The sequence below is a fragment of the Enterococcus haemoperoxidus ATCC BAA-382 genome, assembly GCF_000407165.1.
GTDB lineage: Bacteria > Bacillota > Bacilli > Lactobacillales > Enterococcaceae > Enterococcus_L > Enterococcus_L haemoperoxidus.
Genome location: NZ_KE136480.1, coordinates 980,415 through 1,038,085, shown reverse-complemented (window position 1 = coordinate 1,038,085; position 57,671 = coordinate 980,415). Strand labels below are relative to the sequence as shown.

Sequence of the window (57,671 nt, the reverse complement as noted above, 5' to 3'; positions counted from 1 at the left end):
ATTTTAATATGATTTTTGAATTGGAACATTGTGAACGTATTGGCGAAATAGGCCGTCAAAAAGGTTCTATTCCACATTTAAAACATTCCTTGAACCAATGGCAAACCAGCCTAGAAGAGGATGGTTGGAATGCTCTGTATTTAGAGAATCACGATACACCTCGCAGCGTGTCTGTTTACGGCGATGATTCCCCCGAAGCAGCAAAAGCTTTAGCAACAGTTCTTTTGTTATTGAAAGGAACTCCTTTTATCTATCAAGGCCAAGAGGTCGGGATGACTAATTATCCATTTAGCTCGATTGAAGAACTGAATGCAGCAGATACAATTCATTTTTATCAAACGTTATTAGCACAAGGAACAATCAGTACAGATGCTTTAGCAATTGCAGTGAATTGGTCCAGAGACCATAGCCGTACACCCTTTCAATGGGAGGATGCTTTGCACGGAGGATTTTCAACAACTGAACCTTGGCTGAAAGTCAACGAAAATTACCGAATGATCAATGCCGCACAGAAAGATCTTAAAACCAGTAGCATTTTCCATCATTACCAAGCTTTGATTCGACTAAGAAAACAGACAGATGCACTTATTTACGGAAAATTCCAATTACTTTTACCTGAACATCCAACTGTTTTTTGTTATACACGCACGACCCAAACAGAGTCTTGGCTAATTTTAGTACAGTTAGGCAGGAAACAAACAACTGTCTCATTTCCGGATTCTTGGGATTATTCTAAATGGGAAGAAATAGTAACCACAGTAGATGCTAAACCGCTAGAACAGCTTATGTGCCTTTCAGATTACGAAGCTCATATTTATCGAAAAACGACCATTTAATTCCATATAAAAACCCAAAATAAAATGAAAGATTCATTTTATTTTGGGTTTTTTACTCAGACAGACGTTTTTTCTCTCTATTCAACAAAGTAACGTAACACGGTCTTCATTTTTTCAGGCGCTACTTTTCTAGGATCAGAAAGGTAAATCTCTTTATGGGCAAATGTCGTTCTACTCAACTGATGTTCTTCACAATAATGTTGCATCACTTCAAAGCTCTTAAATTCATCATCATAAGAGCCTACATGCAACATTTGCACACATTTTCCATCCTCAATCGTTTCAAACTTTACATTTTGATTATTAGGATTCGACTTCTTTTTAGAAATCTTTTCTATATTCGCTAAAGCCAATTCTTCTGTTACAAAATCTGGTTGGCGAATCATGATTTTATAGACCAAATCCGACTTATCAAATGCCCTGCCATCAGCTACCGCTTCATCTGACAATGTCCAAATCCCCTCCAACGGATAAACCGTGTATTCAAAATAACCTTCTGGTGTGGTTCCGTTTTTAGGCATCATTCGAATACCGTATGACATCGCGTATAAAGCAGCTGTCTCTTCCCCAAATTGCGAATCATTAGGATCACCTTTTCCTGAAATCGTATAAAAATTCTGTTTCGGCACTGTTAGCTCCATTGGTTTTGCTTTTGGTAAATACAACGCCTTCTCTTGTTTACGCCACTCAAATTTCATCTCTTCATCTCCTATTCTCTTGCAACCTCGTTTGGCGATCTTTTCCTTTGATTATAGTCTATATTTCCTCATAAATCATTATCCCTCTTTTTAATAAGCAGATGTGAGGCTCAATAATTACCAAAAAAATTTATCCTACTAGCATTTGTTTAAACAAATTATTTCCAAATCCCCCCCTCACCAGATTCAAATACTCCTTCCTTTTTCTCTTCTTACCTGATATCACAATGATTGGTTATATAAGTAATCCATCTTTTGGTACTAAAATTTATAATCTAGGTCATAATTTAGTATTCTCAATCTTATTGATTTTCATTTACCTTTTTACTCAAACAGCTCTTTTATTGCCGATCGCTATCGTTTGGAGCGCTCATATTTTTATGGATCGAACGTTAGGCTACGGTCTTAAATACCGCGATGAATTTAAACATACTCCTATCCAAAACCTATAAAAAAAGAAACACTAGACAGATTCATATCTGGTCTAACGTTTCTTTTTTTATTCTATGTCGTAATGATTGTTTTTTAGTGCTATGTCATAGAGATATTATTTGATTAAATCAATTCCCAAACATTTGAAGTTTTCGGCTCATTTCCTTGTGTCCACCATTTTGCTTTATATGTGTCACCTTGGAATGTCACTGTATCGCCACCGCTATATGCTTTGCTTGTTTCCCAGTTCACCGCTTTTTTTGAAAGAAGTTTCCAAACATCTGATTGATCTGGACGCTCACCTCTTGTCCACCATCTTGCTTCATATTCTAAATCGTCAAAAATTACTTTGTCACCATAGTTGTAAATTTTGTCAGCTTCCCATGTTGTTTGACCACTTGGAGCTTCTTTTGTCTTCACAGAAAATGCTGCACTCGTTTCTGAAACGTTGCCGCCAAGACTGATTGCTTTGACAGTGTAATTGTATGTTGTGTTAGCTTTCAAGCCAGTATCTTTAAAGTTTGTTTTTTCTGTTGTCGCCACTTTTTTACCGTCACGATATACTTCATAGTTTTTAACACCTAAGAAATGCGTTGATTTTGTCCACATTAAATCGACTGAATTTTCAGTAGTTCCCATAGAGTGAACGTTTGTAGGTGCTGTTGGTTTTTGATTATCTTCAACTGCTGACGATTGTGTTTTTACCTTAACAGCTGCACTCTTCTCAGAAATTTTGCCGTTTGTTCCAACTGCTTCTACTTGGTAAGAATAAGTTGTATTTTCTGTTAAGTTTGCATCGTTAAATTGAGCGCCACCAACTGTAGCAACTTTTTTACCATCACGGTATACATTGTATTCTTTGACATTAGAACCCTTGTTCCAAGTTAATTTAAGCGAAGAAGTTGTCACTTCTGATGCTTTAACATTTGTCGGTGTTACAGGAGCTTCTTCAACTGGAGGAGTAATTTCCCCATTCCCTTTTACATTTACATCGATTACGTTATAAAATGCATTTGCTGTATCAGCAACATCCCAAACAGCTAAGATTACATGGTAACCTGAACGGTTTTCTGGAACCACGATTTGATGTGATTTATTGTTTGAAGCAGCTGATCCATCATGTTTTACTTCACCAATGAAATCAAAATCCGCTCTCGCTAATGGTTTTTCTGGGTTCCAACCAACTTTTGTCATATAGTAGTGCCATTTCGTTGTGCTGTGTGGCGCTGTATAGTGCCAAGAGAATGTATTTACCCCAGTTTTAATATCTTGTTTTGTCCAACGATTTGCGCCAGTACTATCCATTACGAAATCTGTGATTTGTCCTTTACCGCCTTGAGCTGATGCGATACGGCCATCTGCTGGTCCAGCTTGCGGAAATCCTTTATCATATTCTAAAGATTGAGGATTGGTAATAACCATTCCATACTTCTCCATCGCTGGTCCCCAACCAATTGTATTTTTATCTAGTGAACCTTGGTAACCACGTGCAGCTGGTGTCTCTACATATCCGTGAGCATCTGCTTCATCCGCATTCATCAGACCTACTCCACCTAAAATAATTGTTGACATCAATGCTAATCCTACTAATTTTTTCTTCATAATTCTCCTCCATTCAACGTTTGCCTTCGACTGGCTTAACATTAGTTTAAACGTTTTGTAAGAAAAAAAAGGGTCATTTATCGTCAAAAAAAAGGAATACTTGATTTAATTTAGCTATTCTATAAAAATTAAATCAATTTTTAAACAAAACACACTAAACATTACAAATGTTATCAAAAAAAATCAGATTTAAAGGTCAGATTTTTCTACTAAACAGAAGAATTTGACCTAAATATTTAAATTATTGTAAAAAAATATAGATTATTATCCCCTGTTATATAGACAAAATAGATTGTTTCGAGTTAAAATAAGAATCAGAGTGAAATTTATTTCATCTTAATATGAACAAATTTAAAAAATAACATAAAGAATAGAAAGTGATGATACTATGAAAGAAATCCTTTCCTCACGATCCAAACGTCAGTTAGAGCTAATGGAATTATTAGCTGACAATGATTGGGTCACGTTTTCCACCGCATCTGAAGCATTAAGCGCTCCTGTAAAAACATTAAAATCAGATATTATTGAATTAGAAACATTGCTTGCACCTGCTACTATCGAGTCCTCAAAAAAATATGGTATTCGCTTAGCGACCAATTTTGGCTTTTGTAAAACGAGTATTTATCAAAAATTTATAAAAAATAGTGTTGAATTTCAGTTGATCGAAAAAATTTTTTTACATAATTTCTCTACTATCGTTGATTTAGCAGATGATCTTTATATCAGTGTCTCAACGATCAAACGAATTGTTTTACGAGTTAACCAACTACTTCAAATAGAAGGTTTTACAATCAATTTGAAGAAGATGCAGCTCGTTGGTGATCCACATAGTATTTGCAATTTTATGCAGCATTATTTTTATGAGAAGTATGGAGTGGCTGAAAGTCTTTTAACTCCTGCTCAGTTGGTTATTTTAGATAAAGTCGGACTTCAAATCGTTAAACAAGCAGTCCCTAATGAACCTTCATATAACTTAGACTTTTCTCTACTAAATCGCCTACGTTTCTACACTTATACGATTATCAATCTGTTAAAACATAATAGTGAAAATCAACTTCACAATCTACCTAAAAAAGAATTTCCAATTCTTAATGATACATATGCTTGCGATGAATTTTATAGTCAATTTCATTTACCTTTATCTTCCGTTAATTTAAACACTTTTTTCTATTTATTTTTTAGTGATCAATATGCTGACTCACTCGATACTGTACAAGAACTGATAAAAGTCGACCGTAATGCTTTTTTAAAATACCAAAAAATTGAAACTCTTCTGCAAGAAATTGAAAAGAAAATGGGCTGTAAATGTGCTAATTTTGATGATATTTTTATGCGTCTCTACAACTTAGATTGCCAAATACACGGACGAACGTATATCTTGCACAATAAGAACAAAGAATTTCTTATAAGCATCAAAAACCTATATGGCCATTTTCCAACGGAACTGATTCACTCATTACAGGCTATTTTTTATTCCAATCCTTATAAAGAATATATGATTTATGAAGCGATCTCGATTTTATTTACTAATTGGCCCCATTTACTTGATCGTTTAGAGTACTCAACGCCAACTATGAATGCTTGCCTTTTATTCAATTCTGGAATAGAGTATATGAACATGCTTTCGGAGCGCATCACTTACTATTTAAGGGGCCGTTTCTCTTGTACACCACTACAAGTCACTTCATTAGAGGAGCTTGCAAAAGAAGCATCTGCGTATGATTGCATCATAACCAATATTCCTGAAATCTATATCGATAACATTCCGACAATTGTTATTCCACTGATTCCTGATGCTAAGAGTTTTGATAAATTGATGTTAGTTTACGAAGATTATTTTGACACGAAATAAAATGATAAAGAAATAAGACGAACCAAAACACACTATACGTTTTGGCTCGTCTTATTTTAAAAGAGAAAAGTCATTCTATAAAAAAATTGGGAGAATTCACATACCAAATTCAGTTGATATCATCCCAAACTAGCTATTTTCACTATCAACTTTTCATAGATCAAGGTACTTGCTACATATAGCATTAATCTTGAGCGAAGTTGTTTCCGATTACTAGGACTGTTATAGGTCAACAAAGAATATGTACTGATCAACTTTAATTTGTTAGATACCATATTAGTAACCGCAATAATCGTTGTACCTTTGCTTTTTGCTTTGACTATAATTTCATTGATTTTGTCCTCTTCACCGCTTAAAGAAAAAACAATAACTACGTCTTGTGCTTTGCAGATTTGAGGAATTCGTTCAAGTAAAAATTGTTCTGAATAATTATCCGTCCAAAGATCAATCAAGTTCAATTTATGGTTAAATTCAGATGCCACTTGAGAGCTTGAACCCATCCCAACACAAAAAATTCTTCTAGCATTAGTCAAACAATCACAGATTTGGTCTATCTTCTGCTCATCTGCTAACTTCAAAGTCGTTAACGTATCCTTATTTATCCCTTCTAAAAGATGATAAAAATCAAATTCTGCTGGACAAATATCTAGTTTTTCTTCTCTAGACACAATGAATGCCTTTTTCAACTCATTAAATGTTGCATAGTTCAGTTTTTTACACGCTCTGATGACGGTAGCATTTGATACATACAGTTCATCTTTAATATCTTTTAATTTTAAATTTCCAATATCCGTAAAGTTTAAAATGAAATCAATGACTTCTTGTTCAGCTTCTGATAATTTTTCATAGTTTGCATTGATAACTTTATAAATATCACTCATATAAATTAAATCCTCTCTATCTCAAACCGCTACTTTGTTTCAAAAATAAGAGAACTTGTTGTCTATTCTTATCCTTTCCAACGAGATAAATAGGAACTTGCTGCTCTATTTTTTCGAAAAGCAACGATTGATTCTTTTTCTCTTGAAAGAAAATTTTAGGTAAAATCGACCGGCCTGCTCCTTTTTTATCAGGTCAATCATCAAGTAAATAGAATCAACTTCAACAATTTTACATGTCTGCGGATTGATTAAAGACAGCATCATCTTTCTATACGGACATTCTTTATCTCAACTGATTAGGTATACATCCTGTACACCTTTTGCAGACAGCCAACCAACTTCTTCGTTAAGTAGAAGGTGGTTTTTAAAAGAAGTCACTTTGTTAATCACTACTATATCTAGTTCTGTTCCCCCATACATTGCTTCTAATCGATCTAGCTTATCAATAATTCGATTGCAGGTTGGTAATCGAGAACATCCGTTAACTCAACGTAATTAGAGCCAATAGTTTTCGTACAGAGGTTAGGACAGAAGCGTTTAACTACGAGAACCAAGTCGGTATTGTGCAACATCAATTCATTATATTCATTGCGTTTTACAACAATTTCAGCTTATTCCCCTAGGCATTGCTTCTGATCCCACCGTTTATTCGGATTCCTTGATGCTGAGATATGATTCTTAGCGTTATGCCCCAGCATCATTTTCTTATAATACGTTTCAATTTCGTTGATTTGGGCTAAAATTACAGTTGCGTACTTCAATAATTTTTCGCCTTTTGAAAGCAATACAACGCCTCGATTCGTTCGTAAAAAAAAAAGAACTGACAACTCTTGTTTCAATAATTTGATTCGTTCAGTTAAGTTGGATTGAGCATATTCCATTGTTCTAGTAGCCTGTGACATCGAACATGTAGCTGCTATACGTTGAAAATTTCTCAAGTCATTCACTTCCATCATACTACCCATTTCTTCCTATCATAATTACTGATTCCGTATATCATTTTTTCGTCATATACAATGCCTGTAAAAAAAACATACTGATTTTACCAAGAATAGGAGCTGATTTAGATTGAACGCTATGCAATACAACATCATCTTACCCAGTGATCATGACATGTCACTGATTAAAAAATAGTTCACAAACAGATAATTAAATAGTCTACTCTTTAAAGAATATCTTATTTTAGAAAAAGCACAAGAGTAAATTTCCAATTTATATGCCCCTTTATCTGGCAGAACAGAATACTTAAATAAGGTTGCTCTTTATCCCACCATGTATTTATACTTAAGGTGTGAAACAAAAGTGGTTTTTACTTTTGCCTCACACCCAAATCTTCTTGGCACTTAAAACAATAGGCTAAATGATCATCTACCATGCCTGTCGCCTGCATAAACGCATAGACCGTTGTTGTACCTAAAAATTTAAACCCTTTTTTCTTTAAATCTTTACTGATTTTATCAGATAATTCTGTAGATGCTGGCACTTCTTTGATATTTTTCCAACGATTTTTAATAGGCTTATGATCCACGTAAGACCAAATAAACTGATCAAAACTGCCGTGTTCTACTTGAATCTCCATAAATACTTTCGCATTATTGATCGCCGCATTAACCTTCAGCTTATTTCTAATAATACCTGGATCTGCTAGTAATGAATCAATTTTTTCTTGCGTATATTCAGCAATTTTTACGTAGTCAAATTGATCATATGCCTTAGTCAACGTCTCTCTTTTTTTAAGGATCGTCGACCAGCTCAATCCGGCCTGCATGCTTTCTAATATCAACATTTCAAAAAGCTTTTGATCCGTATGCTCTGCCGTCCCCCACTCTTCATCATGATATTTTGCTTCTAATTCATTTCCATTGGCCCAATCACATCGAACTTTTTCCATATCTTGCTCCAATCAGTTTTATTTTATCCAAGCATAACACGAGAACGTATGTTTGTAAATCAGATAAAAAAAGACTAGGGAAACGTTACCCTAGTCTTTGCATGCCTATTATCTATCCAATTTACTTGCTGCAGCTTCATCCAAAATAACCGTAAGATTAGGGTGCAATTGTAAAACGGATGCTGGATATTCTTCTGTTACTGGCCCTTGCAATACATTCTTTACCATTTCTGCTTTTTTCTCGCCATTAACGATCAAAATCAAGTGTTTCACGCGCATCACACTAACGGGTCCCATCGTAACAAATTCTAACCCTTTTTCCATCATATCAGGTACAAACCACGGTTCGTCGCCTGTTACTTTTACCTTATACGTCAAATTTTCAAAGCTTGTTGTTGTTGGCATATTCCCACAGAAATGCCCATCTCCACCTAAACCGATCAACATTGCATCCAAGCCGCCAGCCATTGCTAATCGCTTGTCTTGTTCTGCATAATTTTCTACAGTCAACGGATGGATATTGGATTCCTTGATATTTGCAGGCGTTAAGTATAACTTTCTCAAATCAGTAATTGTTACGCCTTCTGCTTGATTAGCAACTGGTATTTCATCAAAATTATAATAATGAACATTTGCGTAATCTGGCGAGTCTTTTACAACGTCTACCATTCTTTCATAAACACCGACAGGAGTATTACCTGCTGTAATAGAGAGATTGACACGTTTATCTTCACTCATGTGACCTAATAAAATATTTTTAGTTGTTTCACTCATTGCGTCAAAGTTTTTTTCGATGATGATTTTCATTGGCTCACTCCATTTCTTTTTATAGCTTAATTGTATAATGTGGGAACCATCCCATGTCAATGGGTTTTTAGAAAAAATAAAACGGTTTCTTTTTACAAGAGAATAAAAAGCAAACCTCAATCAAAGGTTCGCTTTACTCATTCATATTCTTATTTATAGATCACCCAAAAGTTCAATGCTTCATTCAGCAATTCATCTGCTGTAAATTCTTTTTTGGAGTGTCCTTTTGTCTCAGAATCATTTGGATCATTCACCCAGAATTTACCGTTATTCGTTCCGCTCAGTACCATGATATGGCCTGTTTCCGTAAATAAACCTGGTTTTACGGAGATGATCACAGGATGATTTTGCTTTAAGTGTTCTTCTACAGAGGCGATATCCGTTTCTAAATCTTCAAATTGATAACCTTTGACTGTTGCAAAATCAGAGAACGCCGACCAAGCTGTACCTTCACCTTCTACAAAATAATCATTTTTTGACCAGTCTAGAATATCTTGAGGCGTGTATGTTTTATTATCTAGGTAAGAAGATACCATCGCTAAAGAAAGGATCGCACAACCATTTATTTCTAAGGTATTTCCGTCTGGATTCCCCGTACCATATGGTGTCGACTTCCATTTATCATCCGTTTGCAATAATAAGTTGATCGGCATCCGGTTAACAAATTTCCCTTCACTCAGATCCTGGTTGATTTGCTCAGTATAGGTTAGTTTTTTTACTTTTTCTGGTTCTTTTTTACTTTCACTTGTCTCAGTCAATTTTATCTCATCAGCCTTGCCAGCACTAAATAAAGCTGAAAAGCCATGTCCTTCTTCCATTGGTGCTACTTTTGCTAAAACGAATCCTGCAAATGCTGTTCCGACTAATAATGCTATGATATAAGCTTTTGATTTCTTTTTTTGTTTTTGCTTCATGGATATCTCCCTCTTTTAAGTTGAAAGTGTTAATCATTCCTCTCACTTCCAAGCAAATTACATAAATAGTAATTGGTACTTCTAATATTACTGAAACTAGTAAAAAAAGCAAGTAGGAATGATTATTTTCAAAATTATTACGAACATATTTTCTTGAACTATTTGACTTTTTTAGGTAAAATGGTAGTATCTGATTATTCAGAGTCTGAAAGTAGTAGCAAATTCGTAAAGGAGGTAGAAGAATGGACAATAACCATAAATCAACAATGAAAAGCATTTCAAAATTGATCAGCCAATCTTCCCAAAGTTTCTTTTCGGCATTTTTAGATGACTCTAAAGATAAACAGAGTAAAAATAAAGAGCGTGAGGAAATTCTTAAAAAATTACAAGTTGCTTCTGCTCAAAAAAGTTTAGTGGTGTTACAATTAAAAGAAGTGCCGACTTCTCAAAAATTTGAAACAGTTTCTGGATGGATCGTTTCTAAGAGTATAGGTGACTCGATCATGTTACGGTTACAAGAAGACAGCCAACAAATCCGGATGATCACGGTTGAACATATAAAAAAGGTAAGTACATTGTCTAAAAATGATAAACGCCTCATCAAATAAATAAAGCAGTCAGAGGGAGACGAACATGTTTCCTCCTCTGACTGTTTTTCTATCTATCCATCGTTACATCAAATCAAACCCACAGCAAGAAGTTAAGAATATTATTTTTCACTCAAAAAAGACTAGAAAGCTACTGCACAAGAGTGTTCAAACAAGCTATACTATAGATAATAAGTAATTTGTTCTTTTTTTGCTAACTAAAATAACTGTACGTAACGAGACAGGAGGAAAAATCATGTATCTGACAATGTATGATGACACACATCAGGAACACATTAATAATTACTGCTTATCCGAAAGAAAATTACGCTATGTTCGTGAGCCCAAAATAGCGATTGCTTTAACAAAAAAGGATCCACAACGTCATGCTGTTCTTGCCTTTAAAGACGAGCATTTGGTTGCCTTTTTGACCCTGTATGAAGCTAGAGGCGGCAGCCCTTATTCTGATAATAAAAACAGTTTATTAGTACATGATCTTTCAACAGACTATCGCCATTTAAACAATGGCCATGTTAAAAAAGCTGTACAATTATTACCGTCATTCATTCGTCAACATTTTTCAACCATTGATCAACTTACGATCATTGTTAATGAAGACAAAGCATTCACTCAAGCTTTACGTTTAGAAGCTGGCTTTGAATATACAGAAAATAATCTACCTTCTGTTTACGGTTCTCAAGTCTTTTTACAGATTTCTATTTAAAAAAAGCGATTTGGAGGAAATACTATGCAGTTAAAACTATTAGATGACCTTGACTATACCATCCTAAAATTCCCAGCGCATGCCGAAATACCTGCTTTATTCCATGAAATAAACGCATTTAAAAGTATTACCTACACAGAAGATGAGTGCTCGATTATTGTTCCTTCTAACACACTTGAAACCAGCCAAGCACTTTCTGTCGACAACGATTGGTGCATCATTCAAGTCATCGGAGAGTTAGATTTTTCCTTAGTTGGCATTTTGACTCAATTAGCCAATCCTTTAGCTGAAAATCAGATTTCGATTTTTGCTTTGTCCACGTATAATACTGACTATCTTTTAATTAAAAACAAAGACAAAGACAAAGCTGTCGATGTCTTATGCGATTGCGGTCATATATTTCAATAACTTTTCTCTACATTAGTTAAATTCTCTTTTATGGGTATTATTCTAACAATCTGATACAATAAAAGAGATAGAAAGTACGCTCGTTAAAAGGAGATATCTAATGAAAAACGAATATGATAACCCAAACTTTTTCGAGGCCTATAGCCAAATGGATCGCTCTAAAAAAGGCCTTGAAGGTGCCGGTGAATGGCATGAATTGAAAAAATTATTACCTGATTTTACAGGAAAATCTGTTTTGGATCTTGGCTGTGGTTATGGTTGGCATTGCCGTTATGCCGTTGAGAACGGTGCTGAAAAAGTTATTGGCATCGATTTGTCTGAACGGATGATCGAAAAAGCCAAAGAAATGACCGATTCTCCCAAAATCAGTTATCACCTAATGGGGATGGAAGAAATTGATGGATTAGGTGAATCATTTGATATTGTGATCAGTTCTTTAGCACTCCACTATGTTCCTTCATTCGACGAAATTGCTAAAAAGGTCAATCATTGTTTAAATTCTGGTGGAGACTTTATTTTTTCTGCGGAACATCCGATTTTTACAGCTCAAGGAACTGAAGATTGGATTTATGATCAAGATGGTCGACCAATCTACTGGCCAGTTGACCGATATTTTGATGAAAGTATTCGTGAAACAACCTTTTTAGGGGAGACGGTAATGAAATATCACAAAACGTTGACCACCTATCTAGATGGCTTATTGACAAACGGCTTTCAAATTACTCGACTAGTCGAACCGATGCCTGCTCCTGAAATGTTGGAAGTAAGCACCGAAATGCGTGACGAGCTGCGTAGGCCAATGATGTTGTTGGTTTCTGCTAAAAAAGTTACTCAACAAGACTAACTCCCTTCGATAGTCTTAAACCATTGCGGCAAAAGGAGGTATATCGAGTGCACGATTTAGCTCAAAATATTATGGGTAACCTGATTCCATTCTTTGATTTGTTTATTTTAGCCTTGAATATTTTTTCCATCGTAGTCTTGATTTGGGGCGTTATCATGGCTGGTATCGATTTTCTAAAAAGTGAACGCACGGATCGAAATCGTGTAGTGATGGCACGACAAAATAATTTCATTAAAAGTTTTTTAGGCAGCTATATTCTACTTAGTTTAGAAATACTGATTGCAGCTGACATTATTGAATCCATTATCAAACCAACATTCCAAGATATTTTAAAATTAGCGATTCTAGTAGTGATCCGAACCGTAATCTCTTACTTCTTGCATAAAGAAATTGAAGATGCATTAAAAGATAAGGAAAATGAGACTGAAGAAAAAAAGACGAACTGATTACGTTTCAGCTCGTCTTTTTTCTAACTTAACCGTTGTGTAGCCAATTGATGTGTGTACTTAATTTGAAGCATCGTTGCACAAATTAACGTTACAGCAATGACCGGAAACAACGACCCTATCCACGTACTTAATAGCACTGCGACACTCACTAAAAGAATGGTGCCTATGACCAGTTGCCACAGCTTCTTTTGAAATAGCCACTGATTTTCTTTCAATAAATAATGTGTAGCAAATATGATGCATCCGCTTATAACGTAAATCATCTCTTCACTCTCCTAACATCCTGTTAAATCCCTTCAGTTACTGCAATAGAGTCCTCTTGTTCTGCTTGTTTTTCTTGCTCTACTTGGATTTTCTCAAACATTTTGAAAAATGGATAATAAATCGCTAATGAAACCGCAAAACAAACAAAAACCATCACACAGGCTACCCAATTCCAATTAGAAGTGATCAGCGCTCCTAATGGTGCTGGAATCGAAAACGGCGGCTTTACCATCATTTTAGGCATCCAACCAAGTGCCGTCACAATATAAACCAAAATCGTATTCACGATCGGAACTATAATAAATGGAATCGCAAGCAATGGATTCATCACAATTGGTGTCCCAAAAATAACAGGTTCATTGATATTGAAAATCCCTGGTAAAATCGATAATTTCCCTAACTGCTTTAAGTATTTTGATTTAGAGAATAAAAATAAGCAAACAAGTGCTAAAGTCGCGCCAGTCCCACCCATTTGTGCATACCATTGGTAAAATTGTTCTGTAAAAATATTGGGTAATTGAAAAGCACTCGTCCCATTTTGAAACAATTCTGCATTTTCAATGATCGCTTGATCCCAAAAAGGACGAATGATCGGTCCTAAAACAGCATGTCCATGAATCCCTAAAGCCCAAAATAAACAAATCATAAACTGTGTGATAATACCGCCAAAAATATTATTTCCAGTTAAAAAAACTTTCAAAGGTGAAATTGCCACGCTTAACAAATCATTTAAATTAAAATTGAAAAAGTGACGTGGAACCCAGAAGACTAAGATTACTAACAATGTCGGCAACAGAGCCGCAAAAGATTCTCCAACAACAGGAGGAACTCCTTCTGGCATTTTGATTTCCAACTTTTTTTCCTTGGTAAAACGATAAATCTCAACAGATATCAAGGCTGCTACGATCGCCCCGAATAACCCTTGCGAACCAAGCGGTGTGATTGGGATGTAACGGCCACCTGCTACCGCATTTCCAGCGACATCCACACCTTCTTGAAGATTGACCGGCATAACCATCAAAAGCGTTGCCAGCATTGAAAGAAAACCGCTAGTGATCTTATCCAGCTTATACGTATTGCCTAAAAATGAACCAATTGTAAAAGCAGCATACAAAGACATCAATCCTACAGTAAATCGAAACGGAACATCTAATGCTGCTAGATATGGTGCGATCATCTCAGAATAACCAGGGATTGGCAAGTTAAGCAGAATCGTAAAAAAGGAACCTACGATTGTCAGCGGCAAAATCGAAATCAATCCATTCCTGATGGCCTGTAAATGCCGCTGATTACCAATCGCATTTGCAATAGGTAACAGTTTCATAGCTAAGTTATCAAGAGTTTTCATCATAAGAATCACTTTTCCTTTCTTTAATCAAACCCATTATTTTCAATTGTTTCTTTAAACCATACACCAGATTTTTTCACTGACTTTTCTCCTGTCGCAAGATTCAACCGATAAAAACCATAACGATTTTTATACGCATTGCCCCACGACCAACAATCCACAAACGTCCACATATGATACCCTAAACAATTACTGCCTTCTTTCATCGCTTGATTTAGATACGTCAAATGTTCTTTCAAAAAGTCGATTCGATAATCATCTTGGACCATTCCTTCTTCAATAAATGCCTCTTCGCCTTCGATCCCAATACCATTTTCAGAAACAAACCAATCGATATTACCATATTCTGTCTGAATCTTTTTGGCTATATCATAAATTCCTTTAGGATATATCTCAATTCCACGAGATGTATTCATCCGTCTACCAGGCATAACATATTCATCAAAGAACCATTCTGGCGAAAAAACCCCGTCAGGATTTGGCAGACATTCCTTCGCTTTGACTCGACGTGGACGATAATAATTGATACCTAAAAGATCAATGCTTGTGGCACTAATCAATGCTAAATCTGCTTCTGTCACTTCTGGTAATTGATCATATTCTTCTAAAACTTCTTTTAAACGCGCTGGATACTGCCCTTTCAAAATCGCATCATTGACACTCTTTGTATAAAATAAATCCGCCATTTCAGCCGCATATAAATCTGCTGGATTTTGACTACGAGGATAAACTGGTATCACATCCATGATAATTCCGATTTTCCCAGCTAGTTTCATTTCACGGTACACGTTGACCGCTTCACAATGCGCTAAAATAATATTGTGCAATACCATCGCCGCCCGTTTAAAATCAACAACATAAGGATAATGACGGTCATGCAGATAACCTGCTTCTGCTGGTATCATCGGCTCATTAAAGGTAAACCAATAGTTCACCCGATCCCCAAACAACTCAAAACATGTTTCAGCATACTGCTTATACGCTTGGATTACTTCTTTGTTTTCAAATCCTCCTTTCTCTTGTAGCGCCATCGGCATATCGAAATGATATAAATTGATAAACGGCTCTACACCCTTAGCAATCAATTCATCAATCATATGATTGTAAAACTTTACTGCCTTTGGATTAACTTCTCCTGTACCATTGGGTATCAAACGTGACCAAGATAAGGATGTACGAAATGAGTTAAATGAAATATCCTGCATTTTTTGAATATCTTGTTGGTAGTCACGGTAAAATAAAGAAGTATTTTCCGTCGTGACCCCGTCATAAAAACGATGATTATATTCTTTTGAAGCGTAATCCCAGATATTTTCCCCTTTACCATCATCTACAAGACGTCCTTCCGCTTGCGTTGCGCTAGATGCGGCTCCCCAAAAGAATGTTTTTGGAAATTCTACTTTCATTGCTTATTCCTCCAATTATTAGTCTAAATTCAGATAAACAGCAAGATCCGAAACGAACAACACTACACTGCGTTTCGATCTCATTATTGTAAATCACGAAGAACAACGTGATTCCATGATACAAAATACAAGTTGGTTGGGATAAAAGTGTTTAGTTCTAAGAAATAAGTTTCTGTTTCAATCACCTTGCAGATTGCGCTTTCACACTCTATAATTGGAGTATAGCATTGATTATAATGTTTTGTTATGCGCTTTCATTCCTTTGTGATAAGTGACGTCTTTTGTCATTTCTCACAATTTTGTCACAGTTTGTAACCATAAGGAGGACGCTATGCTTTTTTTAGACTATGTTCCTGATCTAAACCCTTTAGAATATGAGATTTATCACTATATCGCCAATCATTTAAACATCGTCACTTATATGCGGATCAGAGATTTAGCAGATGAAACACACACGAGTACCGCTAGCATTTTACGCTTTTGTCACAAATTTGAATGCAATGGTTTTTCTGAATTTAAGGTGAAACTTCAGTTATATTATGAATCTATCAACCAAGCCAAAATCGCCGACATAGATGAAACACAGCACATTCATTTTTTAGAACGTGTTAATGAGCCTTTTCTAGATAGCAAAATTGAACAAGCCGTTACTCTTTTAGCCGATAAAGGATTGGTTCTTTTTCTTGGGTCTGGTTCTTCTGAGCCGATTGCCGCTTACGGCTCACTGTATTTCACTAATTTATCTCAAACTGCACTGCGGATCGAGGATCCTTCTAATTATCCAATCGAATGGTTTCCAGATGATATCCTGGCACGTACCTGTGTGATCGCCCTTTCCGTAACGGGTGAAACTCAAGAGATCATTCACTATATAAAACGTCTGAATACAAAAAAATGCTCGATCATTTCGATCACAAATAGCGACAGTTCCACAATCAGCCGCATGTCTGATTTGAATATTCCATATACGATCAGTCGGGAAACTATTTATAAAACGAGTGACAACCACGATAAAACAATCGAACTTACCTCGCAGTTGCCAGCACTTTTTCTTATTGAAAAAATTGCTAAACGCTTAAGATTGCAGAAAAATATTTAACCTAAAAAAACGAGCAGAAGAAAGTTTTTCACTTTCATCTGCTCGTTTTTTCTAGTATACTAGGCCTGCCTCGGCAACTCAGTAAATCCAAACTCATCTTCTTGCATCAGACGCCATGTTCTTTTGGCTGTATTATAAATTAATATTGCAATGACTGGTTCATTACGGTAAGCAAAATTTTTCGTTTTCCATAAAGAATCTTCCACGACATGAATCGGGATGTGGTATTCTTTTCCCTTGATATCCATCTGGTCAAAGCAGAAAACAACACCTTCTTGTAAAACCGGCTTCATTTCTTTCAACAATTCTCCGTCTAATTTTTCAACTGAAATGCCTCGTTTGAAGAACGTTTTCCGATCATTGACTTTCTCTAGAATAACTCGAGTGATCTTATCCGCTAAAATCCTATAAAACTCATCAATATAACGATAATAAACTCTCGTCATATGATCAACAAATTCAAAAAAGACAAAATCATTTTGTAATTTATAAAAGAATGGTGAATGCAAGCTCGTTTTCATGTGCCCAAAATAAAGCAACTCCGAAATTTCCAAAGGCGTCAATTCTTTAAGCATCGTAACGTCGGAAAAATCGATCCATTTGATTTCTTCATTCATTTTCCGACGATCAACTGTAGAAAAATATTGATCTACGTTTTCCTGTCCGCGAATAATTTTCAAGCCACTGTGCATATCGTATTCGCCTTCTTCGGCAGAAGGATTCAGTAAAAGCAGGTTCTTAGGGTGATGAACAATGGAACGTGTAAAATCTGTATGTGTGATCCCTTTTGATAATACTGCATTACTTGTCATATCAATATGTACATAAATCAAGTCCAACATTTGTTCCATCACCCCCGTCTTTTGTCTTCTATTATATTCTACAATATTTCAGTGAGAAAAGCTTGTGTCTTTTATTTTAAGATTCAGTTACAAAGAGTTAAAAAGTGCCCACTTTCTATAGCAGATAGTGGATATCCCCCTAAAAATACTGCGCAGTTGTCGTATTTTTAAGGTTCCTTTTAAATAATCATATTTATAAAAAAATAAAGATTTTAAACTAGGGTTTCAGTTTTATTTATGATACACTTAAATAAAAAAAAGGAGGAAGCTTATGGCCTCAAGAAAAGAACGTCCTAAAAAGAAAAAATCTAGAAAAAGAAATTGGCTGATTAATATCTTCCTATTCTTATTACTAATCGTTGGTTTAGCGCTAGTTTTTAATACACAAATCAGAAATATGCTAATTCAGCAAAATGGTAAAGCTTATGCTGTAGAAAAGTTAACACCTGAGATCGTGGCTAAAAATAATCAAACGGATACTTCTTTTGATTTTGAAGCAGTTGAATCTTTGAGCACAGAAGCTGTCTTAAAAGCTCAACTTGCAAATAAAAACCTACCTGTTGTTGGTGCTGTCGCACTCCCCGATGTAAAAATCAACTTACCGATTTTTAGAGGGTTGGACAATGTTGTTTTACTAACTGGTGCAGGAACAATGAAACCCGATCAAGAAATGGGCAAAGGCAATTATGCCCTTGCTAGCCACCGTGTACAGGATATGATTTCATTATTCTCACCGTTGGAATATTCAAAACCAGGAGAATTGATTTATACGACTGATTTAAATAATGTTTATACATATAAAATCACTTATGTTGAAAAAATCGATCCTTCCAGAGTAGAACTGATTGATGACGTTCCAGGCAAGAAAATGATCACGTTGATCACATGTGGTGACATGTACGCTACAACACGAATCGCCGTTCAAGGTGAATTAGAATCTGTTACACCAATGAAAGAAGCAACACCAGCTATGACCGATGCGTTTAATATGGAACAATTAACCTTATAGAATTTCAAAATAAGCTAGGATGGAAGTGAGCACTTCTGTCCTAGCCTATTTCAATTTCATTTAGAAGTGACTAGTCTTTCTCATACGTCCATAACCATAACGAATTGCTGACAAGACAAGTACAATTGGATACATGAACACTGTCACAGCAAACCATTCAGCGCTAAAAACAGATAGATAAGAGACGTGATACGTCACTGCATAAATCAACGGCAACACAACTGCTAACACTGCATAATACAGACTCATCTCAAACACAACTGATTTAAATAAACGCTTCATGATCCATTTCCCCAATCTCTTTTAACTTTATCTAGTGGTTTTTTTCTTTGTCATTTCTCTACTTCTTTATTGTAAAGTTTTTTCTTGAGAGATACATCCATCTAAAGTCCGAGATTTTTCTAGGCAAATAGTGCTGATTATATACTAAGATTTCATTTCTGTTTTTTTACTCCATAGAAGAGCACCTATCATCCCCACCCAAGCGATTGAGGTTACCAAAAAAGACATTTTTTGAACGAAAGTTCCTGCATACCAAAGCGTTAATTTCCCATTGCCTACCACTGTAACTTCCACAAAGCCATGCATATTTCCGTCTTTAAAACGTCCAGCATCATGTACTTTACTAACCGTTCCTCCTCCTTCTATTTTTACTTCATACCCTTTATAGTAGATAAGTGGAAAAATTAAATTGGTCATTTCTGGTGCTTCATAATCTAAAAAAAACGTGCTATAGGAGCGAGACATATTCCTTATTTTAATAGTAGTAGGTTCGGATAAGAGACCTGTGGGTGCCATCCAATTTTCCATACCACTAGGTAAAAATTCTTCACCAAATCCAAGTTCTTTACTGCCGTCCACTTGCTCAAAATAACTATAGTCAACAGTCGCCCTTGTACTACGTTTAAGTTTTTGTTCCATATCAAATGTACTAAAAAGCGTAACTACAAACAATAAAATATAAAGAACCGCTTTTGCTCCCTGTCGTTTGGCAACTAACCGATCTAAACTGTCAGCCAATACCCACAGTACACCAAACGTGACAATCATGAAGTAGCGCCATGGAAATTGAATCGAATTGAATAACGTTTCGTGAAAAAGCCAATGTGGAAAAAAACTTGTTGAAGCATAAAAAAATAGCAGACTGATTCCTATTAATTGTTTATTTTCACTTGAAAGTTTTATCATGCAAATTGCTAATAAAATCAAAAAAAACAAAACAAGTAAACCAATATTATTAAACCGAATATTTTTAACTGCCGTCTCTAAATAGTTCAGTGGCGTTTCAGCCATTTTTTGTAAATAGAACATGGGCGTATCTTGAACACGTAAATGCTGAAAGCTCAGTTGTTCAATCATTGGACAAAGAAAAACTGCGACTAATAGAATCGTTACTCCCGCAGCTTTGAATAACGCAATAAGTCGGATTTTTTCATGCCACAAACGGACACAGTTACAAATAAGCAAACTAAAAATAAATAGTATCATAATCCCACTACTTAACAAATGAGCCATAAATAAAGTAGCCATACCAATTGATAGTACATACCATTTTTTATATGAATCAAATATAATCAAGTGAATTCCTACAAAAACAAAAGGTAGCACCATTAAGGCTAAATACTCACCTACCGCAGCACGATACAATACATCAGATAAACGATAAGCTGATAAACCATACAACACTGCAAAAAGTAGACTTTTTCTGGGCGCTTGTTTCAAATAATCAAAGGAATGGTAGGCAATTACAAAAGTCAAAAAATTAATTAGAAATACGTAAATAACATAACTATGTATTAACGATACGCCAGAGATTCGTAATAATGCTGCTGGATATAAAAATATTTCTGGATAAAAAATCCCCGTAGCGTAGCCCATTCCCCCTGTAAGAAAATAATTGATTCTAGGAAAATAGTCCCCTTTTATAAATGCTATTGCCACACCTTCGATTCTGCCTAAATGAAACCCTAGATCATCGCCATAAAACAATTGCCGGTTTTGAATCATTACAAAATAGATGCTAAAAAAGCTCAATAATAGAAATACACTATAATATAGTAACAATGGTCGTTTACTAAGCACAAGTATTCTACTATTATTTTTAAATTCCCCCATTATTTCCTCCATGTAAACAAGTAAAACGAAACAAGCTTACTTCATTCTTAAACTAGAATATATGCGAGAAAAACATACCTCTTACGGGTACTTTGAAAGCACTAATTAGCTTTCAACACTAGATATGTTTATCTTGCTTTCAGTCACTACCTATTCTGTTATATCAGCTATGTTCCCATACAATTCTCGTAAAATGCCGTGTTCATCATACGAAACTTGTATAGATTTCAACAACCCTTTCTCTTTCTTCGCTTCTTTATTATTATCAGCGATAGATATTGCTTGTTGAACTATTAAACCTTTTGACGCTTGAACTTTTTTTTCATAATTACTCAATCCTTGTTCTAGTCCATTCAGATTAATCATTTTACCAACTTCCTTTGTAAATAACGGAAGCTTCTCAGAGAGAGCCTTTGATTCTGTAGTTTGATTGATCAGCATGACAGTCTGATTGTTTAATTTCGCTACTTTCTTTCCATCATCAAAAAAATATTTTAGCTCTATTTTTGTATGAATATAAGGTCGATTATTTTTCTCGTACGAAGTCATTCTTGTAAATACCACTTGTGTTGGTTGGACAAATAATTGAAAAACTGGTTTGGTAGCTTTAATATCATTTCCTTCCAACTCTTTTTCTATAATCGGTTGAATCTCGTTGTACAGAGTTGGCAGTTCTAATTGAAACTTTTCAGTCAACAGCTTTTCGGCTTCGGTTTCTTTTAAGTTTGGATAATCATAGTTACCAAATCCTTTCGTTCGTTCTTTATACAAAACATACTGCCTATCGGTTTTACGCAACGAACTAGTCCCATCTTCTTTGACTGTACAACCGATGATGGCAAGTAATGAGACTGCTAAAACAATGGCTACTCTTTTCATTCGTTATTTTTCTCCTCTTTATTTGATAAAAGTAAGGTATACGTTTTTTGTCTAGGAAAATGCGTTGAATCAAATGTAAGTTGGATATTAACTATCTCAGGTAACCTGTAGAGCAGGACTGACTCAACTGATTCTCCTTTGTTCAGCTCTTTTTCACCAGCGTCTACTAATTCTTTAGTATCAAAAGAAGTCGTACTTTCTGGCAAGGTTGCTTTTTCTAAAAGAACTCCTTGTTGCTTCAGCTCGATAAACTTTTGCCACTCAACAGGTTTGATTACTTGATCACTTAGATTTGTTAATTGATAGCGCAGTACAAAAATTTTCTCTGCATGTTTTCCTGAAATCGTTCGAATCCCTGTGATCACAGCAGAAAGTTCGTTATTTTCAACTTCTATTTTGTCTGAGTTCTCTTCATCTTTAGCTGAATTCGCTACTTCATCATAGGCGATTTCCTTCACTGTATCCATCGAAGCATCGATTAATTTAGCCCGTTCTTTATACGCTGTATCTTGTGCGGAATAAAACATCACTTCGATCACACCATTTTTTGTAAAAATAGCATAGAAATGCGACCAAACCTTCTGGTCTCCAAATCTTGTTTCAAATGTAAATTTATAAGCTGGTGCTTCATTGATCGTATACTCTTTTAGATACACTCCATCAACTTTTTTATAGTTATTTTTCTCTGCCAATTCTTTTCTAGTCCGTTCGCCAAACCCTTTTTGGTCTACCCCTTCTTTAGGAAAAAGTAAAACCGACATCCCTGATTTACTCTTAGTATCTTCTGCTCCAAAAGCGGATTGACGGCCATATATTGTTTGATAATTTGCTTGTTTTTTCCATCCTCTAGGAAGTTGTAAATGATAAGTCAAGCCTTCACCTTCAATTGTTTGTTTGTTTGTTTCAATTACTTCTTTTGAACACCCAAATAAAAAGAAGATACTCAACGGAATCATCAAAAGAATAAAACGATGTTTCTTTTTCATTAATTAATCCTATCCCTTCTTTTATACCAATAAAAACAGGCATAAATTGTTAGACTTCCACCAAACAAAATGCTACCAGCTTTAAAGCCTTTAGGCAGAAAAACAAATTCAATCGTGTGTTTGCCTTGCGGTACAGTAACGCTTAAGAAAGCCTCTTTAAACTGGATGACGTCTGTTTTTTTTCCATCAATTTTGACCGACCACCCTTGATCATAAGGAATCGTAGTTACTATCACTTGTTCTTTATCAAGCGTGACTTCAGCCTTGGCTTTTCGTCCACTCGTCTCAAATGCAACACCCTTTTTTTTGATCTTTTCAATGGTTGTTTTAAAAGCCTCCGTATCAAGTAATAAAACATCCGGTCGTAAAATACTGACTAACGGTGAACCAGAAAAAACTACTTTAACCTGGATCATCTTTGCTTTTTCATAATTCCCCAGATCATAATATTGTCCGACATCCTTCATTTGATACACTCGTGCAGCTTCATTTTCAACTGTTATTTCCACTTTTGTTTTGAATGCAACAGAGTAATCATTTACGTCATACAAACTTAAATAGGCCTGAGTATGTGCTGGGATTGAAATTGACCAATTCATAATTTTCTTGGCCTGCGGTGTTTCTTCTGAATAATAGACTACAGGTCCTTCTTCTTGAATCAAGACATTTTCATGACTGATTTCTTTGGGTTCAGTAAAAGATACAAATGTCGTCTGACTTTCGGCTAGATAATCAAGTAAAGTTGTCTGATTATGTACCGCTCCATCGGCATAAATTCCTTTATCTGTCACTATTCCTAGTGGTAATGCATACTCATTTTTATATAACCCGTACTCTCCACTTTGTGCTTCTTTTGTAAAACCAAATTTATTAGGATTATTTTTTGCCAGATTATACTGAATCCCTAATACAGAGTCCATAATCAGTGTATTATTGGAATAATTGATATTTAAATTTGTCCCTTCTGAACGAAAACCTAGCTCATTTAAATACATTGACGAATGACGATTTCGAATAGAAGAAAACATAGAAACACCACTATAGCCAAAATTAAAACTTTCGTTCACACTAATGGGGTCTAGATTAGTCATTCGACAACTCACAGACTGATCTTTTTTCGTTTGATCAACTAGCGTTTGAATCTCATGATATTTTTGCGTGTATCCTCTTCGTTCTGGATAAACCCAGTCTTTCGCTATTCCCTGAATCATTGCGTGACTATTAAAAGTCATTTCACAAATAACGAGTAGCAACATCGCGATAAAAATAAACTGTTTCCAGCCCCTTTTTTTGACTAATAAGTAGGATAATATAAAATACGCACTAATAAAACCTAACGTAATCAGTACATTTCTTCCTGAAAAATAATCATACCGTTTTCTATTGGCCAGTAAAAACGCTGCTAAAAATAAGCCTAATAACAAAATAGCGCTATTTAACAAGGAATCAACCGCCTCTTGTTCAAGTACTTCCAACCCATACGCAGAAAGAGTCAATAATAGAAACGAAAGCAAAAAGCTAAAGCGGAACAGCAACATATTCGGTGCATGTAGACCATGCCAAAATAAATTCAGTGGCTGAATATAGATGCTCAATACTAAAAATAAACATAACGTACCGTAGAGTAGTTTGTTTCGTAAATTAATTCTTTTACTGAAAAAATAAACACCGGCAAACAAAAGAAAAAGCAAACTTATGTATATAAACGGAGCACCATTATATTTAGCTGTATCATATGTGCCAATCATACTTTTTACGACCAAATCCCACGGACCCGTATCAGGCGTTAAAAATTGACTGATTTCGCTTAGTGTTTCGCCATTACTACTTAAATCAATGACCGTTGGGATAACTGTAATCATTGAAGCTGTTCCCGCAAGAATAGCAGTGACTAAATATAACAAAATACTTGCTTTATACCTAGTTGGATCAGTACCATATCTTACCCAGTAATAGAGAAAAGAAAAAACACCAATCATAAAAGCTAAATAAAAATTAGATAAAAACAATAAAAGGTAGCTAACAAATAATACGCCCGATTTACGTTTATCCATCAAGCGATGAATTCCCAGAATCACTAATGGCAGATACATTATTGCATCCAACCACATCAACATTGGAGAGTATGCTACAGAAAACCCCATTAAAGCATAACTAATACTCAAACCTGCTAATAACCATTTAGAAAGATCAAAGGTTTGCCTAGCAAAGAGCCAAAAGCTACCGCCAATCGCACCAAATTTGAGTAATGTCAGTAAGTAAAATGTATCCGCGATGGCTTCATTCTTAAAAAAATAAACTAGCGGTGTAAAGATCCCATTCAAGTAGTAAGCAGCTAATGACCAATAATTAAGTCCCAATGAACCATACCATGTATAGAAAATGCTTTGCTTACCATGCATAACGTTGTGAAAACTCGCTAAAAAATTAGAAAGTTGTGGGTAGGCATCACTAGCTAAAACTGTCTTTTCACTACCTAGATAGATTCCATTTTGATAATAAATAACACCTAAAATAATGATTGGAATCATGATACTCATAAACAGACTCCATGCCTCATCTTTAACAAATTGTTTTATTGCTTTATTCATAATAGCCTCGTTTCATATTGTCCCACTCGATTTACTTAATCTATTGTTCCAATCTTATTAAATGGATAGTAACGCCACTTAACAACACCTTCTATTTGAGAAGTATCCACCAAGCCAAAGACTCGGCTATCAGATGAATGATTACGATTATCCCCTAAAACAAAATACTTATTCTCTGGAATCATCTGTTTACCAGCAAACTCTTTGATCAATTTTTGATTCAACCAAACTTTGATGGTACCGTCAGGTAATTTTCTACCTAAAAGATTACTATTCGTTAATGGCCGCTCTGTTTCACTGACCAATTGATGGTTGATATACAACGTATTATTGTCCATCCAAATCGCATCCCCTGGAATGCCGATTACTCTTTTAACATACGATTCATTTGGCTTTCCTTTCGGACGAAATGTTATGATATTATAGCGCTTTGGTTGACTATCTTTGAAAACCAAAACTCGATCGCTATTTGCTAAATTTGGATCCATTGATTGTCCATCTACTCTACGCACAGTCATTCGAATTAACACAAAAAGAACAACTACACATATTCCCCCAACGAAGAACAATCGTGATCTCTTTACTATTCGTTTGGGTTGTATTTCTTGTGACTGCTTTTTTACAAATAGTTTCTTTTTAAGTTTAACTTTTCTACGTTTGGAAACTGAAATAAGCTTTCTCGACGGTTTCCTTTTTGTCTCAGCCATAGCGCTCCTTCTTTTCTATAAAAATAAAATACTGTTAAAAATAGTCTAATTTACGCAGCGGAAACAGCAACCATTCTGCCGTTCCAACGACCTGACTTTCATCGATTAGACCATAGACTCGGCTATCTGTTGCAAAAGGTCGATTATCTCCCATGACAAAATATTTCCCCATCGGAACAGCTTCTACTCCAATTGCTTGGATCAATGTAAAGTCGTCTGTAAATTTCATTGTAGACTCTTGAACTTTATGTACTGAGTTTTCCAAGAACCGTTCAACTACTTCTTGTTCGTTAATCCACAATTGATCATTCTTATACTTGATTCGATCACCTGGTATTCCGATTATTCTACGAACCGCGCCTATTTTTCCTGTTGTATCTTTAAAATAAATGAGTTTGAATCTTTTCACCTGACCAAACTTATTAACAACCACACGATTTCCATCCACTAATGTTGGAATCATAGAATATCCCTCAACTTTTGGTAAAGCAATTGTCATTTTTTGTATTAGTAGCAAAAGAGCAAAGAATATACTAAAAGTTTGATACAGCTCTTTCACTATTTTTCTTCTTGAATGTCGCTTTTTTTTCCTTTTGAACGTTTTACTTGGATATTTAGATCGTTGTTTTATTTTTTTTGAACTAATCTTTTTCACAGGAAAAGCTTGAGATGAAGGGTTCGATTTTGACTTGGTTGCACTCATCATCTTTCTCCTATTCCCAAGCTATTTCTTTTGCTTTAAAGCGGATTCGTTTACTTTAAATGTTTGAAAAATTTTTTGTTGACTTTGTTTTAATTGTTTGATGTCAGATAGATAATCTTCTACTATTTTAGGATCTCCCAATCTTCTAGCTGCTTGACTATTCAAATTCATCCCTAATTCACGGATTCCTTGATAGTATTTTTTCAACATTTGTTGTCGCTCTTTTGTTAAACTACCAGATGGCGGCAGGTTTCCATAAGTGACCATCAATGCCGTCATTGTTCTGATTTTTTCCTGTGATTTTTCTGGGTCTGCTCCATTTTGGATACCTTGGATATCTTTTTCAATAGAATCTACTAAAAAATAGCTTTGAACAATAATTTCACCATCGTTGGCACTTAACGATGTCTGTTGATAGAACCTTGTATAGAATGCTCCCATAGTTAGCAGAATACTCACAAGCAGAAGGAGAAAACTACTGCGCATATAACGTTGTTTTTGTTTTTGTAATCGCAATATTTCTTTTTTTAACTTCCGACGTTTTTGTTTATTTTTAGGACGTCGCATTTTCAACATCTGTCTTTTTCTAGAGCTTTGGATCCCTAAATAGATATACCAAATACTCACAAGTATAAGGAGAATACTACTAACTAACAGACCAATGAATAACCAATATAATATCCCCACTTCATCGATCCTCCATTAGATTATTTCTTTTTCTTAGATTGTTTTCTCTTTTTTTCTGTTTTTTTATTATTTAATGTGCGAACAAATAAGAAAATACCCAGTAGAACAATCAAGATACCGCAAACGATCATCACGATTAGCTTCCAGTCAATGCCGCGTTCTTGCGTAATTGAAACATCCTGCTTATTGTATTTATCAGCTTCTTCTTTGCTGATTGTAAACCCTTCTGTCCATTCCCATTTTTTTTCATTGCTAGTCACTAGTACATGCCCTGTATATTCTCCGGGTACCATTTCATCCCCATTCATAATTAAAGGAAAGTTTATTACTGAATTAGGCGCCATTTGCATCGTTGTTTTTTTCGTATCATATAAAACCTCAGTTGACCCTTTTTTCATGACTTGCATATCAATCGTCATATCATCTACATAAGCTGAATTAATATTAGAGATGCTTGCAAAAACAGCATTACGGTAATTAGATAACTCTGCATAGAACTTATTGAACTCTAAATTGGGTTCAACTTTTGTATCAGTTTCAGTTAATAATACCCCAATAATAAACGCATATTCATTTTGAATCCCTGATTTTTTTTCACGTTCTTTTTTTTCAGCTTCAGTCAATTGCCTTTTCAGTTGGATACCACCAGATATAAATCCATCATAAGAATCTTTTGGCATTGTAATATCAATGTCCAAATTTTTCTTTTCCCCTGGCTTAAGTGTAATTGACTCAGGTGCTTTGGCAATATCGGATAAATCTTTTTTCATCGACGGATCTTTTTGCAACAGTGATGGTCCATATTCTAAAACTCCATTAGCATTTGTTTTGGTACTATTTAGAGAAACGCTGACTGTCACCTCTTCTTTGTCTGAAGGATTGTTTATTTCGATTTGAATAGTCTGTTTTTCATCTGGAGTCATTCGTAAATCAAAATAACCAGCGTTAGAACGTTGATTTTCTGGATGGATCACCTTATATGTAAAGGCTCCGGGATTTTGTGCTTGTTCTTCTGCAAACACATCTTGCGAAAAAGTCCCTAAACAAACTATGTATAATAAAAATAGGTAAATTTTTGTTATTGTTTTCATTCTTATTCTAACCTTTCTTACTTGCGATAAAACAAGGCGACAGACTTCGAGTCAACTATTTGGAAAAACTAGACTTTTCCAGTCAATATTTGATTTTTAGTCAAGGGTAAAACTAGTTAGTTTTCCCTTGACTCACCTTGCTTTTTTGTTCCTTTTTCTCAATAAAATCGATATTGAGGATTAATTACCCTTTAGGAGTTGTTGGAATTGATGCCATTGTCCATTCAACAACTCCGCTATATTTACCTTCTTGCATAATATTTTTGCTTGTTGGAATTGTTAATAAAACTGATTTTTCTGGGTCTTTTTCTGTTGAACCATATTGACCAAAGTACAGGTTATATTTACCAGCACCTTTTTCATATTGGTCTAAGCTTGCTGTGTTGGTGTTATCTAACATTACAACTGGAGCTCCTCCAGTTGTCTTATCATATGATAAAGTAGCGCCTTCTTGTAACCCAGTTGTTGGATATGCCTCAGCTGGAGCACCATTTGTTGAGCTCAAAGTCATATTACTATATGCCAAGGTTGTCCCATCTAATGTGTAGGATACGTCTTTGCCATTAGCAGCTTTTCTTGAGTTTGTAAATGGTTTTGCAATTTTTGCAGTGATTTTGTAGCTGTGATCATCAATGACACGTAGATCTTCAAATGAAACAAAGTTAGCATTTTCAATCGCTTCACCAGCTTCGTCAGTTGATACCCATTTTTTAGCTTGGTAAGGTTGATCTTTACCATCTTGTACAATTGCGTGTTTACTGAATTCTAAACGTGTTACAGCAGAAACCCCGAACCCTTTAGCATCTGTCCAAGGAAGATCTGAGCTATTTCCAGGAACGCCATCACCAGAACCACTGTGGTTTGGATCAGGTTTTTCTGCAGTGATCTCAGTTGAAGTAAATTCGATATCCGCTCCTGCAGAACGAGGGTCACCATCTGTTGCTTTCGTGTTGTTCGGTAGAGCTACTGCTACCCCAGCTACTGCTAATAATGCAGCGCCGCATAATTTGTGTGTTAATTTCATTTGTGTTTCCTCCTATTTTATGTGTGTTTGATCTATGGCAACTCGGCTATAATCCAAGTTAACACCGTTGAATAAGTTCCCGGTACCTTTTTAGTTTCGCCGGGGATGGATAAATTGATGGCACTATTCATGTAGACTTCTTGATTATTGAAGTCCGGGTCAGTCATTACTTTCCCATTTTTATTTAAACGCGGACTTAATGTTGCATCCTGGTCGTTGATATTATCTTTTGATGCACCAAATACAATGTTCCAAGTGCCAGCTCCAGCACTATGTTTAACCGTAGCATCGGCAAGGGTGTATGTATCACCAATATTGTTCATTTGAACAATCTCTTTAGAAACCAAAGGTGCATCACTGGGATTTTCTGCCGAAGTATTCGTCCACGCTTTATCAAAGGAAAGTACTGCACCATTTAATTGATTTTCCGGCCGATCACTTTTCTGAAATTGATTTTCTTGACGTACTTGTAATTTCCAACCAGTTGTACTCCCACGATAATCTGACACCTGAACAAAATTCCCACTCGGTTTCATCTCACCTTTATATAGCTGGGCATTTACTAAATACTTAGCATCTTTTTTAGAAATATCGCCTATATCGAAAGACAATTGTGGAGCAAAATCAATTCTCAAAGCACCTATAGTACTAGCAATAACACCTGGATCAGCATCTTCTAATGTTTCTGGATGTCTAATTTTCAGATTGGGATCTTCTTTTCCTGAGAACTCAATATCACCTGTCCCTAACTTTGACTCTTGTGCCCAGTATACTTGTGAAAAACTACAACTTCCCAATAAAAGTACTAGCGCTGTATTAATTAGCTTATACTTCATCCTCCTTAACCCCTTTCCTTTTGCTTTTTCGCTTCCAAATAAATAGAAGTAAAGCTGCAATCAGTGAGATTAGACCAGCAATAGATAAACTTGTTCTTGCTAATTCACCGGTAGATGGATACCTACCTCTGGGTTTAGATTTGCTTGATGCTATTCCTGAAGGACCTGATTTTGTAGTAACACTTGCCGTATCCGTTGTACTTGCTGACGTTTCTGATGATGGGGCGGTTTCTTCTTGAAGAATAATTTCCCCTTTAGTTCCGATAGCACCACCATTTTCTTGTGCTACTGCTTGAATACCCATCATACTTAACATTCCTAAGAAAAACACAGAGGTTACTACTCGTATATAAAATGATTTATTTTTCATTTTCTCCTCCGTTATGGCTTGTAGGTATCTTCTAAGGAATATTCGATCATTCCTTTGTACTTACCTAACTCTTTTACTTTGACTGCTGGTAATTCAAATTTGAAACCAGGGCTGTCTTTTAAAGCACCCCAAGTTGCACTAATATCATAAGTTTCAGTGTTTGAAGCCGTCAATAACGTTTGTGTTCCCTCATTTAATAGGAACTCATCACTTTCAGGGCTCTTATAGCGGATTGCTCCTACAATAATCTTGCCATTTTCATTGGTTAAAGGTGTTGTTATTTTCGCTTTTAGCGTCCATGATTTTTTATCAGAACGGCTGTCGCTAACGACTAAAGGAGCATCATAGCTTGGTTGGTTCACTCTAATTTCATTACCATCCAATGCTTTCGTTCCGAAGTTCATTGTACTTGGAACGGAAGAAAACTCTAGAACTCCTTTGTAGTAAAATCGGACAGTAGAATGTTCACCATACTTCACTTTAACAACGCTTGAAAGTGGTTGTTCGTCACTATCAATAATGACTTTGCTTAGTACATATCCTTTAATTGTATTTGCATTAAACGTAGTTTCTTCACCAATAACGCCCTGTTTTAGTTGTTCCTGTGCAAGTTCAGTTTCTGTCTCTTCTTCTAAATGCTGCACAGCGATATCTGCAACTCTTGGTTTTATTGTGAATGTTTTTACTTCTCCAGAGCTAGCTGTAACAGTGGCTTTATCTGCCGATTTCCCGCTAAGTATATAGGCTTGCTTGACTTCTAAAACGTTTGCTAATGGTGGTGTAGTAATTGTAGAAACAACATCATACGTTAGTGTGTATTCATCACCTGATTCTAATTCCCCTAAATTGACCTTTAATTTACCACCATTATCAACAACAGCTGCCTTAGCTTCCAAATGCTGCCCATTCAGTTTTACACTGTCTAAATCAACAGTGACATTTTTAGGGAATGCTTCTGTCGTTTCATACAGTACATCCGTTAAATATGATGGTGCTGTCGCAGTATTTTTAAAGGTTGATGTAAATGTTACCTTTCCACCTTCTGAAATTTCTGGTAAAGAAATTGCTAAACTTGTTTCCAAAACTGGCTTTACTTGATAATAAAAAATCACTTCTGCGATCTCACCGTATTCGATTGCAACTGGATCAGTCAATGGCCTTTGTTCAACACCATCAATCATGATTTTACTTAATAGATAGCCTGTAAAAACTTTGGATGGAATACTGTCTGAGCTACCAATCAAGCCTTCCTTTGACAGTTCATCTCCTAGCGGCGTAGTTGTTCCTTCTATTAAATAACGTATATTGATTGCTGATACTTTAGAGACGATCGTTGCTGTCGCTTGTGGTAGATCAGCTATCGGCATCGAATAATCTTTAAAATCAGTTTCAACACCTGATTTGCCTATTACTTCACTCGGAGTTATAACCAAGCTCTCTCCAATTAAAGAGTCAGAATCAATAATTTTTCCAGTAAATTGAGCTTGTAATGAACTATCTGCAAGAATGTCATCGTCAAAAGTAAAATCTAACGTCTTTCCAATAGAATTGAACATTCCTTTAACTACTTTATTCCCATCAGTAATTGAAATATCCTTCAGTGATGTAGGATCAATGATTGTGGTATTAATTGGGATTGAAGCTTTGTTGCCAAATAGTTTCGAATACGGCGTCTGCATTGCTAAATTCATGTTGTAGGTAAATTCTCCGCCAATTGCTATTTTATTGCTAACTTTATTATTGACCTTGATTGATGATGTCCCCTTAATCTTTGGTTCAGGATAGTCAAACGAGTAGACAATTGTTTTAATATCAGTCTTACGTTTCTCAGCATCTTCCATGTAAATCTTCACTGTATGATTAGCTGTCGGTTTAAACGTTAAAGGAATCTCAAAAAGTTCTATACTCCCCATATCATTTTCTGAATCGTAATGAACATGTAGTGAATGTTCTTCTCCATCATCGATTGTATATTTGATCGCTCCAGTAATGGTTTCATAAGTTCTCCAAGTTCCTCTAAGGATTGCATTAGCTTCCCCATCTTTTGCTACAGCATATTTTCGATCCTCATCAATTAGGTTCAAAAGCGGATAAATATCCTTGATCTCTGAACCATATATCCATGCCGTATTTCTCGTGTCTCCAACTGCTAGATCTTGAGGATTCCACTTCATACTTATGGTTGTATCGGAACCACCTTCAACATTCGTTTTGGGCTCATCATTAATAGGCGTATCTTTGACTATTCCCTTATCTTCTTGTCCTTTAGAAAACAAATTGCTTGGATCATCAAATCCTTTCATAAAAACAGAACTGTCTCGGCTGCCCATTCCATAAGTACCAATAAATGGTTCTGCCCAAACTGCCCAACTATCCGCTCCATATCTATCAAAGGTTGGATAAATTTCTGCTCGATAGATTCCTTCGCCATCAACAGCGTAAACACCCAAATTTTTCCCTAAATATTTGACTGTACCAGGGATACCAGAACCACTCGGAGTATTATTGATATTATAGTTAGTAAATTTCACTTCTGGTGTATAATTATACCCAACCATCAATTTAGGAATCACCTTATCACCGATATTTTTAATATCAAAGCTTACCCTTACTCGTCCATCTTTTGAAGGAAAATAAGATTGGTCAACTTGAACACGATAAGAATCTCCTTGCCTATCTTTAATAGTCACTTCATATAAATATTTTAATGCAGTCATCGTAAAGCCATTGACTAAATTAACTCTGGATACCTCCTTTGTATAGACCTTAAATGTTGTACGATCTATTGTCGGCTCCTCTGGTGATAGATCGTACTTCGTAATTTTTCCCATCGAAGCTTCTTGAATTGTACTAACATCGTCCTCTACAGCAAAAACTAACCCTAAAGATTTTAAATTAAGATTCCAAGCAGGTCTTACAGCCCCACTTTGCCCTAAGTCAACGTTTCTTCCTAAAGATGCTCGTTTGTATGGTATTCCTAAATTTAATCCAACACTTTTAGGCAAAAACTCTATGAATGGTATATCCACTCTCCTTCTCAGAAAATAGGTATCTTCCGAGGGATAAGCAGTAGCTCTTTTAACTCCACCAGGAGAAAAACCTGTAGCAACAGTTGCTAGCGCCTTGTTCTTGTCACCAACTATGATATTTTTATCTGGATTATTGAGCCACGAAGTGATATCTGTTCTAACAGGATCTGCAACTTTTTGCCATCCTGTTTTCGGATTACCGTCCCAATCTGGCCATGTTGGAACTTCAGCTTTAGCAGTATGCGAACCTAGTATCATCCCTGAAAGGACGATTAAGCTACTTAAAAAACATATCTTTTTATTTTTCATCTTTTTCCTCCTTTCTTGCTAGTCTTTTGTATTTCAAAGTAAAACACATTTATTTCGATTTTTTCTTGTATAGTCTCAATAAAACTAGATAATTGTTGGGCTATATCAATGAAAAAAGGAAATCAACTTTATTTCCAAAACTCTCACTTATGTATTTCATAAACCAACTGCCATAACATATTTTGCCTAAACTTTGTTACCATCAACAAACATGTACCCTTTCGAACGAATTGTTTTAATATAACTTGGTTGAGCTGGATCTATTTCTAATTTCTTGCGCAAAAGGAAAATCAAATTACTAATTCGATATTGTTTCGTCCCTTTTTTCTCATTACCAAAATCATTTTGCCAAACGTTCTTATAAAGTTCTTCATACGTGACTGCTTTTCCAATGTGTTCTAATAAGAATGTGATCGTTTGAAATTCCAATCTAGTAAGACTAATCTCTTTGCCTGCCAAAATAATACTTAAATTATTTTGAACCAACTCCAGATGCCTATTATTTACCTTCTCTTGTCCATAAGTCACTGTTTCGTCTAAATTTTCACGTTCGTTTTTTATTCTATTTAATATATTTGAAAATTGAAGAATCGCTTCTTCCTGTTCTTCTTCACCAGATACTCCATCAGCCCCTAACTGAAGATATACAATCTTATTGGTTTGAGACATTCTTTTACACATGATCCAAATCAATGATTTAAAATTACGTCTGAGTTCTAGAATTAATTCACAAGTCCCTTTTAAATCCACAGCTGTCGACTCTTCAATTATCAACGCATCCATTTTTAAAGCTTCTTTAAAAACATCTTCATTTTTTAAAGAATATAAACGATACGTCTTCATATTTAAGTTTCCAGAATATGTATTAACTTTTTGTTCTTTTTCTTGTATGATTCCTATGTTGTACATATCATTTTCCTTTCTATTTTTAGTTTTGCTTACCCCAACTTCTTTGTTTTCATTACACAATTATATCTTTTAAATTTAAATAACAATTACAAAAAATACTTATTTTTCCGTTTTTTTTGAAATTTGGTATTACGATAGTTAGATAAGCTATTATTCACTCTGTATCCTATTGTAGTTATATTACTTAAAAAAAGTGACTGGGATAACGCTAAGAGCATTATCCCAGTCACATAAAATTCGAATATACGATAAAAAAATTAATTAGAATCAATCTAACTTCAATCATATTCGTCTATTAGCATTAGCGTTTTAGTCCTTCAATACTAATCATGTCTAAATTTTTTAGATATACTTCAGCTGGCAGATCATTTTCAACGACCTACTCGATACCTATCTTACCAAAATCATTGTTTTTATAATCCCAACTATAAAATGGAGGTGCATCGGCAAATAGTTTAGGTTCAATATACACTGTTAGCCAACGATCTAATCCTTTAGAAGGATCGATTGATTCAATTGGAGTCTTCATTCTATTAGAAGCAAGATGATTCGATTTTGTTGCTGTTAGTTGATAACCTGCGTAGGAATAGAACTCAGGTATCTTGATACTAACGTTGTAAGGATCATTCATATCAGCTACTTTGATTTTAACAAACTTGAAAGCCTGATTCGTATCGCTCAGATACGAGGGAATCGTCAACTGATATTGATCGAAATTATTTTTGACATCTGCAAACCCAATTGACGGTGAAACTAAATCTAAACGACTATTAAGCACTTCCTGTTTGATATACAGATTTAATATATATTCTGATATAGGAATGCCAGGCACTTTAGTAATAACCTTATTTGTACTCACTAAATTAGTACTAGTATTAGCGATGTAGGCAATATTTGGAATATCAATCCCAACTGTTGTATCACCAGTGTCTTTCACTTTTACTTTAAAGGTTATAACCGCTGGCTTATCTTTGGTAATTGCACCCTCAACACCGCCTGGAGATTCAATTTTCATTCCGCCTAAAAACATCTGACTAGTACCATTTACGTCAACAACTTTATTCCCATTTAATAAAGTTGAATTAGGTACATACTCTAAGTAATTAGATAGAGAATCTATCAAGGTATTGTGTAAAGACATAATATTCCCTGTATTGGAAACCTTAATTGTATATTCATATTCTTCTCCATAGACCGCTGTCTCTGGGCCTTGCTTAATTGCAAATAACTCAACATTAAATGAAGGGAAATTCAGTGATGCAAAGTCCCTAACATGTGATTGAGTTCCGCCCATCGCAGGTAATTTATCACCTATCTTGTCAGTATAAGTTACAAGACCAGTTGAAAAATCGACTATAGCACCTGTATCATTCTTGTCTGCAAGTAATAATCGGCCATCTTCCATAAAAGCAATAGCTGGACTATGCTGTAATCCAGGTACAGGTAAGATATCTACTATATCCCCATTATTGCTATCTATTTTTAACACTGTTGTAGAAGATAATTTTGCCTCAGAAATAGTGGCATATAAATAATCATCTGCATCACCTACGATATCTCCCATACTATTCAACTTACTGACAGGTAAAGGTATATCAGTTTTATTGGTCAATGGAACCTTTTTTTCCAGCATATGATAATTTATATCATAAATATAGAGTTCATTTTTTTTGTTACTTAACTGATCTGATGTAGTAACATATTTTCCAGTTGTAAGAAAAGTACCTGACCGAGCACTTCCAGTCAAACTAGGATCATCCCAAGTTTCTTGAATAATCCCGTCCCAATCCACATGATACATTTTAATCCCTGTATTTTCTTTAAAATAGAATCCATCTTCTCTAACACCTAGATTATTAGCATTTTTTATAACAGCTATTTTACCAGCCTTCGTAGTTATTTTTTTGAAATATTTTGCTATTTGGTCGTATCCATTTATGTCATAAGCATAAATAGCGGTGAAGTCCTGTTCATCGGGAGATGTTAATCCGTACACATAATTTGTACTCTTAGGAATCGTTGCAACCTCTTCCGATCCATATACCTTTGTAGATGTAAAAAAACTGACTAGAAATAAAGCACTGAAGAATACAAATGCCTTGGCGATTGTCAAAAATATATTTTTTCCCAAAATGATTGTCCTCCTTTCCTATAAATTTTGTAATTTAGTATCTATCTTCTGCAATACACCTGTGTTCGGGATACTTCCATCCCACCAAGCTTCTCTATATTGCTTCTTCCCCGCAATAATCGTTTCGCTTTTAACATGAATCTGCATAACCGCACCAGTATAAGCTTCATCTACATTATCTGCTAAAGTTACTTGGGTAAATAAAGGAGACGTGGTTTGGCCTTTCCCAACTTTTCCTAGATAGTAATAATATCCATCTTCACCTAATAACCAGTCTTCTCCCAAATCAATGCTCACTTCTTTTCCAATATTACCAGTTAACAACGTTCCATCTGCTGATTGAATTTCTGGAGTCACCAAAACTCTTACATAAAATGGTGTTGTACTTGTATTGTTTATCGCTACTTTTTTAGGATAGCTCATTCCCGGCTTCATTGGATTATCATTGGTTGGCGGCACAAAGTCTTCTTTAATCGTTCCTTTCAAATCACTTACTTGAAAGTCGTTTACAACATGATCGGCTGAAATTAGTGAGGCATATACCACTTTAGCTCCCCATATTCCAAGTATGAGTATAGAAACGAAGAATGAGTAAAAAAGACATGTCACTTTCAATGATTTTTTCTGCTGTTTATTTTCCATTTTTTCGTCCTCCTCATTTTAGTTGGTCGACTAATAATGGGTAAACCTTACCTTTCTGGTCTAATTGCCATTCATTTATCAGCGGTTGTGTTAAATCATGTGCGTCCATATAAACTTTTAGTTTATAAAGTGCTCCTTTGTATTGATTAGATAGTGTATCAGATAAAGTTACACTATCTAGCAATGGTTCGCTTAATTCTCCAGATTTTAATGGACTCAAATAATAAAAGTAGCCATTCTCATAGACCCACTTTTTTCCTGTTTCATTTGGTATTGTTGCTTCAAATGTTTTGGAAAAATTTAAATCCAAGTATTTTAAAGCTGATTTTTCTCTTTCAGGACTATTGTATTCATACATGCCCGTATTGTTTAATGGATCTGAAATTAGCGCTGAATCTGTAACATAATTTTCCCCGGCACTTGTATACGTGCTATGATTTTTAGCTGCTATTTCCCAAGTATCAGTATTCGCTTCATTTAGACTCGGCTGAATTGTTGTAGCAACTGTTTTTAAATTGCCATTTCCAGTTTGGTCGGTCACGTCTATTTGGAAACTTGCTAAAAATTCGTAAAGAGAGACACGAACAAAAGCAGTAGCAGGTCCGACATTTTTGATACGTACTTCTTTTGTTGTTCTACTACCTGGTTGCCATTCTTTATTTGGAGTAAATATCTCATCGATTTCTGCTACAAGCTTAGTTCCTTCAAAAGAGTTTTTGCGATTGTCCGATGATTCAAACCAAGCATATGTTTCACTCAAGGCAGTTACACTCACAATAAATCCAAGTGTAAATAACGTAACGAACCATTTGTTTTTTAATAAATAGTTTATTTTTTTATATCTTAACTTTTTTTTCATCTCCATCACCTACTTTCTAAGACCCGCCACTTTTTATTCATTTCCTTTTCGTTTTGCTTTTCCAATCAGCAAAACGATTAGAATAATAAACAACCCTAAACAAAGAAAAATCATCCCTTGCTTCATGGCCTCCCCTGTTGAAGGAAATAATCCATGTTGTTTTGGAGTTAGTGAATCTGTTATCGAACCGGAGGATGGTTCTGTCGTTGTCACAGCATAAAAAGTCCAAATATTATCCATTACATTTTTAACAGCAAAATCTTGATTTGTATATTCTCCTGATAAAGAAAAGTCCACTTCCAAAGCTCGGCTATCTCCTGCTTGGAAGACGCCTAGGTCTAGTGGTGTACGTTGTAAATCTAGCTTGCTACTCACTCCTGAAATCGGTCCCTTATATACCTGCTTATTTTGGTAGGTTAATGTCATTTGGATTGATTTTGATAAATCAAGATTTCCTGACACTTCAGGAGGTGAAATAAGCATTGTAAGTCTGTACGGAATTCCTTTTTCCATATTGACCATCGAAATGGTCGTATGCCATTTTTTACCAGGCATGACCTCTCTGACTTCCATTAAGTATTCGCCATTTTTCTTAGCAACGATTCCTTGATCATCGCCAACAACCATTCCTTTTGGAAGTTCCTGTGCCAAAGCCTGATTGGGTGGATATCCTACGACTATCAATCCAAAAAACAAGAGAGAAAAGATTTGTACCCATTTTTTATGAGTCATTCTTTGCCTCCTTTCTAATTTAAAAGCGGAATGGGCTCATTTAGCCTCATCTGAAAAAACAGGAACATTAAGTGCGGTGCTTTTTATCCCAATCACGTTTTCTCTTTTCCCGTGAAACTAGCCCATAGAGCTAGAGAAAATAGTCAGTAATCAAATTACTTCACTTTTCATTTTTCAAAACAAAAGCAGGTTAGTGGTTGATGATTGGATGCATCACTCACTAACCAGCTAGTATTAATGTACTTATTGAATTGCTTCTATTTTATAATTTTATTTTTTCATTTCACCTTTTATTTGTATAAGCTTTCTAAAGCTGTTTTTAAATCAGCATTTGTATCTTTTACCCATTGATCACTATTCACTGCCTCTTTTGCTGCTTGAATAGATGAAGAATTAACAACTAAGTCAAATTGTACTTTACTATAGCTGTTATCTGCACCATTTCCTAAAGTAACTGAGTCTAATAATTGTGGTGTTTGCGTTTGTGATGCTACAATTCCTACATAATAGAAATAGCCATCATTCGCATTATAGTACCATTTACCCGCTGTTGGAGTTGCTGATAAATTAACAAAATCTAATGTAATCTGTTTCCCTGTATCTGAACCAGCCAAAACTGTAGCATTACCATTGGCATCAATTGTTAAAGTTGGGTTGTACACGGGTTTTGTCCAGTCCATATTCACTGGAGTTGCTGCTAGATCAACATATTTAAATTCTGGTGTTGAAGGAGTAATGATTCCATCTTCTGCACGGCTATATGAACCTGCTTTTGCATAGTATTGTTCTGTCCCATTATCCCAATAAGAGGCATAACGGTATGTTGAACCTGCATCTGTTGTCACCACTTGTTCTTTTGCTTTCAATGTATACGTTCCAGCATAATCACCGGTAGCAACAGTCATTTTAGTATCTACTACTTTAGCATCTTGCCACGTTCCTTCTGTTTTACTCAAAGGAAATAGATAAACTTGATCTTTTGTTTTTCCATCTAAATTCGTTACATCATTACTTGTTTTTGAAGAAGCATCTGTTAGTTTTGTTAAAACTTCATTAAAAGATACACGAATCATTGAATCATAATCACCTGAGTTTAAAATGGCTACGTCCTTATTCACTTTTTGTCCAGGTTTCCAATCAGTTGGTGGTGTAAATGTTTCGACTACTTCTACGTCACTACCAGCAATGCTTCCTTCAAAGTGGTTTTTTGCGCTATCTTGGCTGGTAAACCAAGCAAAAGTTCCTGCTAAAGCAGCTATTGCTGCTAGTGTTGTAGCAGCTACAACCCATTTTTTCTTGTTCTTATTTTGTTTCATTCGTGTTTCCTCCTAGTGTGTGTTTTATTTATATTAACCTTAGATAAGGTAATATCCGTTTTAGATTTTGCTTTTCGGTTTTTCTGATTATGAGTTTTTCCAGATTCGTTTAGAATATAAATACGAATGACCCATATAAAACCAATAATACTAATCATAAAAATTAATGAAATGAACCAATTTTCTTTTACGAACGCTAAAATGCCACCGATTTTCGGTACACGAACTGTTACTTTCCCAACTAGTGCTCTAGCACTGATGGGCATATCATCTGATCTATTCGCATCTCCCCGAGTAGTGAAAAAGATACCTTTTTCTTCGCCTAAGTGATCCTCTATTTTCGCCACTCTATGTGTTAGAAAATTAGTACTTTTATTCGTTGGATTCGTTGATGGACGATAAGTGATCACGTCCCCAACTTTTACTTGATTATCAGCGACTTCTTTAATAATCAACATGTCTCCAGCTCGAAATCCACCATTTTTTAATGTATTATCTGGCGAGACCATTGAGTTCGTTAAAACGCCAAACATTCGATAACCGTTTAATGCTTTATCTTGTTGCTGCATCATCGCCATTAAGCTGGAACCTACCAATAGACTCAGCATTAAAACATAGAAAATAAAATTCCAAATAAAGAGAAATACTCTGTGTCCTTTTGAAGGTGAAATTGGAGATTTTTTTTTCTTTTTTCGATTGACCACACCATTTTTAGTGGGTGATTCAGACCTTCTTACTTTACTTTTAGCTTTATGAGTATGACCAGAGTTAGACTTTCCCGCTTTCTTTTTTTTTGCAGAACCTTTTACTTTTTCTTTACTCATCATTTCATCCTCTATCGTTTTTTTACTAGCTTTATATTTAACGGCCTTTTATACTAACGATCAGCTTGTTTCTGATATTCCATATATTAATTAGGATTATGCATTTTTTGTATTCATTAACATATATCCTTTTGAGCGGACCGTTTTGATATAGTTAGGATGTCCAATGTCTATTTCCATCTTCTTCCGTAAATGAAAGATTAGGTTGCTGATTCGATATTGCTTATTCTCTAATTGGTTATCAGCATATTTATCTTGCCAAACGGCTGCAAAGATTTCTTCATAAGTCACAGCTCTTCCTATATTTTCTAGCAAAAGTGCGATTGTTTGAAATTCAAGTTGGGTTAAACTGATTTCTTTTCCCTCTACAACAATACTTAAGTTGCTTGGGATGAGTTTTAACTGCCTTTGAAATGACTCTTGTACAGCATATGAGAATGTTTTATTTTCCGTTTCTTGTTCATTCGTAAATCTGCTTAATATATTGGAAAATTGTAATAAAAATTCTTCCTTCTCTGTTTCTGTATCTACTACACCATCTGCACCTAACTGAAGATAAACAATTTTACTTGTTTTAGTGACTGCCTTAGATACCACCCAAATCAAGGCTTTGGCGTTACGCCTAAGTTCTAAAATTAATTCACAGGTACTTTTTAGCCCAACTAATGGAGATTCCTCTATTATTAAGGCATCCATTTGTGAAGCTTTGGTGCATATTTCAGCCTTTGTTAAAGGATATAATCGATACCTTGTTTTGCTAAACTGCTCAGTATATGTACTGTTCTTTAATTCTTCTACTGGTATAATCCCTATGTTGTACATATTATTTTCCTTTCTTTTTAAGAAATAATAAAATGACTCTGTTAAATAATTTCAAAAATAAAATAAAAAAAATGTTTTTTGTTTCAAAACAGATATTCATTTCTCCTAAATTATATCTTTTGATTTTTAATAAAAATTACAAAAATTACTATTTTTCCCGTTTTTTTTGAAAAATAGTTGAGATATGCTTAAATTATAGTGTTTACCTTTTAACTAATTCAGTTTTTTATGTTATATTTCCATAATAATAAAAATAAAAAATCGTTTTTTTTTAATACAAAAGGAATGTATGATACTATGAATAAAAAATTTATGAAAAAAAATGAAGCCAATAAATTTGAGCTTCTAAAAAAACTTCTATATAGTAAACAAGGTCTTGGAATTCAAGAAATCATCACTGATAGTCAAGAATCTAAAAGTACTATCTATCGCTATATTAAACAGTTAAATGAAGATTTAAGCCTTCTATTCACTAAAACACCCATCCAGATACAGCAAAAAAACACAACATTTTATGTTGTGCTGCCTGATTCGTTAAACATTGCATTTGTGCTTGATAAAGTGAGACTTAGCTATATCTATATTTCGCCCGAAATTTTAATTTTTGCTGCGGCGGCTAACAAAAATCATGCTTCTTTAGAGTCACTTGCTCAAAGCATTAACTTGAGTCCCTCATATACATACAAAAGTTTGAACACGATCAACCAACAACTTAGTTACTTTAGAGTAAAAATTGCTTTTGGCGACTTTTCCCGTAAATCTAATGTTTATGGAGCTGAGGCTGATATTCGTTTTTTTCTTTTTTATATGTATTGGAACACGAATAAAGGGATCGTCTGGCCATTCAACAAATCACCAGATTATTTCAAGGAGTTGCCTTTGCCAATCAACACGACATTAGCCCCATCTCAACACACGCGACTACGTTACCATCAAAATATTACTTACTGGAGAAGCTTATATTTACAAGAAAAAATCTCGATTACAGAGGAATTTTTTTCTTACTTATTTATTTTAGAAACAGAAAATCCGACAACATTTACTATTGACTTCAACAATACACTGACCTTGGAAGAACTAAAAAATGAACAAGTTTATTTTGGTTTTTTAAGCCGTTTTTTTATTTCTGATATTGATACAAAAAAGACCAAACAAAAAACAGCTCAACGATTGATCAATTCACAACTAGCTTTAACTAAAAGCTGTACTGATTTACTAGAGTTAATACAAGTAAAATATGATTTAGTCATGAATTCAGAAGAATATCTTCTCTATTACTACAATTTAATGATTGCTTTACTTTATGTGCACTACATCAACGTTGATTATCATTCTACTTTAGAGAATGAGGATCGACTTACTTTCCTAGATAATGATGGGCAGAATTTTTCAAAAATTGAAAAAGAAATTGATAATCTAATAGTACAATTTTCTATAACCGATTCATTCTTAAAAAAAATAACTAATAAAGGATTAGTTACTTATATGACCAATTTGCTTTATTGCATAATAGATAGTGCTCGAAATATAGAACCGTTGTATATTTTTTGCCAATACTCAAAAAATTTTTATATTGGAGATAAGATCAAAAAATACTTATTAACTACCTTGGGAACGCGAGTCATTCATTTTACTTCAGATATTCAGCAAGCAAACTTAGTCATTTCTGACAGTTATGAAGGGGATATTAGTAATCAAGACTTTTTCTTCTTTGATGATCCTTTCAATTCGGCTACTTGGGAAGCTCTATCTCTATTCGTAAGCACAAGAATTCAGACTGGCTACTTCTAAATGAACATTGATTGAATTTTTTTAACTACTCGTTGGTCATATTGATTGATGATTTCCTTTTTTATTCCATCAACAGCGCTATTAAAATCCACGAGGTCGGAGAAGGAACTGACGAATAGTTCTTTGGTTTGCTTTGGTGTGTCAGGTAAATATACATCTGTAATCAAAATATCAGGATTATTTCGAAACCCATCTACTAATTGAATTCTATCTCCAAAAATCAACCTCAATTTATTGGAAATAATACCTTCTATAAATAATTTTGAATTTTGGATCATCACTTTGACTGTTTTATATGTATACTGTTGAAGCTTGCTCAAAAGAGCATAAACGATTAAATACAGGTAATTTACAAAGGCTTCTTCATTCGTATTTCTTTTTAATTGACTCCATAAATATTGATATTTAGGTTCTTCAATCAGTTCAGCCACGATTTGCTTTACCTGCTCAAAAATTTTATCTTCAAATGAATCACGGTAATAAAAATTGACTGGATCATAAACATAATAAAATATGCGCGAATCGATATAAAATTCAGACAATACTAGATGCATTTTATCAATTTCTTGTCTGATTTGTAAAAATAGTTTTTTATCGGTCGTATCAATTTCTGAAAAAAAAGTCGTAATGATTGTTTCTGTTAATAAATTACTTTGTTTAATAAAAGAAAAGTTCTGTTCACTAAAATATGCTTCATAATTGTCGTAGTCGATTGTTTCATCACTTAAATCTTCTATGTATAAAAACAATTGTATGAAAGCTAACTCACTCCAAACTTGCTCCAATGTTCTATTTTTCTTTGATAAAAAATAACCAAATAATCCACTTAAATATTTGTAGTCTGAATGATAATCCATATTAAGCTGTTTTGTTAGTTGAGTCATTATATTATTTTCACAATAGTGTCTTTGCGAAGAACGAACGTTACTGATATAAACAAGCAGGCAAATTTTTCGTTGTTTGATTTTGTTGTTAGCTTGCCAAGTGTTGATTTGCTTATAAATATACGTTTCAATTTCACGATATTCTTGTAAGCTAAATTCCCATTCACTTGATGATTGAGAGAAAAACTGGTAAAAGAAGTTTCTGATCTTCATTTCATCTCCATGAATTTGGTTTTCACGGGATAACCTTAAACCAAACTGTTTTAAGATAGTAACTAGCCGTTGCCGATAGCGAGAAAATGTTGGTGGACTTATATATTCTAACTCACAAAATTTTTTAACATCTACTTTTTCATATAAAAAAATATTGCGGATCATTTTATAAAGGACAGATTTTTTTACATACCCTGATGAGATTCTCATCAAATCTAGGTTTTCTGCATAAATTCCTCTAATTGATTTATTGGAATGAATAATCTGAAACTGATGTTCTTGGAAATCAAGTTCTTGTTCGAACCTTCTGATTATTTGTAATACTGTTTTCTCTGAAAGATTAGTATCATCAGAAATTTGCTTTATCGTGACTACCTTTTTTTTATTATCTATATAACTTAAAATTTTTAATTGCCTATCATACGTTTCATCCAAAAAAGCTCTCATTATTCCCTCCTAAAAATAAAAAAAGTACTCTATTTCAATAAATATATCCTTTATTCCTCGTTTTTTATTTCTTTTTTTACTATTTTTTCAGCAAAAAAAGAAATAATTCGATTAGATTAAAACTATTATGCAGTAATTCACATATTTTTTATTATTTTTTTTTAGAAATTTTTGTCCCAAAAAAAGATATTAAAATCCAAAAATCTATTTTAGATTTATTTTCCCGAAAAATATAGTAACAAAAAAGAGTAAAAGATAAATTATAACCCAATTTATCTTTTACTCTTTGGAATTCCCACATAACAAAATACATTTTTTACGATGCGTGATTTAGATTTATTAAGTCTAAAACTTTTTAAGGATGAACACTCTATTATAGTATTATCTAAACATCGTTTGTGCAGCTTTTGCTAGCACTTTCGGATCACGATTATATGGCGTAACTGGAATGATTTCCTTATCGATTTCAAATAACGTATAAACAGCAATTCTCGCTGCACGTACTGAATATTCTTCTGTAAAGACCATATCTTTTGGAATCTCCACAAATTGGCTGACCATTGCAAAGTTTGTGCTATTTTCTGGAACAACTTGGGGACGATCCGTCATTTTACGTGGTTGGAATTGTGCATCAATGTATGGCATGTAGGCAGGAATCACATTCACCACATCTTTAACGATTTCATCCCAATCTGCTTGCCAGCCCATTTGGCAAATCCATTCGTACAAAATTTCTTCCCCAGTACAATCACGCATTGGTTTTTTCACATAATCGCCGACTTTATCTGTGTAAATGCCGTATCCCCAGAAAATTGTCGTATCAGGATCTTGGTTTTTAAAATGAGGTTGCGCCGCCACAACGGTACTCATTAACCAACTTGAATCTTTCAACGTCATCAAAGCACCTGATCCAGGAATGTTGCCAGAAAATTCTTCGATTCGTTTTAATAGTTTGTCACCACGACAAGTGACAGTAAAGCTTTCCCAATTGGTCTCAGCTTCATTGCCAAAGAATGGTTCTGGATTTCCTAATCCTACTTTTTTCTTCGCAATATTACGCCACAGGCGGGCAGAGCGAGATTCTTCGGTAACTGCCGGTGCTGGAGTGCTCCAATCACCTTCTGTAGAACTATCTGTCATCGTTCCGTTAGTCATGATCACAACGTCTTCTTCATTCAGCTCGATTGTTTCGCCATTTCCAAGTTTCAACGCAGTAACCGTGATTTCAGAACCTGGTTTGAATTCTAAATCGACTACATCTTCATTCAAGGTAAAATCGACCCCATGTTTTTCTAAAAATGACTTCAAAGGTAAAATCACACTATCGTATTGATTTAGAGGTGTACGAGTAACGCCTTCTAATGTGTCGATTCGAGAAAATTCTAAAATCATTCGATTCATATAACGACGTAATTCAAAAGCACTGCTCCATTTTTGGAAAGCGAATGTTGTTTGCCACATATACCAGAAATTTGTTTCAAAGAAATGTGGTCCAAACCATTCTTCAATTGTTACACCATCTAAACTTTCTTCTGAAGCAGCTAATAATTTTGTCATTGCTAAGCGGTCTTCATTATCAAAGCCCATTGTATGAGCATCAAGGATTTCTTGATCTTTTGTCACTAAACGTGCTTGCGCATGTGTTGGATGTAAATGGTCAAAATTTAAAATTTCATCCGTCACACTGTGATCAGGCCATTCTAATGATGGAATGCTGCTAAATAATTCCCAGAAGTTTTCGTACGTTTCTTCATTTAACATCCGGCCGCCACGAGCAACGAAGCCTTTTTCATTTGTACCGATCCCGTCGTTACTTCCGCCAAGAATTTTCATTCCTTCGATTACATGAATATTCTTTCCACTAAAATTCGCATCTCGAATCAAGTAAGCTGCTGCAGCCATAGTGGCAATTCCACCGCCGATCAGGTAGACCTGCTTATCTCCGTAATATCGACTATTGATTTCTTCTTCTATTTCAGCAATTTTTTCTACTTTCTTTTCAGCGGATACTTTTTTTGCAAGGAAAGCCGCACTTAATGCACCTGCTGCTGCTAATCCAATATGTCTTTTTTTCATGAAAATCCCCCCGATTCAATTTATGAACCTAGCGTACAATGATTCCATGTAAATGTCTTGTGATAGCCTTTCCATTCCGTCTTCTTTTTAGACACTTTGGACAATTTGTCACAACAGTTCATTTTCTTGCGCATAGAGACGATAGGAGAAAAACTCAGTGTCTTTCGCTAAACGGAATAACTGCGTAGCGATTTCTAGCGGTGACTCTTTATAACCACCTAAAATCCAATCGATCAAGACTCCACTACAGCCGTATGAAAAGAAACGGGCGTAAAAAACTTTGTCTTCTGGGAGCAACTGATTTTCTTTGTCCATTTGATCGAATAAATTGATGAAGAGCTTATTCGTGATTGCTGAAAAACATTTCCTTAAGATATCTGAATCGGAACTAACAGTATTATAGTAGAAATCACTTTTAGATTGGATCGCTTTTAACATTTTTAGGGCTTGTTCTTCCCAATTGTCGATACTGACATCAGGTGAATCTAGATAAATCAATGCATCGTGGGTATAGATCCAACGCAAGAGATCTTGTTTGTCAGTGAAATGATAATAAAAGGTCTGACGGTTTAAGCCAACTTCTTTCGTGATATCTTGAACACTGATTTTACTGAATAGCTTTTTGTCACATAGTTCGATCAATGCAGAAGAGATAGCTTTTTTGGTTATTTGTGATTCGCTCATGATTTTTTCCTCGCTTTTTTTAGATAGATACATCATACCAAAAAAATGAGAGGAAATATAAGGTTTTGAGGGATTTTTATGGATTATTAATGGTTGTAGACATTGCTGGGAGAAAATAACTTACAGTTACTCTTTTAATAAATTTTTAGATTATTTTCATAACTAGAGTATAAACACAATGTAAAAGAGCGCTGTACAAAACTAAAAATCAGTTTTGTACAGCGCTCTAAATCCGAATAAATGGTGAGAAAAAGCAACTCCTTCGGAAATAAACACTTTTTTCTCATCCTCTTTTAAACGAATCTATCTCTATTTTCTCTTATAGCTTACTTTCAGTCACAGGATCTTTCACTAAGTTAGCACCCCATAAACCTGCTAGAGATGTAATGATCATACCAAGAAGCATCGCTATAAAGCCCCAGATAGAAGCTTTAGAGACAGTATTTGAAGCGTCTTCTGCTGTTTGTCTTGCTTCTTTAATATTTTTATCTAAGTCTTCTTTAGCATCTTCCAGACTTGTTTTGGCATTTTCGATTTGTGTTTGCGTTTCTTTCGATGCTTTTTGTAATTCATTGTAGATGTTATCTGTTGCTTGTTGCGCTTCTTCTTGTGATAAATCAGTATTTTTTGCTACTGCGTTTGCAATTGCTGGACGATCGATTGAATCACCGATTTTTTTCGCTTTGGCTTCTAACGAATCTGCAGTATCTTTGAAGATTTTATCTGAGTTGTCTGGATTTTTAATGATTTCTTTTCCAGCATCTGTGATTTCGTCAGTTGCTTCTTTCATTTGATCTTTCAAATAGTCAGGTTGTAATTCTTTCACATCAGTGTCAGATAAAACTTTTTTGACTTGTCCTTGTAATTCTGTCGTATCCACTGATTGAACATTGTCAGTCACTTTATCAAACCCTTTGCTAATCGCATCAGATGTGCCAGAAGCTACAGTTTCCACAGTGCTGCCGGTTGCTGAAGCGATATTCCCAAATAGAGAACCGATCGCTGAAAATGCTCCGATTGCTGTATAAGATAGGATAGCCAATAATACCAAGACACTTGTTGCCCATGTTAGAAAACCATGAACTAAGCCAACTCTGCGCGCTGCTACCCCTGCAATAAATCCACTACAAAATAATGAAAGAACAAATGTCACCACTGTCCAAATAATAAGTCCCATTCCAACACCATCTAACGGATTATCCGATGTTGGTTTAACCATCCCAAAACCAATTGCTGAACCAATCAAACTTAAGGTAAAGAAAATCGCAAAGAAGGAAACTAATCCTGCTATAATTGCCCCCCAAGAGATATTTACCCCTGCTTCATCCTGCGTTGTTAGGTATGATACAAATCCTTTTTTTCTCGTATTCTTTTCCATAATTTCCATCCTTTCGTCTATTATTTTCACTAATTGGTACACTATCAACTATAAGAGCTTAAAATATTTTGTGCAAATGATACGATTTTTTTTCTAATCAAATACTCACTTCTTATAAAAAAAAGGATATGTTTTGCATACACAACAAAAAAATGTTATAGCAAACCTCATAATGGTATAGCTATAACACTGTATTTTAAATATAATAGGATTTTTCTTTTAGTGTGCTAAAGTAGAGAGCATCACGCCTATAAAAATCAGCCAATCAAAGGCAATATGAATGATTGTACCAGCCCATATTGAATTTGTTTTTAATGTCGCCCACGTAAATGGAATGCGAGTCAAGCCAATCACGACCAAACATTGGAACCAATTCCAATCATACGTTGATAAATGTAACGAACCAAACATGAGACTTGTTAAGATAACAGAGCCAATAATTGCTGTTTTACGTTCAACTTTATAATTCAGTGCTAAATGAATCAATAAAATCAGCGGAATCGTGGTAATGATTTCCTCACCAGCAAGCATAAACAATGTTTTCCCTAATAATGTAAGGGCTGGTACTACTCCATGACTGAACTGACTTACGATTGGATTATCAGCAGTTGGTTGTCCAATCACCCCAGCTAAAAACTTTGCTAAAAGAGCTGTTACCCAACTTAACACATACGCAATCAATATAATTTTTACTGAGCCTTTTTTAAGCGGAGAATAAAGCTTTTTGATTCCATCAACACCATACATCAAGTACATTCCAATTAATCCCGCAACGAGAATAATACAAAAATTCAATATAAATTTTGTATGCAACAATGAGTAAAACGCACCGCCTAATAATAATAACGAAACAATTGCTGGAACTAGTTTTACTTTTCTATCAAATAATTCTTGCATTTTTTCCACACCCTTAGGTTTATTTCTTTTAGTATAATTTCTATCTTTGCAGTAAACAAATGATTCGCCTGGTTCAAAACAAATAATTCATCTCTGCTGTTTAGATAATAACTGTTTTTTCTTCCTATAGTCGTTTTAGTCTGATATATAGGACCTAAATAAGTGTAACCTTTTGATACAGTTGAAAAAACAAGCTAAACTAGCTCTAGAAGGGCGTGACTAAATGAAAAATTATGGACTCACTATCAGAAAAATCCGTTTAAATAAAGGATACAGTCAAAAAGAAGTGTATACCGACATCATTACAAAATCATATGCTATTGAATTTGAACAAGGAAAGCACGATATCTCACTTTTTTTATTTATGCAGATTTTGGATCGTTTAATGGTAGATATCGATGAATTTTTTTATATTCATAATGAGTATCATTTAGCGGAAGAAAATGATTATATTAACAAATTTTCCCATGCCGCCAACCGCCACGATAGTAAAACACTAGAAAACATGTACCAATCATTACTCCAGGCTGCTCCTACAACGTTGACCCTTGTTCGTCAGGCAGAACTACGTTTAAGAATTCAGTCCTTCAACTATTTTGAAACCTACAAAAATTTTGAAAATTGGCATGGGAATACAGAAGATATCCAGATCATTAGTCACTACTTGATGAATGTTCAGAGTTGGACGTTGCAGGAAATTGTCTTGTTTAGTAACAATGCTGATATGTTTAACCAAGAACAACAAATTTTCTTTTTTAAGCAATTGCTAAAATCCTTACCGAACTATCAAGCATATGACAGAGCAATCCCAGTTTATGCCTCTTTACTGGCAAATATCTTGCCAACTTTATTCCGCAAACAAGAGTGGGATGAAATTTCACAAGCATTAGATTGGTTGGAACACCTGAGTAGGGAATACACAAGCAGTTTTTTTCGAGTCGTTTTTATCTACTACAGTGGATTATTAGCTATCTGTCAAGGAGACTATAAAGCAGGTGAGAAAAAAGTTCTTTGGGCATTAAATACGTTGAAAATAATCGATCAAACAGATATTGCCGCCGAGTTTGAAGCTTTTTTTGTAACAATCAAAGATTAGGAAAACAGTTAACCTTTTAAAAACTACTTCCGTTTTTACTGTTTAGCAAACCTTATCACTAGAAAGAAAATTACCCAAACTACTTGTTATCTGTAGTTTGAGTAATTCCATTAATTATTCTTGATAATACGATTCATAGCCAAAATGTTCATACGCTAAAGCCGTTGCGATCCGTCCTCTAGGTGTCCGTTTGATGAAGCCTTTTTGAATTAAATACGGTTCATACATGTCTTCTACAGTTTCAGTTTCTTCACTGATATTAACAGCTAACGTACTTAAACCAACTGGGCCGCCGCCATATAATTCAATCATTGTCTTTAATAGTTTTTGATCGACATAATCTAATCCTTGATGATCAACTTGTAACAATGTCAACGCCTGATCTGCAATTCCTCGATCTATTGTCCCATTTGATTGAACTTGGGCAAAGTCACGGACGCGCTTTAATAAACGGTTGGCAATCCGCGGTGTGCCACGAGAACGGCGTGCAATTTCAAAAGCCCCTTCTTCTACGATCTCTGTTTGAAAAATATCAGCAGATCTCAGAACAATTTCTTTTAAATCTTGTGTTTCATAATATTCCATATGAGAAATGATCCCGAAACGATCTCGAAGTGGTGCAGATAGCATCCCGGCTCTCGTTGTTGCACCGATCAAAGTGAACGGCGGTAAAGGAAAATGAACTGGATGTGCCGTTGTTCCTTGGCCTACCATGATATCTACATAAAAGTCTTCCATTGCAGAATATAACATCTCTTCCACTAAGCGAGGTAGTCGGTGGATTTCGTCGATAAATAAAACGTCACCTGGTTCTAGTTCATTTAAAATTGCGACTAAATCGCCCGCACGTTCGATTGCAGGTCCGCTAGTCGTCCGGATATTAACATGCATTTCATTGGCGATCACCATGGCCATCGTTGTCTTACCAAGACCAGGTGGACCGTATAAAAGAGTATGATCTAAGGCTTCTTCCCGATTGCGGGCAGCTTCGATGTAGATTGTAAGCTCTTGTTTTACTTTATCTTGACCGATATATTGTGCGAGAAATTGGGGACGTAGTGACTTTTCAAGGGACTCTTCCCCCTCACTTGTTTCAGCGGAAAGTAGTCTTTCATCTTCTGTCATAGCCATTCCTCCTTAGCGTTTCATCATAAATTTCAATGCATTACGTAAATATTCGTCAGTCTGCTGTTTGCCTAGTTCTTCTAGTTTTGGTGTGATGCGTTTGATTTCCTTATCGCTGTATCCTAGCGCACTCAACGCTTCTAAAGCTTCTGTTAGCGATTGATTAGCGGATTGGTTCGTTGGTGTTTTAGCCATTGCTTCAACAGCTGCTTCTGAAGTTTCCAGTTCACCTAATTTTCCTTTCAGGTCAAGTACCATCTGTTGTGCAGTTTTTTTACCTACGCCAGGGAATTTGGTTAAATAAGCAGCATCTTCACTTTCGATTGCATTGATCAAACCACCATGATCTTCTGATGCCATGATTGCCAAACCGCTTTTAGGTCCGATTCCAGAAACACTGATTAGTTTTAAAAAGAGTTGTTTTTCATCTAAATCACCAAAGCCGTATAATAAATGAGCATCCTCGCGAACAACTTGATGCACATAGATTTTCACTTGCTGATCTGTTTTACCAGAATAACGATAAGGATTGCCTACAGAAATCTGATAACCAATGCCATTTGATTCTACTACAATATAATATGGACTGATAAATGTCACTTTACCAATAATATACTCGTACATAATTTCACCTTTCTTAATACCGTTGAGGTTAGAACAGAAGTAACTACTTTTGCACTAACGTTTCTTACGCTTTACACGCACATACGTTTCTATTTTAGCACAGATTCAAAAAAATCAGTAGCTTGAAAAAAAGAAAGCCGATACGAATTAAGACTAAATTCGTATCGGTTTATTTTTTTATTCAGAAATGTATGTCCATTTGTAGTCATATCGCGCGCCTGCTCCGTGAGCAACTACACCTTGGACTTTTTTGCTGCGCATGTGGGCTTCTGCTTTTTGATAAACTGGGGCAACACCCATATCATCCATCAATAATTTTTCAGCATCTACCATATCTGTCCAACGTTTTTCTGGATTTGAAGCATTTTTACTACCAGAATCTTTGACTAGTTGGTCGTATTTTTCGTTTGAGTAACGACCTCTGTTGTATGATCCGCCAGTTAGGAATAGGTCAGTGAAGCTGCTTGGGTCTGCATAATCAGCACCCCATCCGCCCATAATCACTTCAAAGTCACCATTTTTACCACGGTCTAAACGAACCGTAAACGGTACATTTGTAACGGTCACATCTACGCCATCAAGCGTTTCTTTCACTGCTCCTTGTATATATTCCAGTACTTTTTTAGTAGAATCAGTATCGTCACCCACGATATCAAACTTGAATGAATCGATTCCTAATTCCTTTTTCGCTTTTTCCCAGTATTCTTTCGCTTTTTTAGTATCATGTGTCAATACGTTTTTATTTTCGTCAGCGAAATCCTTATTGCCTTCTGGTGAAAATGACATGCCTGCTGGCACAAGACCAGTCGAAGCAATCGAACCGTCTCCTAAGATTCGGTCAACTAACGCATCACGATCGATCGAATAAGAGATTGCTTTACGTAGATTCGCATTGTGGTAAGGTGATTTTTCATCTCTTTGGTTAAATTCAAGATATGAAGTTCGTGCGTCTTTTTCGATCACAAGTTCTGGATCATCAGCCATTTGTTTTGCTAATTCTCCACTCAAGATCACATCATCCGCTTGACCATCTTGGAAAAGATTTAATGACGTAGGTGCTTCTTTGACGACGGTTACTGCGATTTTATCTAATTGAACTGCCTCTTTATCCCAATATTGATCATTTTTTGTATAAGACCATTCAGTATCTGTTCCAGGACCGTCAAAATCAGTCAAGGTAAAGGGTCCATTATAAACTGACGCATCACTCGTAGTTGCATAATCTTTGCCTTTTTCTTCGACTATTTTTTTATTTTGCGGGAAAAATGATGGGAAGGCCAGCAAGTAATCAAAGTATGGTGTTTCTTGTTCTAAGGTTACTTCTAATTCATGATCGTTGATTGCTTTGATTCCTAATTCATCCAAGCCTTTTTTTCCAGCAGAAACATCTGCGCCATTTTTGACTAATTCAAACATATAAGCGTATTCCGCCGCTGTTTTAGGATCTGCTGTGCGCTGCCATCCGTAAACATAATCTGAAGCGACTACAGGATCACCATTTGACCATTTAGCCTCTTCTCTAAGTTTAAACGTGTACGTCAACCCATCATCGCTTTTCTTTGCCAACTCTACTGCACCAGCTGGCTGTGGCTTACTCTTATCATCTAGACGATATAGCCCTTCATAAACATTGTTCAATGCTGAAAAGCTGATTGTATTTGTTGCAACTGATAAATCTGCACTTGGCATTTCTTGTTGAACGACTAATTTAAAAAGCTGTTCCCCACTGGCTTTTTTGTTGTCTTTACTACTATCTGTAGAATCAGTCTTACCACCGCCACCGCAGGCTGCTAATGCTAGTGTAGACAGCATCATTACACTGATTAATTTCGTCATGTTTTTTCTTTTCATTTTTTTCTCCTCAATAAACAATTATTTTCTTTCTGAATTTTAATTTTCTGAATATTCTTATAATACTAGAAATTGGAGTAAATAGCAATCATTTTTATATGCAAATAAAATAACAGTCGCATTTTTATTTTACCAAACTACAAAAAAACCTATCTAAACAGATTTTAACTGTTTGGATAGGCTATTATATTATTCAAATAAGGATTTGTACTCCCCGTATCCTTCTTGTTCTAATTCTTGAACAGGTATAAACCGTAAAGCTGCTGCATTGATACAATAACGTAACCCGCCTTGATCTTGTGGACCATCTGTAAAAACATGTCCTAAATGGGAATCCGCTTCTTTACTGCGAACTTCAACGCGACGCATTCCTAAAGAGAAATCTGAATTCTCTTTGACGCCTTGCTTTTCAATTGGTTTTGTAAAAGCTGGCCAGCCACAGCCTGCATCGTATTTGTCTTTTGAGCTAAAAAGTGGTTCGCCACTCACCACATCCACATAAATCCCCTCTTGGTAAAAGTCATCATATATACCAGTAAAAGGTCGTTCAGTCGCATTTTCCTGTGTTACAGCGTATTCAATATCGGATAGCTTTTCTTTCAACTCTTCTTTTGATGGTTTTTCCATGACAAATCACACCCTTACTTTTTAATTAATCTTATCATAGCATCATTGAGAAAAAAACACTCACCTTCTGTTTAGAAAGTGAGTGTTTTACGTCTATTATTAGTTCCAAGGAATATCTAAATCGATATTTTCGGCTAGGTCGATACTTTCTTGTCGTTTGGCTTGTCTGAATTGTTTTCTCGCTTCATAACCTTGACAGATAAAACGTTCTTCTTTTGTCTCAGGCTCGATTGTTTTTGGCAGACTTGCTCCTTTAGGGACTACAAAAGTCATGAAACAAGTTCCAGCTAGATAACGTTCTCCTGTAAATAAATCTTCACCGATCACTTTGGCGAATATTTCCATTGAGCGTGTGCCTATACCTGATACATAGGCATCGATACAAACTGAATGGTCCGCTTTTAAGGGTGCAAGAAAATCTAAATGATCAACAGAAGCTGTGACGATCGCAGCTCTTGAAACACGAACAGCTGAAATACCCGCTGTTTCATCCAACCATGCCATTAATTGACCGCCAAATAAGGTCTTATGAAAATTTAAATGAGGATAGGTGATCATATGTGTTTGAATGGCTCTTGTTTGTGAACATTTCATTCATTGTTTCCTTCTTTCATCGTTTCAGTTACTAATCAAATGATGGCAGCATGCGGTAAAGTGTCGCAATTGGCAATCCCATAATCGAATAATAATCACCTTGAATACTTTTTACTAGCAAAGCGCCTTGTTCTTGAATACCATAAGCTCCTGCTTTATCTTCGTATTCTTTTGTATCTAAGTAGCGATTGATTTCTTCATCTGTTAAATCGTAAAATTCTACTGTAGCCGGAACAGTAGCTGAAGATTCTTGATCGTCTTTCATTAAAACAACACTGGTATAAACTTTATGTGTTCTGCCACTCAGTTGCCGTAACATCCGAAAAGCATCGTCTCTGGAAGTAGGTTTCCCTAATATTTCATTATCGATTGTTACGATCGTATCAGAACCGATCACTAAATCATTTGGGTATTGTTTTGCAATATGTGCCGCTTTTTGTGCCGCCATCGTCAAGACATAGTCCATCGGGGTAAAATAACCTTTGACTTCTTCATTGATATCAGCTGGTACAACATCAAAATCAGAAATGATTCGGCTCAACAACTCACGTCTGCGAGGAGATTGAGAAGCTAGGATAACTGCCATTAGGATAAAACCTTCTTCCTCTATTTTTTAGTGCGGATCTTGGATTCGTTTGAACATTTTTTCCATGTCTGAATTTGTAAAATGGATCAAAACAGGTCGACCATGAGGGCAATTAAAAGGATTCTCACAGGTTTCAAGATCCTTCAATAGCACACGGGCTTGTTGTTCATTTAGATAGTGATTGGCTTTGATCGAACGTTTACAACTCATCATGATGGCGGTCGCCTCACGGAATTTTTTCACACTGACAGAGCCTGTCGTCAAAAACATATCAATCATCTCACGGATGATGGTTTCTTCTTCGCCTGCCGGATACCAAGTTGGATGCGCCCGCACAATGAAA

The 57,671-nt window shown here is 35.3% G+C and carries 56 protein-coding genes (2 of these 56 cut by a window edge); 12 read left to right on the top strand and 44 right to left on the bottom strand.

Translation table 11 applies throughout. The features are described 5' to 3' along the window. Positions 1 to 836, top strand: the end of a protein-coding gene (locus I583_RS15415) for a glycoside hydrolase family 13 protein (protein ID WP_010762343.1). It extends 838 nt beyond the left edge of the window; 836 of the gene's 1,674 nt are visible here — the last part of the coding sequence; its start codon lies off the left edge, out of view; it ends in the stop codon at positions 834 to 836. Between the two features lie 77 nt (positions 837 to 913). On the opposite strand, the gene I583_RS15410 is transcribed toward I583_RS15415, so the two are convergent. Next, positions 914 to 1,534 (bottom strand): GyrI-like domain-containing protein, encoded by a 621-nt coding sequence (locus tag I583_RS15410; RefSeq protein WP_010762342.1) that lies wholly within the window; start codon positions 1,532 to 1,534, stop codon positions 914 to 916. A 113-nt stretch (positions 1,535 to 1,647) separates the two neighbouring features. On the opposite strand from I583_RS15410, the gene I583_RS16610 reads away from it, so the two are divergent. Next, on the top strand, positions 1,648 to 1,986 hold the full coding sequence (locus I583_RS16610) for a DUF4260 family protein (RefSeq protein WP_071865875.1): 339 nt from the start codon (positions 1,648 to 1,650) through the stop codon (positions 1,984 to 1,986). Positions 1,987 to 2,089: 103 nt separating this feature from the next. Here I583_RS16610 and I583_RS15405 read toward each other — a convergent pair whose 3' ends face one another. Beyond that, positions 2,090 to 3,568, bottom strand: coding sequence for a lytic polysaccharide monooxygenase (locus I583_RS15405; RefSeq protein WP_010762341.1), 1,479 nt, complete (start codon positions 3,566 to 3,568; stop codon positions 2,090 to 2,092). Positions 3,569 to 3,956: 388 nt separating this feature from the next. On the opposite strand from I583_RS15405, the gene I583_RS15400 reads away from it, so the two are divergent. Beyond that, on the top strand, positions 3,957 to 5,420 hold the full coding sequence (locus I583_RS15400) for an AcpB/EbpR/MafR family transcriptional regulator (protein WP_010762340.1): 1,464 nt from the start codon (positions 3,957 to 3,959) through the stop codon (positions 5,418 to 5,420). A 119-nt stretch (positions 5,421 to 5,539) separates the two neighbouring features. Here the strand turns inward: I583_RS15400 and I583_RS15395 are convergent, their stop codons facing one another. The 5 genes from I583_RS15395 to I583_RS15375 form a co-directional block, all read right to left on the bottom strand. After that, entirely contained in the window at positions 5,540 to 6,301 is a 762-nt protein-coding gene (locus I583_RS15395) for a MurR/RpiR family transcriptional regulator (RefSeq protein WP_010762339.1), read from the bottom strand. Between the two features lie 611 nt (positions 6,302 to 6,912). Next, the gene (locus tag I583_RS15390; RefSeq protein ID WP_051094830.1) at positions 6,913 to 7,257 is read right to left on the bottom strand and encodes a LysR family transcriptional regulator; all 345 of its coding nucleotides are present in this window, start codon (positions 7,255 to 7,257) and stop codon (positions 6,913 to 6,915) included. Between the two features lie 353 nt (positions 7,258 to 7,610). Continuing rightward, on the bottom strand, positions 7,611 to 8,192 hold the full coding sequence (locus I583_RS15385) for a DNA-3-methyladenine glycosylase I (protein WP_010762337.1): 582 nt from the start codon (positions 8,190 to 8,192) through the stop codon (positions 7,611 to 7,613). Between the two features lie 108 nt (positions 8,193 to 8,300). Next, a complete protein-coding gene (locus I583_RS15380) occupies positions 8,301 to 8,999 on the bottom strand; it encodes a glucosamine-6-phosphate deaminase (RefSeq protein WP_010762336.1) in 699 nt (232 codons plus the stop codon). Positions 9,000 to 9,148: 149 nt separating this feature from the next. Then, entirely contained in the window at positions 9,149 to 9,913 is a 765-nt protein-coding gene (locus I583_RS15375; protein ID WP_010762335.1) for a C39 family peptidase, read from the bottom strand. Between the two features lie 242 nt (positions 9,914 to 10,155). Here I583_RS15375 and I583_RS15370 point away from each other — a divergent pair, with 242 nt between their 5' ends. The 5 genes from I583_RS15370 to I583_RS15350 all read left to right on the top strand — a co-directional run bounded on the left by I583_RS15370 (position 10,156) and on the right by I583_RS15350 (position 12,922). Next, positions 10,156 to 10,521, top strand: coding sequence for a hypothetical protein (locus tag I583_RS15370; RefSeq protein ID WP_010762334.1), 366 nt, complete (start codon positions 10,156 to 10,158; stop codon positions 10,519 to 10,521). Positions 10,522 to 10,756: 235 nt separating this feature from the next. Next, positions 10,757 to 11,224, top strand: a complete 468-nt coding sequence (locus I583_RS15365; RefSeq protein ID WP_010762333.1) for a hypothetical protein — start codon at positions 10,757 to 10,759, stop codon at positions 11,222 to 11,224. 24 nt (positions 11,225 to 11,248) lie between these two features. After that, positions 11,249 to 11,632, top strand: coding sequence for an ACT domain-containing protein (locus I583_RS15360; protein WP_010762332.1), 384 nt, complete (start codon positions 11,249 to 11,251; stop codon positions 11,630 to 11,632). Positions 11,633 to 11,732: 100 nt separating this feature from the next. After that, positions 11,733 to 12,476 carry a class I SAM-dependent methyltransferase gene (locus tag I583_RS15355; RefSeq protein ID WP_010762331.1) on the top strand — a complete coding sequence of 248 codons (744 nt, stop codon included), beginning with the start codon at positions 11,733 to 11,735 and terminating at the stop codon, positions 12,474 to 12,476. 47 nt (positions 12,477 to 12,523) lie between these two features. Further along, positions 12,524 to 12,922 carry a DUF1622 domain-containing protein gene (locus I583_RS15350; RefSeq protein ID WP_010762330.1) on the top strand — a complete coding sequence of 133 codons (399 nt, stop codon included), beginning with the start codon at positions 12,524 to 12,526 and terminating at the stop codon, positions 12,920 to 12,922. A gap of 23 nt (positions 12,923 to 12,945) precedes the next feature. Here the strand turns inward: I583_RS15350 and I583_RS15345 are convergent, their stop codons facing one another. From I583_RS15345 to I583_RS15335, 3 genes are read right to left on the bottom strand one after another with little or no spacing between them, the layout of a single operon-like run. Beyond that, complete coding sequence (locus I583_RS15345; protein ID WP_010762329.1) at positions 12,946 to 13,188, bottom strand: hypothetical protein; 243 nt, start codon at positions 13,186 to 13,188, stop codon at positions 12,946 to 12,948. Between the two features lie 23 nt (positions 13,189 to 13,211). Beyond that, positions 13,212 to 14,537, bottom strand: coding sequence for a PTS sugar transporter subunit IIC (locus I583_RS15340; RefSeq protein ID WP_034683791.1), 1,326 nt, complete (start codon positions 14,535 to 14,537; stop codon positions 13,212 to 13,214). 23 nt (positions 14,538 to 14,560) lie between these two features. Continuing rightward, a complete protein-coding gene (locus tag I583_RS15335; protein WP_010762327.1) occupies positions 14,561 to 15,943 on the bottom strand; it encodes a glycoside hydrolase family 1 protein in 1,383 nt (460 codons plus the stop codon). 331 nt (positions 15,944 to 16,274) lie between these two features. Here I583_RS15335 and I583_RS15330 point away from each other — a divergent pair, with 331 nt between their 5' ends. Beyond that, entirely contained in the window at positions 16,275 to 17,042 is a 768-nt protein-coding gene (locus tag I583_RS15330; RefSeq protein ID WP_010762326.1) for a MurR/RpiR family transcriptional regulator, read from the top strand. Between the two features lie 59 nt (positions 17,043 to 17,101). Here the strand turns inward: I583_RS15330 and I583_RS15325 are convergent, their stop codons facing one another. Continuing rightward, positions 17,102 to 17,884, bottom strand: coding sequence for a hypothetical protein (locus tag I583_RS15325; protein ID WP_010762325.1), 783 nt, complete (start codon positions 17,882 to 17,884; stop codon positions 17,102 to 17,104). Positions 17,885 to 18,155: 271 nt separating this feature from the next. Here I583_RS15325 and I583_RS15320 point away from each other — a divergent pair, with 271 nt between their 5' ends. Further along, the gene (locus I583_RS15320) at positions 18,156 to 18,893 is read left to right on the top strand and encodes a class A sortase (protein WP_010762324.1); all 738 of its coding nucleotides are present in this window, start codon (positions 18,156 to 18,158) and stop codon (positions 18,891 to 18,893) included. Positions 18,894 to 18,953: 60 nt separating this feature from the next. Here I583_RS15320 and I583_RS15315 read toward each other — a convergent pair whose 3' ends face one another. The 21 genes from I583_RS15315 to I583_RS15215 form a co-directional block, all read right to left on the bottom strand. Further along, a complete protein-coding gene (locus I583_RS15315; RefSeq protein ID WP_010762323.1) occupies positions 18,954 to 19,175 on the bottom strand; it encodes a hypothetical protein in 222 nt (73 codons plus the stop codon). Positions 19,176 to 19,319: 144 nt separating this feature from the next. Continuing rightward, positions 19,320 to 21,008 carry a glycosyltransferase family protein gene (locus I583_RS15310; protein ID WP_010762322.1) on the bottom strand — a complete coding sequence of 563 codons (1,689 nt, stop codon included), beginning with the start codon at positions 21,006 to 21,008 and terminating at the stop codon, positions 19,320 to 19,322. Between the two features lie 150 nt (positions 21,009 to 21,158). Beyond that, positions 21,159 to 21,887 carry a hypothetical protein gene (locus I583_RS15305; protein ID WP_010762321.1) on the bottom strand — a complete coding sequence of 243 codons (729 nt, stop codon included), beginning with the start codon at positions 21,885 to 21,887 and terminating at the stop codon, positions 21,159 to 21,161. Continuing rightward, the gene (locus I583_RS15300) at positions 21,884 to 22,873 is read right to left on the bottom strand and encodes a DUF5067 domain-containing protein (protein WP_010762320.1); all 990 of its coding nucleotides are present in this window, start codon (positions 22,871 to 22,873) and stop codon (positions 21,884 to 21,886) included. Before I583_RS15300 ends, I583_RS15305 begins: the two co-directional genes overlap by 4 nt. Further along, a complete protein-coding gene (locus tag I583_RS15295) occupies positions 22,873 to 25,464 on the bottom strand; it encodes a YfhO family protein (RefSeq protein ID WP_010762319.1) in 2,592 nt (863 codons plus the stop codon). The genes I583_RS15300 and I583_RS15295 overlap by 1 nt, the downstream gene beginning before the upstream one ends. A 35-nt stretch (positions 25,465 to 25,499) precedes the next feature. Beyond that, entirely contained in the window at positions 25,500 to 26,171 is a 672-nt protein-coding gene (gene lepB, locus I583_RS15290; RefSeq protein WP_010762318.1) for a signal peptidase I, read from the bottom strand. A gap of 34 nt (positions 26,172 to 26,205) precedes the next feature. Beyond that, entirely contained in the window at positions 26,206 to 26,874 is a 669-nt protein-coding gene (lepB, locus tag I583_RS15285; RefSeq protein ID WP_010762317.1) for a signal peptidase I, read from the bottom strand. Positions 26,875 to 26,895: 21 nt separating this feature from the next. Continuing rightward, positions 26,896 to 27,561 (bottom strand): hypothetical protein, encoded by a 666-nt coding sequence (locus I583_RS15280; protein WP_010762316.1) that lies wholly within the window; start codon positions 27,559 to 27,561, stop codon positions 26,896 to 26,898. A gap of 20 nt (positions 27,562 to 27,581) precedes the next feature. After that, positions 27,582 to 28,652, bottom strand: coding sequence for a WxLIP family cell surface protein (locus I583_RS15275; protein ID WP_010762315.1), 1,071 nt, complete (start codon positions 28,650 to 28,652; stop codon positions 27,582 to 27,584). A 184-nt stretch (positions 28,653 to 28,836) separates the two neighbouring features. Next, entirely contained in the window at positions 28,837 to 29,676 is an 840-nt protein-coding gene (locus tag I583_RS15270) for a WxL domain-containing protein (RefSeq protein WP_010762314.1), read from the bottom strand. A gap of 32 nt (positions 29,677 to 29,708) precedes the next feature. Next, positions 29,709 to 30,512 (bottom strand): WxL domain-containing protein, encoded by an 804-nt coding sequence (locus tag I583_RS15265; protein ID WP_010762313.1) that lies wholly within the window; start codon positions 30,510 to 30,512, stop codon positions 29,709 to 29,711. After that, on the bottom strand, positions 30,502 to 30,882 hold the full coding sequence (locus tag I583_RS15260; protein WP_010762312.1) for an EF2685/EF0750 family sortase-dependent surface protein: 381 nt from the start codon (positions 30,880 to 30,882) through the stop codon (positions 30,502 to 30,504). The genes I583_RS15265 and I583_RS15260 overlap by 11 nt, the downstream gene beginning before the upstream one ends. Before the next feature lie 11 nt (positions 30,883 to 30,893). Continuing rightward, on the bottom strand, positions 30,894 to 34,220 hold the full coding sequence (locus tag I583_RS15255; RefSeq protein WP_010762311.1) for a hypothetical protein: 3,327 nt from the start codon (positions 34,218 to 34,220) through the stop codon (positions 30,894 to 30,896). 186 nt (positions 34,221 to 34,406) lie between these two features. Next, positions 34,407 to 35,129, bottom strand: coding sequence for a winged helix-turn-helix domain-containing protein (locus I583_RS15250; RefSeq protein ID WP_010762310.1), 723 nt, complete (start codon positions 35,127 to 35,129; stop codon positions 34,407 to 34,409). Between the two features lie 379 nt (positions 35,130 to 35,508). Continuing rightward, entirely contained in the window at positions 35,509 to 37,260 is a 1,752-nt protein-coding gene (locus tag I583_RS15245) for an isopeptide-forming domain-containing fimbrial protein (protein WP_010762309.1), read from the bottom strand. 18 nt (positions 37,261 to 37,278) lie between these two features. Then, a complete protein-coding gene (locus tag I583_RS15240; RefSeq protein WP_010762308.1) occupies positions 37,279 to 37,902 on the bottom strand; it encodes a hypothetical protein in 624 nt (207 codons plus the stop codon). 13 nt (positions 37,903 to 37,915) lie between these two features. Further along, complete coding sequence (locus tag I583_RS15235) at positions 37,916 to 38,761, bottom strand: BsaA family SipW-dependent biofilm matrix protein (protein ID WP_010762307.1); 846 nt, start codon at positions 38,759 to 38,761, stop codon at positions 37,916 to 37,918. A 33-nt stretch (positions 38,762 to 38,794) separates the two neighbouring features. After that, positions 38,795 to 39,493 carry a hypothetical protein gene (locus I583_RS15230; RefSeq protein ID WP_010762306.1) on the bottom strand — a complete coding sequence of 233 codons (699 nt, stop codon included), beginning with the start codon at positions 39,491 to 39,493 and terminating at the stop codon, positions 38,795 to 38,797. Between the two features lie 290 nt (positions 39,494 to 39,783). Beyond that, positions 39,784 to 40,809 carry a BsaA family SipW-dependent biofilm matrix protein gene (locus tag I583_RS15225; RefSeq protein ID WP_010762305.1) on the bottom strand — a complete coding sequence of 342 codons (1,026 nt, stop codon included), beginning with the start codon at positions 40,807 to 40,809 and terminating at the stop codon, positions 39,784 to 39,786. Beyond that, positions 40,806 to 41,633 (bottom strand): signal peptidase I, encoded by an 828-nt coding sequence (locus I583_RS15220; RefSeq protein ID WP_244264891.1) that lies wholly within the window; start codon positions 41,631 to 41,633, stop codon positions 40,806 to 40,808. Before I583_RS15220 ends, I583_RS15225 begins: the two co-directional genes overlap by 4 nt. A 96-nt stretch (positions 41,634 to 41,729) precedes the next feature. Then, on the bottom strand, positions 41,730 to 42,455 hold the full coding sequence (locus tag I583_RS15215) for a winged helix-turn-helix domain-containing protein (protein WP_010762303.1): 726 nt from the start codon (positions 42,453 to 42,455) through the stop codon (positions 41,730 to 41,732). 297 nt (positions 42,456 to 42,752) lie between these two features. Between I583_RS15215 and I583_RS15210 the strand changes: the two genes are divergently transcribed. Continuing rightward, complete coding sequence (locus I583_RS15210) at positions 42,753 to 44,246, top strand: helix-turn-helix domain-containing protein (protein WP_010762302.1); 1,494 nt, start codon at positions 42,753 to 42,755, stop codon at positions 44,244 to 44,246. Here I583_RS15210 and I583_RS15205 read toward each other — a convergent pair. The 5 genes from I583_RS15205 to I583_RS15185 all read right to left on the bottom strand — a co-directional run bounded on the left by I583_RS15205 (position 44,243) and on the right by I583_RS15185 (position 50,825). Then, a complete protein-coding gene (locus I583_RS15205) occupies positions 44,243 to 45,790 on the bottom strand; it encodes a helix-turn-helix domain-containing protein (RefSeq protein WP_010762301.1) in 1,548 nt (515 codons plus the stop codon). The genes I583_RS15210 and I583_RS15205 overlap by 4 nt on opposite strands. A 381-nt stretch (positions 45,791 to 46,171) precedes the next feature. Continuing rightward, the gene (locus tag I583_RS15200; protein WP_010762300.1) at positions 46,172 to 47,866 is read right to left on the bottom strand and encodes an oleate hydratase; all 1,695 of its coding nucleotides are present in this window, start codon (positions 47,864 to 47,866) and stop codon (positions 46,172 to 46,174) included. A 108-nt stretch (positions 47,867 to 47,974) separates the two neighbouring features. After that, positions 47,975 to 48,550: a TetR/AcrR family transcriptional regulator gene (locus I583_RS15195; protein ID WP_010762299.1), complete on the bottom strand. Its 576-nt coding sequence runs from the start codon at positions 48,548 to 48,550 to the stop codon at positions 47,975 to 47,977. A 319-nt stretch (positions 48,551 to 48,869) separates the two neighbouring features. Next, complete coding sequence (locus tag I583_RS15190) at positions 48,870 to 49,928, bottom strand: hypothetical protein (protein WP_010762298.1); 1,059 nt, start codon at positions 49,926 to 49,928, stop codon at positions 48,870 to 48,872. 219 nt (positions 49,929 to 50,147) lie between these two features. After that, entirely contained in the window at positions 50,148 to 50,825 is a 678-nt protein-coding gene (locus I583_RS15185) for a CPBP family intramembrane glutamic endopeptidase (RefSeq protein WP_010762297.1), read from the bottom strand. A 223-nt stretch (positions 50,826 to 51,048) separates the two neighbouring features. Between I583_RS15185 and I583_RS15180 the strand changes: the two genes are divergently transcribed. Then, complete coding sequence (locus I583_RS15180) at positions 51,049 to 51,921, top strand: helix-turn-helix domain-containing protein (RefSeq protein ID WP_010762296.1); 873 nt, start codon at positions 51,049 to 51,051, stop codon at positions 51,919 to 51,921. Positions 51,922 to 52,035: 114 nt separating this feature from the next. Here I583_RS15180 and ruvB read toward each other — a convergent pair whose 3' ends face one another. The 7 genes from ruvB to mutL form a co-directional block, all read right to left on the bottom strand. Then, a complete protein-coding gene (ruvB, locus tag I583_RS15175) occupies positions 52,036 to 53,046 on the bottom strand; it encodes a Holliday junction branch migration DNA helicase RuvB (RefSeq protein ID WP_010762295.1) in 1,011 nt (336 codons plus the stop codon). Positions 53,047 to 53,058: 12 nt separating this feature from the next. Next, positions 53,059 to 53,670 (bottom strand): Holliday junction branch migration protein RuvA, encoded by a 612-nt coding sequence (gene ruvA / locus I583_RS15170; protein WP_010762294.1) that lies wholly within the window; start codon positions 53,668 to 53,670, stop codon positions 53,059 to 53,061. A 177-nt stretch (positions 53,671 to 53,847) separates the two neighbouring features. Then, positions 53,848 to 55,521 (bottom strand): peptide ABC transporter substrate-binding protein, encoded by a 1,674-nt coding sequence (locus tag I583_RS15165; protein ID WP_010762293.1) that lies wholly within the window; start codon positions 55,519 to 55,521, stop codon positions 53,848 to 53,850. Between the two features lie 189 nt (positions 55,522 to 55,710). Continuing rightward, positions 55,711 to 56,148 (bottom strand): peptide-methionine (R)-S-oxide reductase MsrB, encoded by a 438-nt coding sequence (gene msrB / locus I583_RS15160; protein ID WP_010762292.1) that lies wholly within the window; start codon positions 56,146 to 56,148, stop codon positions 55,711 to 55,713. A gap of 99 nt (positions 56,149 to 56,247) precedes the next feature. Then, positions 56,248 to 56,742 (bottom strand): acyl-CoA thioesterase, encoded by a 495-nt coding sequence (locus I583_RS15155; protein WP_010762291.1) that lies wholly within the window; start codon positions 56,740 to 56,742, stop codon positions 56,248 to 56,250. Between the two features lie 31 nt (positions 56,743 to 56,773). Next, positions 56,774 to 57,328, bottom strand: coding sequence for a Maf family protein (locus I583_RS15150; RefSeq protein WP_010762290.1), 555 nt, complete (start codon positions 57,326 to 57,328; stop codon positions 56,774 to 56,776). A gap of 27 nt (positions 57,329 to 57,355) precedes the next feature. Then, a protein-coding gene (gene mutL, locus I583_RS15145) for a DNA mismatch repair endonuclease MutL (RefSeq protein WP_010762289.1) crosses the window boundary here: on the bottom strand, positions 57,356 to 57,671 show its 3' end. Its footprint extends 1,769 nt past the window's final position; 316 of the gene's 2,085 nt are visible here — the last part of the coding sequence; the start codon falls outside the window, past its right edge — the gene reads right to left on this strand; its stop codon occupies positions 57,356 to 57,358.

What these genes read in the sequence shown, in the direction of transcription:
- I583_RS15390 (WP_051094830.1), bottom strand. Translation starts at nt 7,257, where the DNA reads ATGATGGAAGTGAATGACTTGAGAAATTTTCAACGTATAGCAGCTACA.
- I583_RS15300 (WP_010762320.1), bottom strand. Translation starts at nt 22,873, where the DNA reads ATGAAAAAGAAACATCGTTTTATTCTTTTGATGATTCCGTTGAGTATC.
- I583_RS15275 (WP_010762315.1), bottom strand. Translation starts at nt 28,652, where the DNA reads ATGAAAACAATAACAAAAATTTACCTATTTTTATTATACATAGTTTGT.
- I583_RS15235 (WP_010762307.1), bottom strand. Translation starts at nt 38,761, where the DNA reads ATGAAAAAAAAGTTAAGATATAAAAAAATAAACTATTTATTAAAAAAC.
- I583_RS15185 (WP_010762297.1), bottom strand. Translation starts at nt 50,825, where the DNA reads ATGCAAGAATTATTTGATAGAAAAGTAAAACTAGTTCCAGCAATTGTT.
- I583_RS15375 (WP_010762335.1), bottom strand. Translation starts at nt 9,913, where the DNA reads ATGAAGCAAAAACAAAAAAAGAAATCAAAAGCTTATATCATAGCATTA.
- I583_RS15295 (WP_010762319.1), bottom strand. Translation starts at nt 25,464, where the DNA reads ATGAATAAAGCAATAAAACAATTTGTTAAAGATGAGGCATGGAGTCTG.
- I583_RS15325 (WP_010762325.1), bottom strand. Translation starts at nt 17,884, where the DNA reads ATGTTGGACTTGATTTATGTACATATTGATATGACAAGTAATGCAGTA.
- I583_RS15265 (WP_010762313.1), bottom strand. Translation starts at nt 30,512, where the DNA reads ATGAAGTATAAGCTAATTAATACAGCGCTAGTACTTTTATTGGGAAGT.
- I583_RS15180 (WP_010762296.1), top strand. Translation starts at nt 51,049, where the DNA reads ATGAAAAATTATGGACTCACTATCAGAAAAATCCGTTTAAATAAAGGA.
- I583_RS15155 (WP_010762291.1), bottom strand. Translation starts at nt 56,742, where the DNA reads ATGAAATGTTCACAAACAAGAGCCATTCAAACACATATGATCACCTAT.
- I583_RS15380 (WP_010762336.1), bottom strand. Translation starts at nt 8,999, where the DNA reads ATGAAAATCATCATCGAAAAAAACTTTGACGCAATGAGTGAAACAACT.
- I583_RS15335 (WP_010762327.1), bottom strand. Translation starts at nt 15,943, where the DNA reads ATGAAAGTAGAATTTCCAAAAACATTCTTTTGGGGAGCCGCATCTAGC.
- I583_RS15315 (WP_010762323.1), bottom strand. Translation starts at nt 19,175, where the DNA reads ATGAAGCGTTTATTTAAATCAGTTGTGTTTGAGATGAGTCTGTATTAT.
- ruvA (WP_010762294.1), bottom strand. Translation starts at nt 53,670, where the DNA reads ATGTACGAGTATATTATTGGTAAAGTGACATTTATCAGTCCATATTAT.
- I583_RS15340 (WP_034683791.1), bottom strand. Translation starts at nt 14,537, where the DNA reads ATGAAAACTCTTGATAACTTAGCTATGAAACTGTTACCTATTGCAAAT.
- I583_RS15220 (WP_244264891.1), bottom strand. Translation starts at nt 41,633, where the DNA reads ATGAGTAAAGAAAAAGTAAAAGGTTCTGCAAAAAAAAAGAAAGCGGGA.
- I583_RS15395 (WP_010762339.1), bottom strand. Translation starts at nt 6,301, where the DNA reads ATGAGTGATATTTATAAAGTTATCAATGCAAACTATGAAAAATTATCA.
- I583_RS15410 (WP_010762342.1), bottom strand. Translation starts at nt 1,534, where the DNA reads ATGAAATTTGAGTGGCGTAAACAAGAGAAGGCGTTGTATTTACCAAAA.
- I583_RS15310 (WP_010762322.1), bottom strand. Translation starts at nt 21,008, where the DNA reads ATGGGGGAATTTAAAAATAATAGTAGAATACTTGTGCTTAGTAAACGA.
- I583_RS15205 (WP_010762301.1), bottom strand. Translation starts at nt 45,790, where the DNA reads ATGAGAGCTTTTTTGGATGAAACGTATGATAGGCAATTAAAAATTTTA.
- I583_RS15230 (WP_010762306.1), bottom strand. Translation starts at nt 39,493, where the DNA reads ATGACTCATAAAAAATGGGTACAAATCTTTTCTCTCTTGTTTTTTGGA.
- I583_RS15355 (WP_010762331.1), top strand. Translation starts at nt 11,733, where the DNA reads ATGAAAAACGAATATGATAACCCAAACTTTTTCGAGGCCTATAGCCAA.
- I583_RS15225 (WP_010762305.1), bottom strand. Translation starts at nt 40,809, where the DNA reads ATGAAACAAAATAAGAACAAGAAAAAATGGGTTGTAGCTGCTACAACA.
- I583_RS15150 (WP_010762290.1), bottom strand. Translation starts at nt 57,328, where the DNA reads ATGGCAGTTATCCTAGCTTCTCAATCTCCTCGCAGACGTGAGTTGTTG.
- I583_RS15365 (WP_010762333.1), top strand. Translation starts at nt 10,757, where the DNA reads ATGTATCTGACAATGTATGATGACACACATCAGGAACACATTAATAAT.
- I583_RS15250 (WP_010762310.1), bottom strand. Translation starts at nt 35,129, where the DNA reads ATGTACAACATAGGAATCATACAAGAAAAAGAACAAAAAGTTAATACA.
- msrB (WP_010762292.1), bottom strand. Translation starts at nt 56,148, where the DNA reads ATGGAAAAACCATCAAAAGAAGAGTTGAAAGAAAAGCTATCCGATATT.
- I583_RS15360 (WP_010762332.1), top strand. Translation starts at nt 11,249, where the DNA reads ATGCAGTTAAAACTATTAGATGACCTTGACTATACCATCCTAAAATTC.
- I583_RS15190 (WP_010762298.1), bottom strand. Translation starts at nt 49,928, where the DNA reads ATGGAAAAGAATACGAGAAAAAAAGGATTTGTATCATACCTAACAACG.
- I583_RS15165 (WP_010762293.1), bottom strand. Translation starts at nt 55,521, where the DNA reads ATGAAAAGAAAAAACATGACGAAATTAATCAGTGTAATGATGCTGTCT.
- I583_RS15305 (WP_010762321.1), bottom strand. Translation starts at nt 21,887, where the DNA reads ATGAAAAGAGTAGCCATTGTTTTAGCAGTCTCATTACTTGCCATCATC.
- lepB (WP_010762318.1), bottom strand. Translation starts at nt 26,171, where the DNA reads ATGGCTGAGACAAAAAGGAAACCGTCGAGAAAGCTTATTTCAGTTTCC.
- lepB (WP_010762317.1), bottom strand. Translation starts at nt 26,874, where the DNA reads ATGAGTGCAACCAAGTCAAAATCGAACCCTTCATCTCAAGCTTTTCCT.
- ruvB (WP_010762295.1), bottom strand. Translation starts at nt 53,046, where the DNA reads ATGACAGAAGATGAAAGACTACTTTCCGCTGAAACAAGTGAGGGGGAA.
- I583_RS15270 (WP_010762314.1), bottom strand. Translation starts at nt 29,676, where the DNA reads ATGAAATTAACACACAAATTATGCGGCGCTGCATTATTAGCAGTAGCT.
- I583_RS15370 (WP_010762334.1), top strand. Translation starts at nt 10,156, where the DNA reads ATGGACAATAACCATAAATCAACAATGAAAAGCATTTCAAAATTGATC.
- I583_RS15210 (WP_010762302.1), top strand. Translation starts at nt 42,753, where the DNA reads ATGAATAAAAAATTTATGAAAAAAAATGAAGCCAATAAATTTGAGCTT.
- I583_RS15215 (WP_010762303.1), bottom strand. Translation starts at nt 42,455, where the DNA reads ATGTACAACATAGGGATTATACCAGTAGAAGAATTAAAGAACAGTACA.
- I583_RS15345 (WP_010762329.1), bottom strand. Translation starts at nt 13,188, where the DNA reads ATGATTTACGTTATAAGCGGATGCATCATATTTGCTACACATTATTTA.
- I583_RS15260 (WP_010762312.1), bottom strand. Translation starts at nt 30,882, where the DNA reads ATGAAAAATAAATCATTTTATATACGAGTAGTAACCTCTGTGTTTTTC.
- I583_RS15255 (WP_010762311.1), bottom strand. Translation starts at nt 34,220, where the DNA reads ATGAAAAATAAAAAGATATGTTTTTTAAGTAGCTTAATCGTCCTTTCA.
- I583_RS15330 (WP_010762326.1), top strand. Translation starts at nt 16,275, where the DNA reads ATGCTTTTTTTAGACTATGTTCCTGATCTAAACCCTTTAGAATATGAG.
- I583_RS15405 (WP_010762341.1), bottom strand. Translation starts at nt 3,568, where the DNA reads ATGAAGAAAAAATTAGTAGGATTAGCATTGATGTCAACAATTATTTTA.
- I583_RS15200 (WP_010762300.1), bottom strand. Translation starts at nt 47,866, where the DNA reads ATGAAAAAAAGACATATTGGATTAGCAGCAGCAGGTGCATTAAGTGCG.
- I583_RS15240 (WP_010762308.1), bottom strand. Translation starts at nt 37,902, where the DNA reads ATGGAAAATAAACAGCAGAAAAAATCATTGAAAGTGACATGTCTTTTT.
- I583_RS15195 (WP_010762299.1), bottom strand. Translation starts at nt 48,550, where the DNA reads ATGAGCGAATCACAAATAACCAAAAAAGCTATCTCTTCTGCATTGATC.
- I583_RS15385 (WP_010762337.1), bottom strand. Translation starts at nt 8,192, where the DNA reads ATGGAAAAAGTTCGATGTGATTGGGCCAATGGAAATGAATTAGAAGCA.
- I583_RS15400 (WP_010762340.1), top strand. Translation starts at nt 3,957, where the DNA reads ATGAAAGAAATCCTTTCCTCACGATCCAAACGTCAGTTAGAGCTAATG.
- I583_RS15320 (WP_010762324.1), top strand. Translation starts at nt 18,156, where the DNA reads ATGGCCTCAAGAAAAGAACGTCCTAAAAAGAAAAAATCTAGAAAAAGA.